Source organism: Aphanothece microscopica RSMan92 (assembly GCF_046613545.2).
GTDB lineage: Bacteria > Cyanobacteriota > Cyanobacteriia > PCC-6307 > Cyanobiaceae > NIES-981.
Genome location: NZ_JBKKKY020000002.1, coordinates 1 through 53,855 on the forward strand (window position 1 = coordinate 1; position 53,855 = coordinate 53,855).

At 66.5% G+C, this 53,855-nt stretch carries 59 protein-coding genes and 1 tRNA gene (1 of these 60 running past the window's edge); 35 read left to right on the forward strand and 25 right to left on the reverse strand.

Going from position 1 to position 53,855, the window contains the following annotated elements:
* A partial coding sequence (locus ACLD7X_RS00565; protein ID WP_411421498.1) for a DUF2252 domain-containing protein occupies positions 1-984 on the reverse strand: 984 nt, incomplete at its 3' end.
* Positions 985-1,395: 411 nt separating this feature from the next.
* On the opposite strand from ACLD7X_RS00565, the gene ACLD7X_RS00570 reads away from it, so the two are divergent.
* Positions 1,396-1,539: a hypothetical protein gene (locus ACLD7X_RS00570; RefSeq protein WP_412006799.1), complete on the forward strand. Its 144-nt coding sequence runs from the start codon at positions 1,396-1,398 to the stop codon at positions 1,537-1,539.
* A gap of 5 nt (positions 1,540-1,544) precedes the next feature.
* Positions 1,545-1,826, forward strand: coding sequence for a hypothetical protein (locus ACLD7X_RS00575; protein WP_425625016.1), 282 nt, complete (start codon positions 1,545-1,547; stop codon positions 1,824-1,826).
* A gap of 121 nt (positions 1,827-1,947) precedes the next feature.
* Here ACLD7X_RS00575 and ACLD7X_RS00580 read toward each other — a convergent pair whose 3' ends face one another.
* Positions 1,948-3,219: a serpin family protein gene (locus ACLD7X_RS00580; RefSeq protein WP_411421500.1), complete on the reverse strand. Its 1,272-nt coding sequence runs from the start codon at positions 3,217-3,219 to the stop codon at positions 1,948-1,950.
* A 173-nt stretch (positions 3,220-3,392) separates the two neighbouring features.
* Here ACLD7X_RS00580 and ACLD7X_RS00585 point away from each other — a divergent pair, with 173 nt between their 5' ends.
* Positions 3,393-4,067, forward strand: coding sequence for a LuxR C-terminal-related transcriptional regulator (locus tag ACLD7X_RS00585; RefSeq protein ID WP_412006797.1), 675 nt, complete (start codon positions 3,393-3,395; stop codon positions 4,065-4,067).
* A gap of 7 nt (positions 4,068-4,074) precedes the next feature.
* Entirely contained in the window at positions 4,075-5,679 is a 1,605-nt protein-coding gene (locus ACLD7X_RS00590) for a sensor histidine kinase (RefSeq protein WP_425625017.1), read from the forward strand.
* Here the strand turns inward: ACLD7X_RS00590 and ACLD7X_RS00595 are convergent.
* Positions 5,664-6,200: a hypothetical protein gene (locus ACLD7X_RS00595; protein WP_411421503.1), complete on the reverse strand. Its 537-nt coding sequence runs from the start codon at positions 6,198-6,200 to the stop codon at positions 5,664-5,666. The two genes, ACLD7X_RS00590 and ACLD7X_RS00595, sit on opposite strands and share 16 nt — an antisense overlap.
* 164 nt (positions 6,201-6,364) lie before the next feature.
* Between ACLD7X_RS00595 and ACLD7X_RS00600 the strand changes: the two genes are divergently transcribed.
* Together ACLD7X_RS00600 and ACLD7X_RS00605 are read left to right on the forward strand one after the other, a co-directional pair.
* Positions 6,365-6,979, forward strand: coding sequence for a hypothetical protein (locus ACLD7X_RS00600; protein WP_411421504.1), 615 nt, complete (start codon positions 6,365-6,367; stop codon positions 6,977-6,979).
* A 76-nt stretch (positions 6,980-7,055) separates the two neighbouring features.
* The gene (locus ACLD7X_RS00605) at positions 7,056-8,984 is read left to right on the forward strand and encodes a hypothetical protein (protein ID WP_412006796.1); all 1,929 of its coding nucleotides are present in this window, start codon (positions 7,056-7,058) and stop codon (positions 8,982-8,984) included.
* Between the two features lies 1 nt (position 8,985).
* Here ACLD7X_RS00605 and ACLD7X_RS00610 read toward each other — a convergent pair whose 3' ends face one another.
* On the reverse strand, positions 8,986-9,243 hold the full coding sequence (locus ACLD7X_RS00610) for a hypothetical protein (RefSeq protein WP_411421507.1): 258 nt from the start codon (positions 9,241-9,243) through the stop codon (positions 8,986-8,988).
* An 87-nt stretch (positions 9,244-9,330) separates the two neighbouring features.
* Between ACLD7X_RS00610 and ACLD7X_RS00615 the strand changes: the two genes are divergently transcribed.
* Positions 9,331-10,788 carry a glycosyl hydrolase family 57 gene (locus ACLD7X_RS00615; RefSeq protein WP_411421625.1) on the forward strand — a complete coding sequence of 486 codons (1,458 nt, stop codon included), beginning with the start codon at positions 9,331-9,333 and terminating at the stop codon, positions 10,786-10,788.
* 50 nt (positions 10,789-10,838) lie between these two features.
* Here the strand turns inward: ACLD7X_RS00615 and ACLD7X_RS00620 are convergent, their stop codons facing one another.
* Positions 10,839-11,753: a hypothetical protein gene (locus ACLD7X_RS00620; RefSeq protein ID WP_411421508.1), complete on the reverse strand. Its 915-nt coding sequence runs from the start codon at positions 11,751-11,753 to the stop codon at positions 10,839-10,841.
* A 173-nt stretch (positions 11,754-11,926) separates the two neighbouring features.
* Here ACLD7X_RS00620 and ACLD7X_RS00625 point away from each other — a divergent pair, with 173 nt between their 5' ends.
* Genes ACLD7X_RS00625 through ACLD7X_RS00635 form a run of 3 tightly spaced genes read left to right on the forward strand, consistent with a single transcriptional unit; the run spans position 11,927 to position 14,501 of the window.
* Positions 11,927-12,604 (forward strand): hypothetical protein, encoded by a 678-nt coding sequence (locus ACLD7X_RS00625; RefSeq protein ID WP_411421509.1) that lies wholly within the window; start codon positions 11,927-11,929, stop codon positions 12,602-12,604.
* A 5-nt stretch (positions 12,605-12,609) separates the two neighbouring features.
* Entirely contained in the window at positions 12,610-13,971 is a 1,362-nt protein-coding gene (locus ACLD7X_RS00630; protein WP_411421510.1) for a serine hydrolase domain-containing protein, read from the forward strand.
* A gap of 2 nt (positions 13,972-13,973) precedes the next feature.
* Positions 13,974-14,501 (forward strand): ureidoglycolate lyase, encoded by a 528-nt coding sequence (locus ACLD7X_RS00635; protein ID WP_412006795.1) that lies wholly within the window; start codon positions 13,974-13,976, stop codon positions 14,499-14,501.
* Between the two features lie 9 nt (positions 14,502-14,510).
* Here ACLD7X_RS00635 and ACLD7X_RS00640 read toward each other — a convergent pair whose 3' ends face one another.
* Complete coding sequence (locus ACLD7X_RS00640; protein WP_425625018.1) at positions 14,511-14,951, reverse strand: lysozyme inhibitor LprI family protein; 441 nt, start codon at positions 14,949-14,951, stop codon at positions 14,511-14,513.
* A gap of 237 nt (positions 14,952-15,188) precedes the next feature.
* On the opposite strand from ACLD7X_RS00640, the gene ACLD7X_RS00645 reads away from it, so the two are divergent.
* On the forward strand, positions 15,189-15,416 hold the full coding sequence (locus tag ACLD7X_RS00645; RefSeq protein WP_411421512.1) for a hypothetical protein: 228 nt from the start codon (positions 15,189-15,191) through the stop codon (positions 15,414-15,416).
* A 39-nt stretch (positions 15,417-15,455) separates the two neighbouring features.
* On the opposite strand, the gene ACLD7X_RS00650 is transcribed toward ACLD7X_RS00645, so the two are convergent.
* Positions 15,456-16,151 (reverse strand): GAF domain-containing protein, encoded by a 696-nt coding sequence (locus tag ACLD7X_RS00650; RefSeq protein WP_411421513.1) that lies wholly within the window; start codon positions 16,149-16,151, stop codon positions 15,456-15,458.
* Between the two features lie 184 nt (positions 16,152-16,335).
* Here ACLD7X_RS00650 and ACLD7X_RS00655 point away from each other — a divergent pair, with 184 nt between their 5' ends.
* From ACLD7X_RS00655 to ACLD7X_RS00675, 5 genes are all read left to right on the forward strand, one after another.
* Entirely contained in the window at positions 16,336-16,596 is a 261-nt protein-coding gene (locus ACLD7X_RS00655) for a hypothetical protein (protein WP_411421514.1), read from the forward strand.
* Between the two features lie 64 nt (positions 16,597-16,660).
* Positions 16,661-17,833 carry a transporter substrate-binding domain-containing protein gene (locus ACLD7X_RS00660; RefSeq protein ID WP_412006793.1) on the forward strand — a complete coding sequence of 391 codons (1,173 nt, stop codon included), beginning with the start codon at positions 16,661-16,663 and terminating at the stop codon, positions 17,831-17,833.
* Positions 17,834-17,941: 108 nt separating this feature from the next.
* Positions 17,942-18,331 carry a DUF6632 domain-containing protein gene (locus tag ACLD7X_RS00665; RefSeq protein ID WP_411421516.1) on the forward strand — a complete coding sequence of 130 codons (390 nt, stop codon included), beginning with the start codon at positions 17,942-17,944 and terminating at the stop codon, positions 18,329-18,331.
* 87 nt (positions 18,332-18,418) lie between these two features.
* Positions 18,419-18,940 carry a hypothetical protein gene (locus ACLD7X_RS00670; RefSeq protein ID WP_412006792.1) on the forward strand — a complete coding sequence of 174 codons (522 nt, stop codon included), beginning with the start codon at positions 18,419-18,421 and terminating at the stop codon, positions 18,938-18,940.
* Positions 18,941-18,995: 55 nt separating this feature from the next.
* Positions 18,996-20,534: a cytochrome P450 gene (locus tag ACLD7X_RS00675; protein WP_411421518.1), complete on the forward strand. Its 1,539-nt coding sequence runs from the start codon at positions 18,996-18,998 to the stop codon at positions 20,532-20,534.
* Here the strand turns inward: ACLD7X_RS00675 and ACLD7X_RS00680 are convergent.
* Complete coding sequence (locus tag ACLD7X_RS00680) at positions 20,529-20,924, reverse strand: hypothetical protein (protein WP_411421519.1); 396 nt, start codon at positions 20,922-20,924, stop codon at positions 20,529-20,531. The genes ACLD7X_RS00675 and ACLD7X_RS00680 overlap by 6 nt on opposite strands.
* Positions 20,925-21,241: 317 nt before the next feature.
* On the opposite strand from ACLD7X_RS00680, the gene ACLD7X_RS00685 reads away from it, so the two are divergent.
* The 3 genes from ACLD7X_RS00685 to ACLD7X_RS00695 all read left to right on the forward strand — a co-directional run bounded on the left by ACLD7X_RS00685 (position 21,242) and on the right by ACLD7X_RS00695 (position 22,647).
* Entirely contained in the window at positions 21,242-21,520 is a 279-nt protein-coding gene (locus ACLD7X_RS00685; protein WP_411421520.1) for a DUF3136 domain-containing protein, read from the forward strand.
* 154 nt (positions 21,521-21,674) lie between these two features.
* On the forward strand, positions 21,675-21,848 hold the full coding sequence (locus ACLD7X_RS00690; protein ID WP_412006790.1) for a hypothetical protein: 174 nt from the start codon (positions 21,675-21,677) through the stop codon (positions 21,846-21,848).
* Positions 21,849-21,960: 112 nt separating this feature from the next.
* Positions 21,961-22,647 carry a helix-turn-helix transcriptional regulator gene (locus ACLD7X_RS00695; protein WP_411421521.1) on the forward strand — a complete coding sequence of 229 codons (687 nt, stop codon included), beginning with the start codon at positions 21,961-21,963 and terminating at the stop codon, positions 22,645-22,647.
* Between the two features lie 259 nt (positions 22,648-22,906).
* Here ACLD7X_RS00695 and ACLD7X_RS00700 read toward each other — a convergent pair whose 3' ends face one another.
* Positions 22,907-23,755, reverse strand: a complete 849-nt coding sequence (locus ACLD7X_RS00700; protein WP_412006789.1) for a lysophospholipid acyltransferase family protein — start codon at positions 23,753-23,755, stop codon at positions 22,907-22,909.
* Between the two features lie 470 nt (positions 23,756-24,225).
* Positions 24,226-24,471, reverse strand: a complete 246-nt coding sequence (locus ACLD7X_RS00705; RefSeq protein ID WP_411421523.1) for a hypothetical protein — start codon at positions 24,469-24,471, stop codon at positions 24,226-24,228.
* A 262-nt stretch (positions 24,472-24,733) separates the two neighbouring features.
* Here ACLD7X_RS00705 and ACLD7X_RS00710 point away from each other — a divergent pair, with 262 nt between their 5' ends.
* The 3 genes from ACLD7X_RS00710 to ACLD7X_RS00720 are packed head-to-tail and all read left to right on the forward strand — an operon-like array spanning position 24,734 to position 28,285.
* Positions 24,734-25,447: a putative 2OG-Fe(II) oxygenase gene (locus tag ACLD7X_RS00710; RefSeq protein WP_411421524.1), complete on the forward strand. Its 714-nt coding sequence runs from the start codon at positions 24,734-24,736 to the stop codon at positions 25,445-25,447.
* Positions 25,448-25,497: 50 nt separating this feature from the next.
* A complete protein-coding gene (locus ACLD7X_RS00715; RefSeq protein ID WP_411421525.1) occupies positions 25,498-28,026 on the forward strand; it encodes a plasma-membrane proton-efflux P-type ATPase in 2,529 nt (842 codons plus the stop codon).
* Positions 28,027-28,048: 22 nt separating this feature from the next.
* Positions 28,049-28,285 carry a hypothetical protein gene (locus ACLD7X_RS00720; RefSeq protein ID WP_411421526.1) on the forward strand — a complete coding sequence of 79 codons (237 nt, stop codon included), beginning with the start codon at positions 28,049-28,051 and terminating at the stop codon, positions 28,283-28,285.
* A 137-nt stretch (positions 28,286-28,422) separates the two neighbouring features.
* On the opposite strand, the gene ACLD7X_RS00725 is transcribed toward ACLD7X_RS00720, so the two are convergent.
* The 3 genes from ACLD7X_RS00725 to ACLD7X_RS00735 form a co-directional block, all read right to left on the reverse strand.
* A complete protein-coding gene (locus ACLD7X_RS00725; protein ID WP_411421527.1) occupies positions 28,423-28,851 on the reverse strand; it encodes a hypothetical protein in 429 nt (142 codons plus the stop codon).
* An 834-nt stretch (positions 28,852-29,685) separates the two neighbouring features.
* Positions 29,686-30,249 carry a PPC domain-containing DNA-binding protein gene (locus tag ACLD7X_RS00730; protein ID WP_412006788.1) on the reverse strand — a complete coding sequence of 188 codons (564 nt, stop codon included), beginning with the start codon at positions 30,247-30,249 and terminating at the stop codon, positions 29,686-29,688.
* Between the two features lie 171 nt (positions 30,250-30,420).
* Positions 30,421-30,876 carry a hypothetical protein gene (locus tag ACLD7X_RS00735; RefSeq protein WP_412006787.1) on the reverse strand — a complete coding sequence of 152 codons (456 nt, stop codon included), beginning with the start codon at positions 30,874-30,876 and terminating at the stop codon, positions 30,421-30,423.
* A gap of 418 nt (positions 30,877-31,294) precedes the next feature.
* Between ACLD7X_RS00735 and ACLD7X_RS00740 the strand changes: the two genes are divergently transcribed.
* On the forward strand, positions 31,295-31,801 hold the full coding sequence (locus tag ACLD7X_RS00740) for a lysozyme inhibitor LprI family protein (protein WP_412006786.1): 507 nt from the start codon (positions 31,295-31,297) through the stop codon (positions 31,799-31,801).
* A 60-nt stretch (positions 31,802-31,861) separates the two neighbouring features.
* On the opposite strand, the gene ACLD7X_RS00745 is transcribed toward ACLD7X_RS00740, so the two are convergent.
* Positions 31,862-32,194: a hypothetical protein gene (locus ACLD7X_RS00745; RefSeq protein WP_412006785.1), complete on the reverse strand. Its 333-nt coding sequence runs from the start codon at positions 32,192-32,194 to the stop codon at positions 31,862-31,864.
* A gap of 476 nt (positions 32,195-32,670) precedes the next feature.
* Between ACLD7X_RS00745 and ACLD7X_RS00750 the strand changes: the two genes are divergently transcribed.
* Positions 32,671-32,886: an SH3 domain-containing protein gene (locus ACLD7X_RS00750; RefSeq protein ID WP_425625021.1), complete on the forward strand. Its 216-nt coding sequence runs from the start codon at positions 32,671-32,673 to the stop codon at positions 32,884-32,886.
* 175 nt (positions 32,887-33,061) lie between these two features.
* On the opposite strand, the gene ACLD7X_RS00755 is transcribed toward ACLD7X_RS00750, so the two are convergent.
* Positions 33,062-33,135: transfer RNA gene (locus ACLD7X_RS00755), tRNA-Arg, on the reverse strand.
* A gap of 65 nt (positions 33,136-33,200) precedes the next feature.
* On the opposite strand from ACLD7X_RS00755, the gene ACLD7X_RS00760 reads away from it, so the two are divergent.
* Positions 33,201-34,016 (forward strand): helix-turn-helix domain-containing protein, encoded by an 816-nt coding sequence (locus tag ACLD7X_RS00760; RefSeq protein ID WP_412006784.1) that lies wholly within the window; start codon positions 33,201-33,203, stop codon positions 34,014-34,016.
* On the opposite strand, the gene ACLD7X_RS00765 is transcribed toward ACLD7X_RS00760, so the two are convergent.
* Both ACLD7X_RS00765 and rsmI read right to left on the reverse strand, forming a co-directional pair.
* Complete coding sequence (locus ACLD7X_RS00765; protein WP_411421535.1) at positions 34,013-34,255, reverse strand: hypothetical protein; 243 nt, start codon at positions 34,253-34,255, stop codon at positions 34,013-34,015. The two genes, ACLD7X_RS00760 and ACLD7X_RS00765, sit on opposite strands and share 4 nt — an antisense overlap.
* A 35-nt stretch (positions 34,256-34,290) precedes the next feature.
* A complete protein-coding gene (rsmI, locus tag ACLD7X_RS00770) occupies positions 34,291-35,178 on the reverse strand; it encodes a 16S rRNA (cytidine(1402)-2'-O)-methyltransferase (RefSeq protein ID WP_411421536.1) in 888 nt (295 codons plus the stop codon).
* A 93-nt stretch (positions 35,179-35,271) separates the two neighbouring features.
* Between rsmI and ACLD7X_RS00775 the strand changes: the two genes are divergently transcribed.
* Positions 35,272-36,198: a 3'(2'),5'-bisphosphate nucleotidase CysQ family protein gene (locus tag ACLD7X_RS00775; RefSeq protein ID WP_425625024.1), complete on the forward strand. Its 927-nt coding sequence runs from the start codon at positions 35,272-35,274 to the stop codon at positions 36,196-36,198.
* A 64-nt stretch (positions 36,199-36,262) separates the two neighbouring features.
* A complete protein-coding gene (locus ACLD7X_RS00780; protein WP_412006782.1) occupies positions 36,263-37,708 on the forward strand; it encodes a hypothetical protein in 1,446 nt (481 codons plus the stop codon).
* A 16-nt stretch (positions 37,709-37,724) separates the two neighbouring features.
* Here the strand turns inward: ACLD7X_RS00780 and ACLD7X_RS00785 are convergent, their stop codons facing one another.
* The 5 genes from ACLD7X_RS00785 to serS form a co-directional block, all read right to left on the reverse strand.
* Positions 37,725-39,851 carry a polyribonucleotide nucleotidyltransferase gene (locus ACLD7X_RS00785; protein WP_411421539.1) on the reverse strand — a complete coding sequence of 709 codons (2,127 nt, stop codon included), beginning with the start codon at positions 39,849-39,851 and terminating at the stop codon, positions 37,725-37,727.
* 140 nt (positions 39,852-39,991) lie between these two features.
* Positions 39,992-40,294 (reverse strand): 30S ribosomal protein S14, encoded by a 303-nt coding sequence (gene rpsN, locus ACLD7X_RS00790; RefSeq protein ID WP_411421540.1) that lies wholly within the window; start codon positions 40,292-40,294, stop codon positions 39,992-39,994.
* Between the two features lie 36 nt (positions 40,295-40,330).
* Complete coding sequence (nth, locus tag ACLD7X_RS00795; RefSeq protein ID WP_411421541.1) at positions 40,331-41,008, reverse strand: endonuclease III; 678 nt, start codon at positions 41,006-41,008, stop codon at positions 40,331-40,333.
* 19 nt (positions 41,009-41,027) lie between these two features.
* Positions 41,028-42,116 carry an RIP metalloprotease RseP gene (gene rseP / locus ACLD7X_RS00800; RefSeq protein WP_411421542.1) on the reverse strand — a complete coding sequence of 363 codons (1,089 nt, stop codon included), beginning with the start codon at positions 42,114-42,116 and terminating at the stop codon, positions 41,028-41,030.
* Positions 42,117-42,183: 67 nt separating this feature from the next.
* A complete protein-coding gene (serS, locus tag ACLD7X_RS00805) occupies positions 42,184-43,464 on the reverse strand; it encodes a serine--tRNA ligase (protein WP_411421543.1) in 1,281 nt (426 codons plus the stop codon).
* A gap of 166 nt (positions 43,465-43,630) precedes the next feature.
* Between serS and ACLD7X_RS00810 the strand changes: the two genes are divergently transcribed.
* From ACLD7X_RS00810 to ACLD7X_RS00825, 4 genes are all read left to right on the forward strand, one after another.
* Positions 43,631-45,601, forward strand: a complete 1,971-nt coding sequence (locus ACLD7X_RS00810; protein ID WP_411421544.1) for a hypothetical protein — start codon at positions 43,631-43,633, stop codon at positions 45,599-45,601.
* Positions 45,602-46,195, forward strand: coding sequence for a prepilin-type N-terminal cleavage/methylation domain-containing protein (locus tag ACLD7X_RS00815; protein WP_412006781.1), 594 nt, complete (start codon positions 45,602-45,604; stop codon positions 46,193-46,195).
* 32 nt (positions 46,196-46,227) lie between these two features.
* Positions 46,228-46,863 carry a hypothetical protein gene (locus tag ACLD7X_RS00820; RefSeq protein WP_411421546.1) on the forward strand — a complete coding sequence of 212 codons (636 nt, stop codon included), beginning with the start codon at positions 46,228-46,230 and terminating at the stop codon, positions 46,861-46,863.
* A gap of 115 nt (positions 46,864-46,978) precedes the next feature.
* The gene (locus tag ACLD7X_RS00825) at positions 46,979-47,659 is read left to right on the forward strand and encodes a type II secretion system protein (protein ID WP_412006780.1); all 681 of its coding nucleotides are present in this window, start codon (positions 46,979-46,981) and stop codon (positions 47,657-47,659) included.
* A gap of 48 nt (positions 47,660-47,707) precedes the next feature.
* Here the strand turns inward: ACLD7X_RS00825 and ACLD7X_RS00830 are convergent, their stop codons facing one another.
* Positions 47,708-47,968, reverse strand: coding sequence for a NifU family protein (locus ACLD7X_RS00830; RefSeq protein ID WP_411421548.1), 261 nt, complete (start codon positions 47,966-47,968; stop codon positions 47,708-47,710).
* A 57-nt stretch (positions 47,969-48,025) separates the two neighbouring features.
* On the reverse strand, positions 48,026-48,613 hold the full coding sequence (locus tag ACLD7X_RS00835; RefSeq protein WP_411421549.1) for a hypothetical protein: 588 nt from the start codon (positions 48,611-48,613) through the stop codon (positions 48,026-48,028).
* A gap of 119 nt (positions 48,614-48,732) precedes the next feature.
* On the opposite strand from ACLD7X_RS00835, the gene lepA reads away from it, so the two are divergent.
* Complete coding sequence (gene lepA, locus ACLD7X_RS00840; RefSeq protein ID WP_411421627.1) at positions 48,733-50,541, forward strand: translation elongation factor 4; 1,809 nt, start codon at positions 48,733-48,735, stop codon at positions 50,539-50,541.
* A 97-nt stretch (positions 50,542-50,638) separates the two neighbouring features.
* Positions 50,639-51,205 (forward strand): hypothetical protein, encoded by a 567-nt coding sequence (locus ACLD7X_RS00845; protein ID WP_411421550.1) that lies wholly within the window; start codon positions 50,639-50,641, stop codon positions 51,203-51,205.
* A 2-nt stretch (positions 51,206-51,207) separates the two neighbouring features.
* On the opposite strand, the gene ACLD7X_RS00850 is transcribed toward ACLD7X_RS00845, so the two are convergent.
* Positions 51,208-53,001, reverse strand: coding sequence for a putative bifunctional diguanylate cyclase/phosphodiesterase (locus ACLD7X_RS00850; protein ID WP_411421551.1), 1,794 nt, complete (start codon positions 52,999-53,001; stop codon positions 51,208-51,210).
* 87 nt (positions 53,002-53,088) lie between these two features.
* Between ACLD7X_RS00850 and ACLD7X_RS00855 the strand changes: the two genes are divergently transcribed.
* Positions 53,089-53,613 (forward strand): hypothetical protein, encoded by a 525-nt coding sequence (locus ACLD7X_RS00855; protein WP_411421552.1) that lies wholly within the window; start codon positions 53,089-53,091, stop codon positions 53,611-53,613.
* Positions 53,610-53,855, forward strand: partial view of a hypothetical protein gene (locus ACLD7X_RS00860; protein WP_411421553.1) — the 5' end (the start) only. Its footprint extends 300 nt past the window's final position; the window shows 246 of its 546 coding nt (coding positions 1-246); it begins with the start codon at positions 53,610-53,612; its stop codon lies beyond the right edge, outside the window. Before ACLD7X_RS00855 ends, ACLD7X_RS00860 begins: the two co-directional genes overlap by 4 nt.

Genomic DNA, 53,855 nt, shown 5'->3' on the forward strand with positions numbered 1-53,855 from the left:
CACCCGCTGCCCCTGATTCTCGTAGGTGCAGGGCTGGGTGTAGGGCTCGAGAACCGAATGCCGGGCCTCCTTCACCTGCAGGATCAGGGGGTGATTCTCTTCCGAATAGAGCAGGGCCACATTGCAGCGGGTACCCACGCTGCCGATGCCCACCACCTTCATCGCATAGTCCACATACTGATAACGATCGAGCAGCACGCGGCGCTCGTGGGAGAGGCTCTCGCGGTAATCCTCCAGCCCTTCGAGAACCCGCTCCTCCATATCGGGTTCAGCCACGTGATAGAGCACCGGCGGCTGATCCACGAAGCGGGGCTGGCCGCCCACGATCGCGGCAATCTTGGGGAACACGTTCTCGGTGATGCGCTGGCGAGCCTTGGCGGCCAGCGCCTTGCGCCTGTCTCTGGCCTCCCCATCCGGCGCCGCCGCGATGATCTCCTCCATGTCCAGCCGTAAGTACCACACCTCCAGCGGACTCATGCGCGAGAACTTGCGCAGGTTCTCGCGGTACGAGCGCACACAGGCCATGGCGGCCTGCCTGGACTGCTTGTCAGGCAGATCGTTATCCCGCCCGGCCACCACGAAACTCGCGGCCAGCCGCTTGAGGTCCCATTCCCACGGGGCTGGATGGGTTTCATCGAAGTCGTTCAGATCGAAGACCAGATTGCGCTCGGGTGTGGCGAAGAGCCCGAAGTTGAGCAGATGGCAATCGCCGCAGGCCTGCACCTGCAGCCCGGTGCTGGGCGTGGTCGCCAGGTCGGCGGCCATCAGGGCGGCGGAACCGCGCAGGAACGTGAACGGACTGCGCAGCATCCGGCCGTAGCGGATGGGGATGAGGCTGCTCAGGCGGCCGGCATTGGAGTTCTCGAGGATGGCGATCGGATCGCGCCCTTCGGCCGCTGGGGCCCAGGCGCCATGGGCATCGCGCGGCAGGGAGGTCCGGAGCCTCTTGCCGTCGGCCACGCGTTCTTCACGGGAGCGAAACATGACGCTTGTCTCTGAGGCAGGGTGATCGAGGCAGACCACGGGCAGCACCGCCCATGGGCAGCACCGCCGCATCCCGGTTCTCCCTCCACCTCGTGGTAGCAACGGCGTCGGCCCTGGCTGGCTTGCCCCTCTGGTGCCTCGATCCCTCACCCCGCTTCACGCCATGGCTGCGCGACCCCCTCTCTGGACCGACCGCCACCAGGCCGGTCTGGCCCTGGCGTCCGCTTTCGCCGATCACCGGGGCCGCGCCCACGACACCACCCTGCTGGCGCTGCCGCGCGGGGGTGTGCCGGTGGCGGCGGCGATGGCCTCGCGCCTGGGCCTTCCCGTCGCCACCTGGTCAGTGCGCAAGGTCGCCGATCCGGCCTCGCCGGAGCTGGCGATCGGCGCGGTGGCCGCCGCTGGGGTGGTGTGTGGCGCAACGGGGAGGGAGCACGCCGCCGGGCCACCAGCGCCAACCTGCACGGCTGGCTGGCGGCGCAGGAGAAGGAACTGCGGCGCCGGCAACAGCTCTTGGGGATCCGCCGGCGGATCGGCTGCGGGGCCGGCATCTGATCGTGGTGGACGACGGCATCGCCACCGGCATGACCATGCAGGCGGCCCTGCTCTCCCTGCGCCGGCTGGAGCCGGCCTCGCTGGCCCTGGCGGTGCCGGTGGTGGATCGCCAGGTCGCCGCCGAGCTGAAGCCGCTGGTGGATCGTCTGGTGGCCCTGGCCGCTGTGGACGATCTCCGGGCCGTGGGCCTGTGGTACGAGCACTTCGACCAGCTCAGGGACGAGCAGGTGCTGGCCCTGCTCAACCAGGACCCCCCGGCAGGGGAGCAGGCGTCTGTCGATCGCTGAGGCCGCGGCAGGTTTCCTGCGCCGATGCGATCGGATGCGTTGGCTGACCCTTCTGGCCTCTCACGCCACCGTGGGATCGCGGCGGCGGCTGGAGCAGGACTGAACGCGGTGGCACCCGCTCTCAGCGCGCTGCATCGGGCGGCGGTGCCATCAGCACCCCGTTGAACAGCAGCGTCTGGGAGGCCCGCGCCACGATCGCGAACACGAACGGCCGGTTCACCACGATCTGCCGGGTGGGAGACACCGGGCCGATTGAGGTTCTGCGGATCCCGCCGATCAGGGTGGTGGCGGCGGCCCGCACCCCGTTCTCGTTCAGCTCGATCCGGCTGTGGTGCCGCACGAGCCCCAGTTGGCTGGGCTGTGCCGACAGCCGATCCAGGTTGGCGCTGCTGTCAAACAGAGGAGCCAGCCCCAGATCGGCCGCGATGGGTGATCCAGTCACCATGCTCACTCCATCGCTGAAGCTGAAGCTGGGCAGCTGAACCATCAGCGGCTGCCGGGCACCGTTGCCGCTGAACACCCGCTGGGTGGTTTCGGGCAGGGCCGGAATCGCCGCTTCCAGCAACCATCGGTCGATGTGCTTCTGCTCTGCCGCGGGCACATGCACGAGGAAGGCATACTTCTCGCCTGCGAAGGGCAGCTGGAAGGCCACGCTGCCATCCTCCAGGTCCACAACCTGTGCTGAATACCTCGCGCTGCGAATCGATCGGGCGGCCTGGGGGCGGCCGTCGAGCGTCACGAAGCGGTAGGCCCCGCCCGGGGCCACCCTCTGCATCGCTGTTCCCCAGCCTCCTTCAAACAGCGCGGTGTTGAGGATCACCCAGCGGAGTTTCGCCAGGGTGGGGTCGTCGATGATCGAAGGGATCAGCCCGTTGGTCCGTTGCTCCGCCCAGCTGTTGATGGTCTGCGCGGCGCCGGCGGCCTCGAAGTCGATCAGCCGGTGGCTGGCGCCGTAGTGAGTCTGCGCCGCCAGCACGAACTCCCGCTTCAGCAGGAAGGGCTGGCTGCCGCTGGCGCCGTTCGTGGACCAGACCCCCTGGCTGAGGCGGAAGCTGCCGCCGGTTTCCCCGGCGGTCACTTCCGTGCTGAGCTGCTTCGCCAGTGGCCCGGCGATGTCGGCCACGCTGGCCTCCACCCCTTGATCGCTGAGCAGCTGTGAGCGCAGCAGGTTGCGCGAGGCACCATCGGCACCCAGGGCGAGCACGCTCAGCCCATAGAACAGCGAGGGCCCGGACACCATCGCGTTGGCCATGCCGTTGTGGCGCAGATGGGAGGCCAGCAGTCGCGCACCGATCTGATTGATCGAGGTGCGCTGCCGCAGGCGCAGGGCTTCATCAGCGCGAGCCGATGGGGCAGCGAGCAGAAGGCAGAGCAGCACGATGAACCGCTTCATCAGGGTTTTCTCGGATTTCGGTAGGGTGGTTGGCCTCACTCTTCGCGTTGGGCGAACATTCCGCCATGGGGTGTTCACCCCAACTGCCGCTGCACGGTGCACCGTGCAGCGTGCACACCACCTTCAGACCATCAATCCCCAGACCATCAATCTCCAGAACATCAACGGAACGGATGCTGAATCCCGAGCTGGCCGGATCGATTGTCTCGGTGATCATTGCCGATGATCACGCCATTATCCGTGATGCGATTCGTGATCTGCTGGTCAGTGGCACGGAGAGCCAGGAGGTTCAGTACAACGTGATCGCCACGGCGGAGAACGGGCTGGAGACCGTTGCGGCTGTGAAGAACCACCGGCCCGATCTTCTGGTTCTTGATGTCGCCATGCCCCTCGGCACCGGTGCCGAAATCATCCGCGATCTGCGGCAGTGGAGCCCGGGCACCCGCATCGCCGTGTTCACCGGGATCGCCGCTGCTGGCACCCTGGCGGGCCTTGTGGAGGCGGGGGCCGACGGCCTGTTCAGCAAGGCCAATCCTCCCAGCGCCATGGTGGCGAAGTTTCCACTTCTGCTGAGCGGCGGCCGCCATGTGGCGCCGGAGTTCACCGAGCTGATCCGGCTCGGCCAGCAGAGCGGCACCCTTACTGACCGGGAACGTCAGGTGCTGAACCGGCTCGTTGCCGGCAAGTCGAACAAGGAGATCGCCGCCGAGCTGTACATCAGCCCCAAGACGGTGGAGAAACACCGTGCCAGCGTGATGAGCAAGCTCGAGGCCCACTCGGTGGTGCAGTTGATGGCGCGGGCCCTCAGGGAAGGGCTGATCGACCCCGCCACCAACGCGTTGGGGTGAACACCCCATGGGCCCCGGGGTCTCAGCTCAGGAGAATGGTCTGGCCGTGATTCCGTCCGGAACGCGCATGGACACCTCCTGCAGCAAGCGCGCCAGAGTTCCGGCGGCCATCCTGCTGGGCGGTGGCGTGGCGGGCGTGATTCTGCTCGGCGCCGGTGCGGCCCAGGCCCTGACGCCGGGCCATGTGCCGGGGATCGCCGATGGCGTGTTCTACACCTTCCTGATCACCGCCATCGCCCTTTCCGCCGCCATCATCACGGCCTGCCAGCAGCTGCAGTGGCTGGTGTATGTGCTGTTTTCCCTGTTGTTACTGCTCAGCGTGGCGAGCATCGATGGCACCCTGGCCCACCTCCTCGGGGGCGGTGATTTCGTGCTCTGGGTGGTGCCATATCTGTGCGTGTCGCTTGCCACGGCCTTCGGCTATCTGGTGGTGGTTTTGCGCATCGAAGGCTCGCATCGTTTCACGCGGCTGCGGCCGGTCTTCGCCTGGCTGGCCCTGCTCACCGCCCTGCTGCCCCTCAGCAGTGCGCTGTGGTTGCGGCGGATCTCCCTGGTCACGATGTGGATGCCGCTGAATGTCCTGTTCCTGGTGATGCTGTTCGCGCAGGTGCTGCCGCCGCTCACCTGGTCGATCCGTGATCCCCGGCAGCGGCGGCTGACGCGGGCCTTCCCTGCGGTGGTGGGCGGTTTCGCCACGGCGGTGCAGCTGAGTCACTGGGGCGGTGCTGGGTGGCCCCAGCCGGTCTTCAACCAGCTGAACCGCTTCACCCTGCTCCTCTCGGCGGCGTTTTCCCTGGCGATCGTGATCTGGCAGGTGCTGGCCACCTCCCGGGAGAAGGCCCGCGCCGAGCGGCAGACCCTGCTGGCCGAGCGCAACGAGGCCCGGCTGAAGCTGGCCCTGGCCGAGGCGGAGGCGGACTACCAGGAGGCCGTGACCGTCGCTACGCGGCACCGCTCGAAACTGCAGACCGTGTCGCACGATCTCCGCCAGCCGGTGGCGGCCTTGCGGCACGCGGTGGATCAGCTGCAGCGGGCGGGCCATGACCAGGAGGCTGACAGGCTCTCACGGGCCGTGGACTACGTGGCCAGTCTGGCCAGGGCCTACACCCAGGATCCTGAAGCCGAGGCCATGGGCGATGGGGCTGCGCACCCCCCCGCCGGCGGGCCTGAGCTGGTGGCCAGTGAGATGTTCGCGCGCACCCTTGAGCAGATGTTCATGGCTCAGGCTGCCCAGCAGGGGGTGCGCCTGCGCATCGTCTGCCCGCCCAGCACCATTCGAGTGGAGCCGCTGGCCGCGATGCGGATCATGGCCAACCTGATCGCCAATGCCCTGGCCCATGCGGCGCCGTCACGCCTTCTGGTGGGTTTCATGCCCCGTGGCGACAGGGTGCTGTTCCGCGTGCACGACGACGGCGTGGGCATGGATCCGGACACCCTCGCCCGCGTGATGCAGCCCGGCTGCAAGGGCACGGCCTCAGAGGGCGAGGGCCTAGGGCTCGGCATCGTGCGGGCGTTGTGTCACGCCCAGGGCATGCCGTTTGAGCTGCGTTCCGTGCCCGGCAGGGGCACCTCGGCCTTCGTGGCGCTGCCGCGCCATCAGGGCGCCTCCTGAAACCGGGCCGCGCAGGCCCCATCGCCGTTGTTGCCCCTGCCGTTGCCCTTGCCCTGGTTGGCCATCTCGTCGGCCAGCACGGGCTGCTCCGTCTGCCAGCGTCCGGCCTGGCGCCGGGCCAGGATCCGGGCGGTGAACGGTGTGGCACCGCTCGGGCCGATGCCCGTGATGAAGCGGCCACACACCTCGAGCGTGTCGGGTCCTGCCCAGGAAGCGCCGATCAGCGCATACAGGCGCCAACCCTGATGCAGGGTGATGGCCCTGGCCATCTCCCGGGGACCGCTTGCCTCCTCCCCAGCCGGGAGCAGGTAGAGGCCACCGCTGCACGGATGGGTGCCCAGCACCATGCCGCCCTCCAGGATCTGCAGGGGCTGGGTGCGGCCGGGAGCCTCCAGCACGCAGCTGGCGATGGCTGGCGGGGCGGCATCGCTGCGGCTGTCCCCCGGTTCACCAGCCTTGGCTTGTTGGGGCAGGCCGAGCACCAGAACGATGAGTGCAAGCAACCCGGTTGTTCTGGCCATGGATGTAGCGGTGGATGGCACGATCTGCGCCCATTCTGTTCTGCCTGCATCGATCACGGCCTGGCATCAGCACAAATGGGGTGAACACCCCATTTCGCGGACAGCAGCACCGAATTTACGTTGTGCACATCGGTCAAAAAGCCGAGTCTTCACGCAGAACAACCATGGCCAACGCACTGAAAACTCCTCGCTTTCCAGCCTTCACAGTGGCTGCGACTTTCGCAGCCGTGGCCTCGCTCAGCAGCGTTTCCATTCCTGCCCAGGCTGCCCTGTTCAACACCTGCAAGAACGTTCGCATCACCATCCACAACAACACCAACCTGCCGATCGAGGCCCGCTATTTGCGTGTCTACGATCCCCACAGCGAAGACTGGGATACCGAACAGCTGACCAACAAGAAGATCATGCCGGGCTCCAGTTACACCTACAGGGAGAATCTCGCCGACGTTGGCGGCAAGGCCTTCACGCTGAAGCCCTACTACAAATCACTCCGCCAAACATCGTCTGGGGCGCAGTGGAGCTCCACGGTGGCTGGCAGCTCCCAGGACTTCTCGCGCTGTGACAACGCTGGTTCCTACGCGCTGACGATCGGCAACAGCGGGCCATCGCAGGGCCCGGGGGCGGACATGTTCCGCACCCGCAGGGAGGCACTCAGGCGTGCCCGTCAGATCAGGGGGTGCCGCGGAGAAGCTTTCTCCAGGCGGCTCGGCTTCATGAGTTTCTGGATGCCTTGCCGCAATCTCCAGGCCTACCAGACGGCCATGGCAGGCCGGGGTTGACGGGATGGAGCCGGATCAGATGAGGTTGGCAATGGGGGATCACGTGGCTAAGCATCAGGAAGTGCGCCCCGCCTGCATGTCCGAACTGCATGGACGGACCACGACGGCGCGGTCATGGGGAGGGCGCTGGCTGCCGCTGCTGCTGACGCCGCTGCTGTCGGCCCCGCTGGTTCTCCTGCCGGCTGCGGCGCAGGCCCAGGGGGTGGGGATTCCGGCCTTTCTGCCAAGCCGCACGGCGGTCCCCGCCACGGCTCCCATGCCGCTGGACGGGATCTGGAGGATCAGCAGCAACGGCAAGCGCATCCGCATCCAGGCCGGCCGCGCCTACGCCTTGGATGGCTGGAACCACATGGTCGTGCTGAACATCCAGCCCGGCATGGTGGTGATCCGCAACATCACGCCCACGGGTCCCGGGCTGTATCAAGGCGATGATCTGCCCCTGCTGGGTCGCTGGAACGCCCGGGTGGACACCCAGGGCAACCTGACCGTGACGGTGCAGGGCCAGATGCTCCCCGTGAGTTACACCCTCACCCCGGTGCAGCTCGACAACGACGCCTGGTTCGCCCAGGAGATGGCGCTGGCGCTGCCCGGCGCCCCTGACGAGCCTCCGATCTACGAACCCTCCCCCCCTCCCGGCGGAGGCGATGGCGATGACTGGGGGGAGATCCCCGAGCAGCCTGAGCTGCCAGACGAGCCCGACGGGCCCGGCGTGCCGGAGGGGCCCGATGAGCCCCCCATCGATGCGCCGGAAGGCGACGCAGGCGATTCCCTCCTGGAGAGCCTCGAGGCCACTGTGCGGCGCAACAACCCTCTGATCAGCACCCTCAAGGGCATCGGCACCTGCTTTGCCCGCTCGGCCAACCGCAACGCCCTGCTCACGGCCATCCGGGAGCGCGATTCGGCGGCGGCGGCCGATGTGGCGCAGCGCTGCATCACCGACGAGACACGGCGCTCCCTGCGGGCCATGCGGCTGGTGGCGGAAGACGGTTCAAGTTCGCCGCCCCAGTCGCTCAACGTGGGGCTGGGGGCCAGCGCCGGGGCGTTGCTCGGGGCCGGCTTCGATGGCGGCTTCGTGTTCGACCTCAACGGCTCCGACCCGCCGCGTCTCTATCTCAGCGGCATGTCGGGGGCAGGTGCCCAGGGATTCATCGGCGGCGATGTGATCGCAGGAGTGAATGTGGATCCCTCCAGCCCGGGCCTCTCGCAATACAGCGCCTTCATGGTGTCAGGCGACATCGGCGTGGGGGCCGGAGCTGCGCTCGTCACCGAGCGCTGGCGGGCCCTGCGCGACCGGGTGGGTCGCCCCAAGGGGTTCCAGGTGAGTGTGGGGGCAGGGCTGGGGGCCAATCTGGGCTCGAAGTACAACATCCGCACCCGCATCTACAAGGAGTCGAGGCCCGCCTGCCGTGACATCACGGCGCGGCTGCGCAACGGCACCAGCCAGACCATCACCGTGCTGGATCTGGATTACTGGGATCCGGTGTCGAAGATCTGGCGCTCGGAGCCCACCATCAACAAGCAGCTCTCCCCTGGCGAGTCGTGGAGCAAGACCTCGACCCTGGAGAAGGTAAGCGGGAAGGACACCATGCTGCGGGTGAAATACAAACTCACCGGCCTGCTCAAGCCCACCACCTACTACTCACCCAGCTTCGGCAGCGGCCCCTGCACCGACAACAAGGTGTTCAGCCACACCCTCACGGCCCGCAATCCCGAAACGCGTTCCGATTGCCGCATCAACCTGAGCGTGCGCAACGACACGGGCCGCAAGATCCGCATTGTGGATCTTGACTACTGGGATGCCCTCTCGCAGAAGTGGCGCTCGAAGATCACCCCGGATCGAAGCCTGGCCGCAGGAGCCACATGGACCATGAGCCCAACCCTGAGCAAGATGGGCAACGCTGACACGAAGCTGAGGGTGGAGTACTGGGCCGGCCTGTCACGGCGGAGCCAGATCTTGCCGATCAGCCGCTGCAGTAACAGAGGCTATTCGTTTGTGCTCCGCTAGATCAGAAGATTCCGAGCTCTTTCTTCTTGCAGTAGCCCGCCCCGATGTTCATCCAGCCCGAATCACAGGGCTTGCCGTCGGTGGGCTTCACCTCGTAGTAGATGGGTGAATTGCAGTGCTGCTTGAGGTCGTTCACGTAGCCCAGCGGACACTCGTCGTAGCCGGGGAGTTTGGGAATCCGCTTCTGCGCCACGGCGGCGCCCGGGATCACCACAGGCGCCAGAAGGGTGGTGGCCAGAATCAGATGGACCGTTCGCACCAGGTGAGCCGTCAGCTGGCCAGACTCTAGAAGGGGTCTCCACGGTTGTCAGGACAAGCCCTCCGGCGCCGCCCGACACCCCCAACCATGAGCCAGCAAGCCCTGCCACCGATCGCCGGCCGCGAAGCCGAGCTCCTCGTCCTGGTGCAGCCGCCAGGTGCGGTGGCGTTGCCCCGCACCAACCTGAAGCTGGAGTCGATCCGCTCGGGCTTCGCCTGCGCGCTGCACATGCACCAGCCCACGATTCCGGCCGGCGCAGGCGGAGAGCTGATCTCCCACCTGCAGTACATGCTCGAGCACCCGGGCGAGGGGGACAACCACAACGCCGAACCGTTCGCCCACTGCTACCGGCGCCTGGCTGAGATCCTGCCGCAGCTGATCGCCGAGGGTTGCAACCCCCGGATCATGCTGGATTACTCCGGCAATCTGCTCTGGGGTGTCGAGCAGATGGGCCGCGCCGACATCCTCGAGGCGCTGCGCTGCCTGGCCACCGATCCCAGCCTGCAGCCCCATGTGGAGTGGCTGGGCACGTTCTGGAGCCACGCCGTGGCGCCCTCCACGCCTATCCCCGATCTGAAGCTGCAGATCCAGGCCTGGCAGCACCATTTCGCCGCCCTGTTCGGCACCGAGGCCCTGCAGCGGGTGAAGGGGTTCTCGCTGCCGGAGATGGCCCTGCCCAACCATCCCGACACGCTCTTCGCCCTGGTGCAAGCCCTGCGGGAGTGCGGCTACCGCTGGCTGCTGGTGCAGGAGCACAGCGTGGAGAACCGCGACGGCTCGGCCCTGCGCCAGGAGCAGCTGTTCATCCCCAACCGCCTGGTGGCGCGCAGTTCCAGCGGCGAGGAGGTGGCCATCACGGCCCTGATCAAGACCCAGGGCTCGGACACCAAGCTGGTGGGCCAGATGCAGCCCTACTACCAGGCCCTGGGGCTGGAGCGACAGCTGCTGGGCGGCATCGCCATTCCGCCGTTGGTGTCGCAGATCGCCGACGGTGAAAACGGTGGCGTGATGATGAACGAGTTCCCGCCGGCGTTCCTTCAGGCCCATCAGCGGATCGCCCGTGAGGGAGCCGGCGATGGGGCCACGGTGGCGATCAACGGCACCGAATATCTCGACCTGCTGGACGCCGCCGGTGTGCCGGGCGACGCCTTCCCCACGATCCAGGCGGTGGGGCAGCACAGGCTGTGGCAACAGGTGGGCGTTGCACCCACCCCGGCGGCGGTGGAGGCGGCCATCGCCAAGCTCCAGGCCAATGATCCCTCCTTCTCCATGGCCGGTGCCTCCTGGACCAACGACCTCAGCTGGGTGGAGGGCTACGCCAACGTGCTCGAGCCGATGCAGCAGCTCAGCGCCCGCTTCCATCAGACGTTCGACCCCCTGGTGGCCCAGGATCCCGCCATCACGCAGAGCCCGGCCTACCAGGAGGCCCTGCTGCATCTGCTGCTGCTGGAAACCAGCTGCTTCCGCTACTGGGGGCAGGGCATCTGGACCGACTACGCCCGCGAGATTCACCGGCGCGGGGTCGCCGCCCTCGCCTTGCCCTGACCGGCTTGGCGAGAGCAGCCAGCGAGCAGCCTGGAGGGCCCTGGACTCCTTCAGACCCCAGCGGCGGTGAACGAGGCGATGCCGCTGTTGTCGACCGTGAGGACGCCGGTGGCATAGGGGAACCGCCCGCCGTTGATCCCTTCCAGGGCCTCGAAACCGCGCAACGGCAGATAGGTCGAAGCGGTGCTGATCCGGTTTGGCGTCACTGTGTAAACCCCTTGAGGTAACACGATGGTATCGATGCCTCGATTGCCGCTGAGAATTCCATCTCCAAAGTCATCGTAGATGGGCGGCGCAGCCGCGAAGCCAATGAAGCGATCATCGCCTTCGCCAAGATTCAACTCAAAGCCGGCATCATTCTCGAAAAGATCAAGGCCACCTCCTGATGCATCCACGACGTCGGTTCCTGCTCCCATATTTACATCCGACCAGTCGTACAATTGCATCACTCCTAGAACGCTCAGCTCATCGTCGCCCGCGCCCATCTCCAGCCGCAAAAGGTCGGTGCTGAGATCCTCTTCGATCACAAAACGATCATCGCCTGTTCCGGTTGACACGAAGGCTCCGAACAAGGCGGCGCTCTTAGCGGTAATCACATCATTGCCAGCGCCAGTGTGGCAGCTGGTGCTCTCTCCCATGAACAGGCGCCCTTCTGGGACGCTGATCGTGTCATTACCGAGCCCCATCTGAATGGTCCCTTGATAGGCGGAATTAATCTCTCTGTACCTGAGCTCCAGGCCCTTCCGGCCCGTGATCAGATCCCGGCCCGCCCCCGTATGGATTGGACCGTAAGAGCGAATGAAGGATCGGCTGCGGATCTGATCATGTCCTTCGCGAAGCCTGATCGAACCCTTGATGCCGATCCAGATGGCAGGCTTGTCCGTACTTCCCCGGACGAAGTCATCGCCGCGGCTGCCCAGCAGCTGATCGTTCAGATTCTCATCCAGGATGAAGACCTTGCCCATGGTCGGGGTGCCTCCTCTTCGGTGTATTCAGCCTGATGAGGCGGCAGGGTTGTCGGAGAGTCGCTTGAGCAATCTTCACTGTCTCAGGTCAAATGAACGGGGAAGAAAACGAGCTAGAACACTCAGGCAAGCCCTGAGGCAGTTGCGTGATGCAGCGATCGACTCTGCAATGGATGTCCAGGACCTCCTTCGCGGTGGTTGTCGGGATTGGCCTGGCGGCCTGCGGCACCGGTGCCGGGGGGCCTGCCTCGCCCTCCGCCTCGGGGGATTCGACGTCGGGGGCCTCGGCCATCCCCGCCCGCCTGGCGCCGTTCGGCGATGGCTACCCCAAGGCGGGCGATCCCTGCCGGCGCCTCGGGGAAACCGCGGCGACGGCGAATTACCTCGACGACAGCGCTGTGCTGGTCGGCTGTGCCGAGGCCAGGGCCGCGGCCGCCCTGGGCGGGCGGGTCGTGGCCACGGTCGATGGCATCACGCTGGTGTCGATCCCCCAGGGGGATGCCAACGGCGCGGCTGCCAATGGAGGCGATGCCCTGGTGCCGGGCACCGACTACAACGCCACCGCCCCTGTGGCCTGTGGCTTCGACGGCGGCGAACCCACCGGCACCTGCCAGGCCGGGGTGAAGCGCCGTTGGGGCGAGGACGGAACCGCCCTGGTGGAGATCACCAAGCCCGACGGCCGCAAGCGGGCGATCTTCTTCCGGGGCACCACCGCCTATGGCGCCGACAGCGCCCAGGCGGACGGTTCCGCCGGGTGGTCCTTCGCGGTGTCACGCCGCGACGATCAGAGCGTGATCCGCTACGGCCCGGAGAGCTACGTGATCATCGATGCTCTGGTGGTGGGCGGCTGATCGCCATGCCCGGCGCGAATGGGCTGGCGGCACTCTGGAAGCAGCCGCGAGATCCTTCGGTGAGCACCCCATCTCCTGTCGCCGCCCTGCTGGCCGCTGCTGCGCTGGTTCAGCCGGGTGCCGCGGACGGGCGCCCCTGGACGGCGGCCTCCTCCGATCCGCGCACCCTCGGCTGGATGCAGGGGGCGCCGCCGCCGGCCGAGCGGGTGATCGTCTTCGGCGATCCGCAGGCCTTCACTTTTCCCCGGCTGCGCTGGAGCGTGTGCCACACCGACCAGCTGATGCCCACCCGGGCGGTGAGCCGCGGGCTCACTCCGGTGCGGCCCCTGCCCCGCCGTGAACGCACCGACCTCGACGCCGTGCGCTTCCAGCCCTGGGGCGCCAGCCAGCCGATGACCTGGGGCCAGGCCTTCGACGCCAACTTCACCGACGGGGTGGTGGTGCTGCACGGGGGTGCGGTGGTGTATGAGCGCTATGCCGGCTGCCTCGGGCCCACGGGCCGCCACGCCGCCATGTCGCTCACCAAGTCGCTGGTGGGGCTGCTCGGCGAGATGCTGGTGGCGGAGGGCGTCCTGCAGGCCGACGCCCCGGTGCGCGCCACCATTCCGGAGCTGGCCGGCAGCGCCTTCGGGGATGCCACCGTGCGGCAGGTGCTCGACATGACCACCGCCCTCGACTACTCCGAGGACTACGCCGATCCGGAGGCCGGCGTGTGGCAGCACGCCGCCGCCGGCAACGCCCTGCCCAAACCGTCCGATTACAGCGGCCCGCGCACCTACTTCGAATTCCTGCAGACGGTGCAGCGCAAGGGCGAGCAAGGCCGGGCCTTCGGCTACAGGACCGTGAACACCGACGTGCTCGGCTGGCTGATCAGCCGCGCCACCGGTCAGTCCCTCACCGAGGTGATGGCCGAGCGCCTCTGGAGCCGGCTTGGGGCTGACGCGGGCGCCTTCTTCAGCGTGGATTCGATCGGCACCCCCTTCGCCGGCGGCGGCTTCAACGCCTCCCTGCGGGACATGGCCCGCGTCGGCCAGCTGATGCTCGACGAGGGCCGCATCGGCGACGAGCAGGTGATCCCGGCTGCGGTGATCCGTGGCATCCGCGCCGGCGGCGAGCGGGCCGCCTTTGCCCGGGCCGGCTACCGGCAGCTGCAGGGCTGGAGCTACCGCGGCATGTGGTGGGTGAGCCACGATGCCAACGGCACCTATATGGCGCGGGGCGTGCACGGCCAGTCGCTCTGGATCGATCCGGCGGCCGGCGTGGTGATCGCCCGCTTCGCCTCCCATCCGGTGGCCGGCAACGCCGACAACGACGCCACCACCCTGCCGGCCTATCAGGCGATCAGCCGCCACCTCCAGGGGCGGTGACCATGGAGGCCAGCGCCGGGCGGCCCCAGGGCCTGATCGCCTCCACCCTCACGCCTGCGGCCTTCGCCCCGTTCGGGTTCGTGATCCAGCCCCAGCCCGATGACGCTCCCTGGTGCCCCGGCGATGCGGTGCTGCAGTTCGGCGGCGGACCGCCCCGCCTCTATCTGATGACGCTGCCGCCGCGGGGCCTCGGGTTCGCGGAACTCGCCCGCCACCGCCGGGTGAGCCAGGCGCTCGGTGCCATCGACGACCAGGCCTGGTTCCTGGTGGTGGCCCGGCCGGACCATCCTGCCGGGCGCCCCTTTGCCCCCGCCGCGGATCTGCACGCCTTCAGCATCCCGCCGCGCCGGCTGGTGGTGCTGCATCCGGGCACTTGGCATGCCGGACCGCTGTTCGCGGGGCCCGCCGAGCGGGTGTTCCTCAACCTCGAGTCCCGCACCACCAACCGCGACGACCGCACAGTCCTGGCGATCGGCGGCCGCCAGCGCTGCGTCGTGGACGGCGACCAGGAGGCACCGGGCGGCCACTGAGGGTCGCCCTCAGGGCTCGAGCTGTTTCAGCAGGGTCTCGGTGAGTTCGATCTCACAGGTGGTGGTGAAGATGCCGTAGCCGGTGCCCTGGAAGGCCATCGACTTGGCGTAGGCGCACACCTTGCGCCGTTCCTGCCGAAAGGCTTCGGCCTGCTGCTTCGGGTCCGCACTCGTGCGGTGGAAGGTCGTGAGGTTGTCGCGCCAGAGGGTCTGGAAGGTCTCGCTGGGCACGCCGGCGGCCTCGGTGGCGACCCCCGCCAGGGCCGTGTCCAGCGTGCGATCCAGAGCTTCGAGGGCCTGGATCAGGCAGCGTGTCGACTCCACCGTGCTCCGGGCCTGGCGGCAGGAGGACAGAGCCGGGGACTCCGCCGCACGGGCCACGCCCTGCAGCGGCAGCAGCGTGACCGCCAGCACGGCCAGCAGAACCGACAGCGGGCGGGCGTGGGTCATCGGGTCGTGGGTTTCGGGAGCAGCGATCATCAGCGATGATGAACCGCCCAATCTCCTGGGGACCCGATGGCGGGACTGATCAGGATCAGGCGCTGCGCGAGCTGGGGATGAAGTCTGAGAACGACAACGGGCGAGTCACCGCCCCGCGGTCGAGGGGGATGTCCCGCGCAGAGCACACGGCTACATTCCTGGTGGCCAGGCCCTCGGCTGCGCCTCCCGAAACCCATCGAAGACCGTATGAAGCGCCTCGTTCTCCTCGCCGTGGCGGCCGTCGCGTTCCAGGTGCCGGCGCTTGCCGACCAACCCAACATGAAGTCGGCGCTGATGAGCCTGAACCAGGCCAGGACCAGCCTGGAGAAGGCCGCCCATGACAAGGGGGGGCACCGGGTCAAGGCTCTCAAGGCGATTGACGAGGCGATTCGCGAAGTCGAGGCCGGCATCGACTACGACCGCCTGCACCCCTGATCCTGCACCCCTGATAACGGGCTTCGGCTGGAGGTCTGGTCAGGCCAGGGGCGCCACTTCCGGGAAATGCTTCGCCATGCAGGCCTCGCACACCCCGTGGGAGAACTCCACGTTGTCGTGGCTCTTGATGAACGCCTCCACGGTCCCCCAGTAGCCGTCGTCGTTGCGGATCCCCTTGCAGTAGGAGCAGATCGGAATCAGCTCCTCCATCACATCGATGCGCTCGAGGGCTCCGGCGAGTTGATCGGACACCCGTTTCAGTTCCAGTTGGAGCACCACCTGCCGGGCCAGCGCCTCGAGGGAGCGGAGCTGCAGGTCGCTGAGGTCACGGGGGCGGTGATCGATCACACAGAGGGTGCCGATCCGGGCCCCTTCCGGCGTGGTCAGCGGCACCCCCGCGTAGAACACGATGTGGGGCGGATGGCAGACCAGCGGGTTGTCGCGGAAGCGTTCGTCTTCGCGGGCATCCCGCACCACGAAGGTCTCCTCGCCGAGGATCGCGTGGGCGCAGAACGACACATCGCGGCTGGTTTCCCGCACGTCGACGCCCACCCTGGATTTGAACCACTGACGCTCCGCATCCACGAGGCTGATCAGGGCGATCGGCACGTCGCAGATCTGCGCGGCCAGCAGGGTGATGTCGTCGTACGACTGCTCCGCATCCGTATCGAGGATGTGGTAGCCCTTCAGCGCCTCCAGGCGGGCCTCTTCGCGGGGGGCCACATTCGGGCGCATGGGGGACAGGCCGGGATGCAAGGCCCGGGGCGCAAAGGCTGAAGCAAGGGCCACGTTGGGCCCCTTAAAACGTAGGGAGGACGCTCAGGTCCACTGGCGCGGGTTCACATCTCCTCATGCCATGCGGTGGCCCCGGCGAGGCGGGGCTGCCTAGGTTGAACAGCAGGTAATCCCTGCTGCGGCGATGACCGAATCCACTCCCGAAGCCCTTCCCGAAGGCACCCCCGCCGACACCCCGGCGAGCCCTGAGTTCGTGGCCTGGGCCCGCCACCACGACGAGGAGCACAGGGCCTACCGCCCCGAGCTGGCCGAGGTGAGCGAGCACCAGCACCCGGAAGGAACGGCCAACGCGGCGCACCAGGAACAGGTGTGGGCGGCCCGCCGCGACCATGAACACCGTCTGCACGACAGCGCGATCGAACAGATCCGCCACCACAACCCCTAGGCAGCTCATGGCCCGGGCTTCCCGCCTCCCCAGGAGCCTCCCGCTCCCGTGGGCGGCCTGGCGCGTGGGCGTGCTGCTGGACAGGGCTTTATGGGTCAGCTCGGCTGTTTGGGTCAGCCCAGCTGTTCCGCTGGGGTCAGGTGGGGGGCTGGCCGCTGCCGCTGCGCTGGAGCGGCTGGAGCCAGCCCCGCCGGTGTTGCGGGTGGGGATGGTGGACGGGGCGCCCCCCTGCAGCTACCGCGACGCCGGTGACTGGCGGGGACTTGCCATTGACCTGTGGAGCCGGATCGCCACCCGCGAGCGGCTGCCGTATGTGGTGTCGGCGTGGCCGTCGGTGCAGGCGATGCTCGAGGCCAGCCGCAACGGCGACCTGGACGTGGCCGTGGGCTGCATCAACGTGTCCCCCGAGCGGCTGGAGCGCTACCGCTTCAGCCTGCCCTTCCAGGAGGACGGCCTGGCGGTGATGGTGCTCCAGAGCCGGCTGGATCTGGGCCGCTCCTTCCTGCTGGCCCTGTTCACCCCCACCCTGCTGCAGCTGCTGGGTGGCTATCTGGCGGCGATCGCTCTGCTGGCCCTGCTCACCTGGCGGGTGGAGCACTACGACCAGAACCCCGACACCCTCAGCCAGGGGCGCCGGCGCAGCTTCAGCGCCCTGTTCCAGGTGCTCGCCACCGGGCCCGGCAGCAACACCCTGGTGGCCACCAGCCGTGGCCAGGGCATCGTGCTGCTGGCCTATCTGGTGCGGATCGTGTCGGCCTCGCTGCTGGTGGGTTACCTCACCGTGAACGTGGCCCGGCAGGTGCAGGGAGGGCCCAGCGCCAGGATCCGTTCCGAGGCCGATCTGCGCGGCCTGCGGGTGGGGGTGCGCGGCGGCACCGTGAGCGAGGCGCTGCTGCAGGAGCTCAACGCCGGCAGCAGCGCCCCGAAGGTGACGATCGTGCCCCTGGCCGGCATTCAGTCGGGGATGCCTCTGCTGGTGTCGGGCCGCCTCGATGCCCTGCTGGGCGACAACCTGCAGCTGCGCTATCTGCTGATCCACGCACCGCTGCAGGGCGCCCGGCCCACCCTGGCGCTGCAGGGGATCCGGCCCGAATCCCAGGCGTTCGTCTTCTCCCCCGGATTGCCGGAGGCCACGGCCGAGCGGATCGACAGGGCGATCAGTGCCCTCAAGCGCAACGGCGTGGTGGGCGCCCTGCGGCAGGAGGCCACCACGCCTGCCGTCAGCCCGAGCCCCTGAGGCCTGGGTGGGCCAGCTGGCGTGGCGCCGCCATGTGGCCATGGTGTCCGATCCTGCCTACACAGGGAGAGCCACGCGTTGCGCCGCTGTTGCAGCAGGCAGGACTCCATGGACATCCTCAACCCGGACAAGACCCTGCGGATCGCGCTGATCGCGGTGGGGATCGTGTACACCGTGGGGCTCTACCCGCTCACGCTGATCTGGCCCGACGGTTTCATGTGGATGCCGCGCCAGGCGGAATACGAGCAGATGATCCTCGCCACCTTCGCGGTGCTGGGGGTGTTCCTGCTGCTCGCCGCACGGGCACCGGCCGAGCACCGCAGCCTGATCGGCTTCGCTGGCTGGTCGAGCCTGGTGCACGGCCTGGTGATGCTGGTGCAGGCCCTGCGTGATCCGATGGAGCAGGCCAACTTCTTCGGCGATATCCCCGCCCTGATCGCTGTGGGCGCCGTGCTGCTGGTGCTCAACCGGCCGGCGGTGACGCCCGCGGCGGGCTAGCGCCAGCCGGCACATGTCGCCGTGTGAACAGCGGCTGGGCTGCCCGCCCCGGTGCCGTCACCGTAAAGGCGATGGTCTGATCAGGCCGTGAGCCCGAGCGAAGCGCGCAGCACCATGGCGATCCTCAACCGCTGCCGCTGGCTGCCCAGCCTGCTGCTCCTCGCCGGCCTGCTGCCGACCTCCGCGCGCTCCCAGCCGGCCGCCGCGGCAGTCACGCCATGGTCGCCGCCGCCCGAGCCGGCCGCCTGGGCCGTGGTGCGCAGCGACCTGCTGCGGACGGGACCGCCCGACGGACTGGCGCCCAGGGAGTGGATCTTCGTGCGGGGCCTCGACCGGCCCGATCTCCGTGCCGGTGAATACCTGGCCGATCTGGTGCCCTCGCTCGATGGAGCCGCCCCCGTGGTGGCCTTCCAGGCGGTGGTGCTGCTGCAGCGGCCGGCAGCCGGGCCCGCCTGGCAGGTGCGCGAACGCCGGATGCGGGCCCGCTGCGCCGAACGCCGCCTGGAGCTGCTGGATCCTGCCGGTGCCTGGGTGGCGTATGCCGGCACCCCTGATCCGGAGTCTCCAGCTCGGCTGGCCTGGATCTGCCGCAGGGCCGTCACCCCATGAGGCCCGTACGGGCCGAGGGAGGGTGCGGCCGCTGCCGTCTTCAGGAGCTGCCGCCATGGTGATCCTTCTGCCCGGGCTTGGTCTCCTTGCGCTCCTGGGTGGGACGGCCCTTCTGGCCTGGCGAGCCTGGCGGCGGCGCCAGCACTTCGCGCCCCTGCGGCGGCTGCCCTCGCCGCCGGGGCTGCCCCTGCTCGGCCATCTGCCGGCGGTGCTGGCCGCCGTGCGCCGCAAGCGCTTCTTCCAGCTCCTCCATGACTGGAGCCAGGCCTACGGCCCGGCCTATGTGTACTGGGCCGGCAGGCCGGTGCTCGTGCTCAGCCGTCCTGCCCTGATCGAGTCCGCGATCGTGCAGGGGATGCGCTCCGGCTGCCTGATCCGCTCGCCCGCCATGCGGCGGGCCTGGAATGACATGCGCGGTCCGATCCTGATCGGCGAGGAGGGGGCGGAATGGCAGTGGCGCCGCCGTTCCTGGAATCCCGGCTTCACGGCCGCCAGCACCGCCGCCCATCTGCCGCTGCTCGAGCAGGCCAGCGCCCAGGTTCTGGAGCGGATCGCGCAGGCACCGGCCGGGCAGGCCATCGCGCTGGATCCCCTCTTCGTGGAGATGGCGATGCGGGTCATCGCCACCCTGATGCTGGGCATCCCCCTGCAGGCCGGGGCGGAGAGTCCGGAGGGCCCTCGCCTGGATGTGGCCCGCGCCTACCAGGCCATGGGGGTGCTGGGCCGCCGCTTCTTCCGGATGGCCACCGGCGAGAGCCCCTGGATGAAATATCTGCCCACCCGGACCTCCCTGGCCTACTGGGCCGCCCGCCGCCAGCTGGAGGATCTGCTCGCCCCGCGGGTGGCGCTTGCCCTGCGCCTGCGGGAGGGGAACGCAGGCGAGGAGGCGGGCCTCAGCCCCCTGTTCCGCCAGTCGCTGCTGGTGCGGATCGCAGCCAGGGAGCCCCGCTACGACCAGGACAGCCTGCTGGCGGAGACCATTGAATTTCTGATCGCCGGCACCGACACCACCGCCCACACCCTCTCCTTCGCTGCGGGCACCCTGGCCCTCCACCCGGACGTGCTGGCCCGGGTGAGGCAGGAGGTGGATCAGGCCTGGGAGCGCCATGGCGGCCTCACACCGGCCTGCATCGGCGCGCTGGATCTGGTGCGGGGGGTGATCAGGGAGACGCTGCGCCTGTTTTCGGTGGCCTCGGGATCCACGGCTCTGCAGGTGGTGAAACCGACCCATCTGGAGGGGGTCGGCAGGGTGCCGGTGGGAACCACGGTGACCTGGTCGATGCAGGGTGCCGGACGCGACCCGGAGGCCTACCCCAGGCCCCTGGAGTTCCTGCCCGAACGCTGGCTGCCGGGCGGTCCGGAGGGCCCCGCCCCTCCGATGATCGACTTCGGCTCCGGTCCGCACCGCTGCATCGGCGAACACCTGGCGATGCTGGAGGCCACGGTGATGCTGGCCCAGCTGCTGCGCCACACCACCTGGGAGCTGGTCAACGGCCCGGCGTCGCTGGAGAACCAGCGGCAGAACCTGCTGATCTATCCCGCCGACGGCATGCCCGTGCGGGTCCGGCGCCGGGGAGAGGCGGGATGGTCATGAGCTGGGGAAGGGTCGGAAGCTCAAGGGCGCGTACTTGTCGATCGTGACGGTCCAGGCCGTTGATCCCAGGGCCTGCAGCTGCTGCAAGGCCGCCTCGGTGTCGCCTCCGGCGATCCAGGCGGCCTTGAGCGCGGGGAGTTGCGCGCTCATCGCCTCCATCGGCATCACCACGAGCAGCAGGCTGGCGTCGCCGGCGGCTCGCCGCAGGGGCCCCTGGTCGCTGCGTTGCCAGACGCGCAGCAGCAGCTCGAGCGCCAGGCCACGGCCCTCCTCGCCGGGATCCTCGCGGCCGGCGGCCGCGGCGGGGAGGGATCGACCGGCCAGCGGCAGGGCCCGCGTGCCGTTCTGTTCCAGGAAGGCCAGGGCGATCAGGTAGGGCGTATCCGCCATGGGGAGACCAACTGCGACGCCCTCACCCTGACGCAGGACCAGGCCGCCAGGATGTCCCCATTTGCGGGTAGACGCCTGGAAGCGCGAATCCATAAGGTGATGCCGTCCGATCCGAAAGGACCTCGAAAGGACTGATCCAGCCGCACAATCCCGCATCCAGCCATGCCATCAGAAAGCCTTCACTCTGATGGTGTCGCGGACGGCATTCAGGGGCTTCTCTGAGATGGTGGAACTGGCTTCTGGCTTCGACCTGTTGGGCCATGTGCCGGCGGATGGGTGTTGCGATCTGACTCCTGCTGATGTCAATTTCCGGCTTGATGACGACTGAAGTCTCCACTTTCACGACCACCATGACGATCGGTGAGCTTGAGGCCAGCTATCCCCTCTATTGTCGGGCTCTGCGCATTCTGATCCAGGAGGGAAAATCCCTCAACAAGATCAAGCGCACCGTCTGCTGGTCCAGGCTCACCAGCCTGCACACCTGCCTGCCGCGTCGGTATCGGGATCCGGAGCATCTCTACTTCGTGCTCAGGCGCGAGGTGGAGCCTGAGGGTGCCGCGGGATGCTCACCAGCATCGCCATCAACAGCAGGCTGATCCACGCCATCGGCGCGCTCAGGAGGGACATCCTCACCTCCACGGACCATGCCGCCTGGACGCGGCTGCATGCACACGGATGCATTGTCCGCCCATGGGGACCGTGATCCAGACATCAAGCTCCTAGACTGAATTCATCAGGGCCGTTAGCACAATGGATACCACCATCACCCCTGGTTCGCCGGTAGCCCATCCACACGCCGCCCGCGCCTCCTGTCTGGGGCGGACGTGCATGAAGTGGACCTCGGATGGCGAACTCTCCGACATCGACATTCAGCTGATCCTGCAGCGCTTGCGCGAGGTGGATGCCCAGGTGGAACCTGTCTGAAACTCCCTGCCCGGGCAGCCTGCCAGTGGGCTGTAGGGTGAGCGGTGGAGCTTGATTCCCAGGCCTTGCGTTGCATGCACGTTCGCGCAACACACGCAAGTCCCCTTTCGCCATGGACTTCACCCCATACCTCACCGGTTTTCAGGCGGGTAGCGCCGATGAGCGACTGCTTTCCCTGAAGCTGGACGGCCAGGTGGCCCTGGCCATGAAGGGCCGCCTGTTCCTGCGCTCCATGTGTGCGAACTTTGCCGATCCAGTCCAGATCGGTTGTGCTGTCACGGACGAGAAATCCTGCCTTGATTACCTCTCCCGGGCACCCTTCAGTCTGCTGATCTGCACGGACTACCTGGAGCAGGGAAGTGGTTTCGAGCTGGCTCGGCACGCCAAGGAGACCCGGCCGGGCCTGAGGGTGATCGTGCTCGCCCTCGGCGATGTCATTCCGGCGGAGTATGCCGAGGTCGCCTGGCTGGATGCCGTGGTGGCCGAAGCGGATTTCGTCGAGGATCAGCATCCCCTGCAGGCCGCTGTGCTGGCTGTGATGGGGAACCACGCCTACAGGAGCCCATCGCTGCGCAGTGGCACGTTGCCGTACCTCAGCTGCCCGCGACTCACGCCCAGGGAATATGAGGTGCTTGATCTGCTGGCCAGCGGGATGAGCGACCGCGAGATGGCGGAGGCCCTGGTGATCTCCGAGGAGTCGGCTCGCACCTACACCAAGCGGCTCCTGCGCACCCTGGGGGTGCACAACCGCCTGCAGGCCGTGCTCAAGGGGATGCGCTGCGGCATGGTGAATCTCTGAGGTCCGCCGGCCAGAGCCGTGAGCTCCGGAGCGATCCCCGACCAGCCTTCACCGACCAGGCTCCATCGATGAGCTGACGCGTCAGCCAGGCAGCTCCCTGCCCATGCAGCTCGCCGGCTGCGCCTCCTGCGCGGGCCTCAGCATTCCCGAGCCCGTGAGCAGCGGTCTCTGGCGTGTGTGCTGCTGGCGCTCCTGGTGGTGGCGCTGGTGTCGGGCTGCTTCATCGACATCACCAACTCCCTGGTGATCCAGGGGTTCCTCAGGCGGATCGGCTGATGCCGCTCGCCTCGGCCGCCAGCCGATCCAGTTCCCCCTGCATGTGGGCCACCACCTGCTCGTAGCAGGCCTGCACATAGCCCCGGTCGCGGCTGGCCTCATAGCCCGTGCGCGGGAACACCACCGGGGCGCACACCCGTGTGTGGATCGCGGCCGGCAGGGGCAGGTTCGGCAGCGGGCCCACCCCGAGCCCCCACGGCAGACCGAGGTAGAGCGGAAACACCTCCGGGTCGAGGCCCAGCAGCCACGGCATGCCCAGCGCGTGCAGGCGCCGGGCCTGGGCCGTGCAGTCCTCCAGCACCACCAGGGTGTCGTGAGCGCCCCAGGAGATCAGCGGCATCACCGGCAGTTCCTGCCACAGGGCCAGGCGGATGAAGCCGGTACGGCCGCGGAAGTGGATCCGATCCCGCAGCCGGTGGGGCCGGAAGGCATCCTCGCCGCCGCCGGGATACACCAGCAGGCTGTGGCCCTGGCGCAGCACGGCCAGGGCCTGACGCGGGTGAAAGGGCACGGCACCCACCCGGGCGGCCAGCTCGGCCATGCCGGGGTACGCCTTCCACACCTTGGCGTGGGTCAGGCCGTACACCTGCCGCTGCACGCCATAGCGGCGGATCCAGTCCACCAGGAACATGGGCAGATCGGGGGTGGCCAGGCCACCGTTGTGGGAGCCCACCAGCAGCACCTGGCCCTGGCTGGGCATGTGCTCCCAGCCGCTGGTGCGCACCCGGAAGTAGTGGCGGTAGAACCACTCCCACACCGGCATCAGCCGGCGGATCACGCCGGGGTCACGCCGCAGCGCCGGCGGGGGAAGCGTTGGCAGGGACGCTGGCACGGACGGTGACACGGTTGACGGCACGGGTGGTGGGGGCGGTGGAAGGGGGGGAGGACGCTGACCGCCGCCACCACCGCTGATCCTCCCTGGAATCCTGGCGGCATTCGCTGCGGATCCCCCACAGTGGGCGCACTGGGCCTGCTGCGCGCCCTGATCGATGCCCCGGTCTCTGGCGGAAGCCGCTGATGGGGTGGTCGTGGGGGGGGGGTCTCGCCGGCCTGGTGGCGGCCCGAACCGTGCAGGAGGCGGGCCGCGGTGGCCCAGCTGCCCGAAGGGCATCCCCACCACCATCCCGCCGCCGCCCTCGATCGGCAGAGCTTCCGGCACGGGATCGACGTGCACACCCCTACCCCCTTCGCCGCCTGGCACTTCGCCTCCTTCTGCCGCGCTGTGGGGTTCCTCGGTCCGGCCGAGCCCGGGCCGGGCTTCATTGAGGGGGTGGTGCGCAGTGGTGAGGCGGCGGCTGAGCCTCAGGGCCGGCCGCCGTTCTGCGGAGCCCCCTCTCCGGCGGTTTCCGGCTGCGGGGGTTCCCCGCGCTCGGGTTGCCGGACCTCGGCTTGCGTGAGCTCGGCTTGCTTGAGCTCAGCCTGCTGGCGCTCAGCCTCCTGCCGGTCGAGGCAGGTGGAGCACAGCACGCGACCTTTCTGCTGCAGGTAGTGCCGCAGTGAGCGCTCGATCTGCACGCCGCAGCCGGCACAGGAGAAGAGGGGGCTCATCGGCGCTGGCGTTGACCGCTGCTGCGGGAAGTCTGTCGGTCGCCGGGGCCCGGCTGGCCCACAGGCCCCAGGCTGGGTCAAAGGGCTGGCTGTGAAGGACGGCCTCCCGCACCCCCTCGCTTCCGTGGCCCTTCGGGCGCAGGGGGTCGGGTCTTTGGGCCGTGTCCACGATCCAGGGCGAACGCCATCAGGAGCAGAAGGAGGGCACCGCGACGGGACACCGGCCAGATCTGCAAGAGTCCTGGGGAACGGGTGCCCCGCGATGGACAGCAGCATGGAGGTGCTGAGCCTCTTCCCCCGCTACCTGTTGAAGGGAGCGCTGGCCCCGGAGGCGTTGCGGGCTCTGCAGCAGCTGGCGCATCAGGTGCTGACCGATCCGCAGTCCGCCCCCGATGCCTCGGTGAAACTGGCCGGTCAGCTGTCGCTGCAACGGGAGCTGGGGCCCCAGTACCCGCCGGTGGTGGACCTCTGCGCCGATGTGCTGTTGCCGGCCTGTGAGCGCTGGATCCGCCATGTCGTGGATCAGCAGCCGCCCGAAGCCCGCGGTCCCTGGGCCGAGGGGCGCTATCGCCTGCAGTTGATCGACATCTGGCTGAATGTGCAGCGAGCCGGCGATTACAACCCGACCCATACGCACGGGGGCACGTTTTCGGGGGTGGTGTTTCTCGAGGTGCCCCCCCAGATCAACGCCGAACGCTTCGACGGCCAGCTCTGCTTCTACGGCCCGGAGGACTGGCACATCCAGAGCTTTCGCACCGGCATGGCCCACTACGTCGTGCCGGTGCCGGGTGAGTTCTACGTGTTCCCGGCCTGGCAACCCCATTCCGTCGCCCCCTTCCGCGGAGACGGCGACCGCCTTTCCCTGGCCTTCAACGTGGTGGCCCTGCCCCAGCAGCCTGCGGCGCGGCCTGGGCCGGTGGTGGAAGGCAACATCTCGCTCTCGACAGCCCGCCGCAAGCCGGGCGGTTTCGGCTGAATTCCGTCAGCCGGCCCATCCTCGGGAGAGCGTCGGTGTCCGGATCACCCATGCCAGCCAAGCCCGGCCGCGGCCCTGCCAGCCAGTCGTCCACCATCCCCGCGGGCAGCGGGGAGGAGCTCGCAGGTCTGCCCCTGCCGGAGCTGACCCGGCGCCTGGACACCTCACCGCGGGGTCTGGACAGCGCCGAGGCCGCCCGCCGACTCGAGCGCTGCGGCCCGAACGAACTGCCGCACCAGACACTCTCCCCCTGGCGCCTGCTGCTGGGCCATCTCTGGGGGCCCATCGCCTGGATGATCGAACTGGCGGCCCTCCTCTCCGCCCTGGTGCGGGACTGGAGCGATCTGGTGCTGATCCTGGTGCTGCTGGGCGCCAATGCCCTGGTGGGCTTCTGGGAGGAGTTCAAGGCGGGCCATGAGATCGAAGCGCTGCAGGCCCAGCTGGCGCTCGAGGCGCTGGTGCGTCGGGATGACACCTGGAGCCTGAGGCCGGCCCGGGACCTGGTTCCCGGCGATGTGATCCGGTTGCGGATCGGTGTGATCGTGCCGGCGGATGCCCGTCTGCTGGAGCCCGGGCCGCTGGAGGTCGACCAGTCCCCGCTCACCGGCGAGTCGCTGCCCGTGGAGCGGACGGAGGGGGATGGGGTGCTCTCCGGATCGATCGTGCGCCGCGGCGAGGCCGATGCCGTGGTCTACGCCACCGGGGCGGGCACCTTCTTCGCGCGCACGGCCCGGCTGGTGGAGGCCGAGCCGCCGCCGAGCCACTTCCAGCAGGCCGTGCTGAAGATCGGCGACTACCTGATCGTGGTGGCGCTGCTGCTGATCACCCTGATCCTGCTGGTGGCCCTGTTCCGGGGGCACGGCATGGTCGAGACCCTGCGCTTCGCCCTGGTGCTCTGCGTGGCCTCCATCCCCGTGGCCATGCCGACCGTGCTCTCGGTCACCCTGGCGGTGGGGGCGGAGCGACTGGCCCGCCGGCGGGCCGTGGTGACCCGGCTCGCCGCCATCGAGGAACTGGCGGGCATCGACATCCTCTGCTCCGACAAGACCGGCACGCTCACCCAGAACCGGCTGAGCCTCGGCACACCGTTCTGCCTGCCGGGCTGCGGACCGGACCATCTGATCCGCTGCGCCGCCCTGGCCTCCCGCCAGGAGGACCACGATCCGATCGATGCGGCGGTGCTGGCGGCACCGCAGGCCGGCACCGCGGCGGACACGTTGCGGCTGGAGGCGTTCGCGCCCTTCGATCCGGTGCGCAAGCGCACGGAGGCCACGCTGGTGGAGCCCGGCGGGCGGCGCTTCCGGGTGAGCAAGGGGGCGCCCCAGGTGCTGCTGGCGATGGCGGCCAATGCCGTGGAGGTGCGCGAGGCGGTGGATCAGGCCGTGGAGGGGTTCGCCTCCCGGGGGTTCCGCTCGCTGGCGGTGGCCGAGGCGGAAGGGGAGGAGCCCTGGCGGTTCCTGGGGGTGCTGCCGCTGTTCGATCCGCCACGGGACGACAGCCTCACGACGCTTGCCGAGCTCCGGGAGCTGGGCATTGCCACCAAGCTGATCACCGGGGATCAGGTGGCGATCGCCCGCGAGATGGCGGGCCAGCTCGGGCTGGGTACGGCGATCCTGCCGGCGGAGGTGCTCGAGGAAGCCACCGCCGGCCCCGTTCACGATCCCGGCGAGCGGATCGAGCGGGCCGACGGCTTCGCCCAGGTGTTTCCGGAGCACAAGTACCGGATCGTGGCGCTGCTGCAGCGGCGGGGTCACCTCGTGGGGATGACCGGCGACGGCGTCAACGATGCGCCGGCCCTGAAGCGCGCCGACGCCGGCATCGCCGTCTCCGGTGCCACCGACGCCGCCCGCAGCGCCGCCGACATCGTGCTGCTCACCCCCGGGCTCAGCGTGGTGGCGGCGGCGATCCGCGAGAGCCGGCGCATCTTCCAGCGCATGCACCACTACGCCATCTATCGCATCGCCGAGACGATCCGGGTGCTGGTGTTCATGACCTTCTCGATCCTCATCTTCGACTTCTACCCGCTGTCGGCGTTGATGATCGTGCTGCTGGCGCTGCTGAACGACGGCGCCATCCTCGCGATCGCCTACGACCGCACCCGCTGGTCTCCCCGGCCTGTGCGCTGGCAGATGCCGGTGGTGCTGGGGGTGGCCACCGCCCTGGGCCTGGCCGGCGTGGTCGCCACCTTCGGCCTGCTCTGGCTGGGCGAGGTGGTGTTCGCCCAGCCGCGGGAGTTCATCCAGACCCTGCTCTACCTCAAGCTCTCGGTGGCCGGGCACCTGACGGTGTTCGTCGCCCGCACGGTGGGCCCCTTCTGGTCGGTGCGGCCGGCCCTGCCGCTGCTGCTCGCCGTGGTCGGCACCCAGCTGCTCGCCACCCTGGTGGCGGTGCACGGCCTGTTCATGGCCCCGATCGGCTGGGGCTGGGCCCTGCTGGTGTGGGGCTACTCGCTGGTGTGGTTCCTGCTGGAGGATCGGGTGAAGCTGCTGGCCTACCAGCTCTTCGGCCATCAGCCCACCCTGCTGCGCCGGCGCCCGAGCCGGAACCGCCCTGGGCCGAACCGGCAGGGGATCGGCTGAGGCCGAGGCGCCGCCTTCCTCCTTGGCTCAACGCACCACCAGGACTGCTGCTGAACAGTTCCGCATCGATGCCAGGGAGAAGCCGCACTTCCCGGAACTGCTGCACTGGCATGCCGCGACCACTTCTTGGCTGCGCCAGGGGCAGGGCGTGGCGCTGGGCTGCTGTGGCAGCGCAGATTGCCATGGCCACTGGAGTGCTGGCCACTTGAAGTCCGTCACCACCCATGACCATTCCATCACCATCAGCCCTGTCAGCTGAACAGCCTTGAGGGACTACTGGGAATATATGCCTAACGTCAAGCTCGGCACATCAAGCTCAGCGGCTGGCAGTATGCGAGTCAGTTGCAGATGCACACTGGGTTCCAGGCCGCTGAAGCTTGATACTACGCTGCCAAACTATTCGGCCACCACCAGTACAAACGTTGACCAGCGGAATATGCCGCCGTTGGGGAGATCAGTGAAATCAACTTCTTCGGGGCCATGCATCCAAGTCTTCTGACCGCGAACGCCAGCAAACAAGAACGGCTCTGTCTTGCCCATCTTGACCGAGAAAATTGTATTCTCGCCGCTCATCGTTTGCTTGACCTTGCAAGGCCCTTCGTATAAGGCGACCTGGGCCGCGGTGTTAGTGAGCTTGCAGGTGGCTCGTTCCCTGAAGGTCTGTGCGCTCACGCTCCCGGCGATTGCCAGGACAGTTGTGATGCCAACGAGTGCGTTTCTAAGCATGAAGCAAATCTTTGATGGGAGCCCTTTGGTTGTCAAATTGACAACTCCATCACATTGCTCTGCGTCTGCGCCAAATTGCAATGCGCTAGTCCAGTTCATGAAGTGTGCCCAGGTTTTTCAGTGATTTCGGCTTTTGAAGGCCTGTTCCAGTCCGCCTATCGGTGTCCTATCGGTGTGAGTGCTTGGGCTGATTCCAGTGCAACCAATCTTGCGCAAACGAATTCTCCGCGCTGCATGGCGCGATCTGCGAGCTGCTTCAATTCTGCGGCCCACGCTTTGCGTCCCCAGGCTTTGCCCAGGCCCCGATGGTGGGACTGCAAAACCAGGCAGGAGCCAGCAAGAGTCGTCAAGAGCAACCCTCATTGAGAGGCTCTAAGCTGTGCCAGTCCATGTGCACTCATGGCTTACGGCTGGTGTTGCCTTGGCCCCCTGCCATGGCAACGCAAGCCCCTGCGCTGACCACCTCGCCCCTCTGCTTCATGATGACATCAGCTACGGCCAGGAGCTGTTCGATGTCGTTGAGATCCATCGCCGTGAGCAAGGGCTGAGCACCCCTGCCAAGGCGATTCACGCCCTGCCCGAAGGCGGCCCTGGCTATGTCAGACGCTCGGGCATAAAAAAGGGTCGGCACTACCCGACCCCTACGGACAACCACCAATAAATTGGTGCATGACTCTATCCAGTCCCACTGCTCCCGACAGCGGACACCCTCAGTAATCCGTCAGCATCGTCACGACGTTCGAGCGTCACGACTGCTGCACCATCGATGAAGTCTGGAACTCGCAGCCTTTTTGCCCGAGCCGTGGCGCAGATCTCAGTTCGCTTATGAAAGCGCCCTGGCTTCAAGACTACCCCGCCTCCCTGAATCGCAACGGATCTTGCTCCGGTATGGCGATCCATGTGCATCTGCTGGTCACCGATGAAAACCGCGCGTCACGCGGTAGTCACATGGTCGCGCCCATGCCCATGCCCTTGCCCTTGAACCTTGAGAAGCTGACCCGCTTCTTGCTGCGGGGCCTGCGCATGGGCGCCAGCACGGTGGCGGTCGTTGAGTTGCTGCGGAGCGATCATCGGTGCCCCAAGATCCCGAGGGCTGATCTGCAGCTCGGCGTAGCCGGTGGCTGGATCCAGCTCCCGCCGAAACTGCCAATCCGGCAGCAGTCCCACCACCAGCTCGGCCGTGGTGCGGACCAGCGAGCCGGCGCCGAGGTGACCGCCGATCACACTTCCGTTGGTGTCAGCAATGGCGATATGCAGGTGGGCTGCATCGGTCGAGAGCGTGCCGGCCAAAGAAATGATCTCCAGATCGCCCTGGATCCTGGTTGGTTCAGATGCTCCCGCAAAGCGCAGCTGGGCCACTGAGAGGCTGCCGATGCCGCTGATCAGACACCCTGCCCGCTCCTCCCGCTGACGCATCCAGACTTCAAGGATCTGGCGCAGATCGTCGCCGGGGCTGAGGCGCAGCGGCACCACCTTCATGCCCCCTGCTGCTGCCATGCGTGAACTGCTCTTCGGCACCCGCCTTGCCCGGAACTTCTGGGCATGACTGAGTCCAACGGCGGGGCGATCAAGCCTGTCCCCCGCATCCAGCGCTGCCCCAACAGTGCTCACGGCGGCCCAGGGGTGGAGTCGGAAAGCCAGAGATACCTTGTCGATGGAACGTTGGATTCACTGATAGGGGGCTGTATCCCAGTAGACAAATATTGACTGCTCGGCCAACCGGTAGATATGGATATTGCCATTGTCCTGGAGCTCGCGCGTTGCCGGCTTGTCATTGGCATCGAGATAGGCATTGGCTTTGCTGCCGTCGGGGGTCAGCTCAACGCGTTGGCCATTGTTGAGCTGGATGCTCACAAAACCCTGCCTTTGTGAAAAGGTGCACAACCCAGAGGAGGTGGCCCGATCCTCACCCTTCGGAAATACATCGCAGCGAGCCTTGACCGTATCGGCCTGCACAGGAAGCGCGGAAAACATTCCACCAAAACTCAGCAAGGTGGCACTCAGCAGCGGAGCGAAGCAGTTACCGAGTCTTGCAACAGTATGCATCAGATTGATCCTGGGAATGCGGGATGAGTGGGTCAACGTGACTGTAGGACTGGGGTTGGTCGGCAGCCAGTTGCTCAAGGGGTTCAGGAGGAGTCCCAGGGTTGTGCTCACTCCCACCCGTTTTGCAGCATCGCCACCAGGGCCCAAAGCCCAGGGCCGGTGAAAGGAGCACCGATCGGCAACAGAACCACCCGGCTGGCTACGGTCTCGCAAGCGGGCGTCTGGGTCAGCCCGGTGACCCTTCACCATCATCGGTGATGCCACCCAGGAACCGACATGGAAGGGGGGCTGACCCTTCGGGTTCATGGCTGTGGGCGCGGTTTCCCCGATCAGGTTGTTGCCGGCCCCACTGGCGGCGGCAGTCTTGGCCTGGTGCGTACCCGCCGCTGCTGTGCCTCCACCGCCGCAACAGAGCGCCGCGAACTGTTCCACACCCACCTACGCCAGTGACCAGCTGGTGTGTGCCGATCCGGTTCTGCGGGCACTTGATCGGAGCATGGTCGATCTGTTGGCAGTTTCCAGCTCGGCAGCACCGGCTCCGGGGCTGCACTGGTTTGAACCGCAGCAGGAGTGGTTCCGCAGGAGGAGCCGGTGCGCCTTCTCGGCGCGCCATGCCGCCTGCCTGAGGGCCGCCTACACCGAGCGGATCGAGCTGCTCTCTGCCCAGGCAGGGCGGTCGGCCAGCCAGGGCCCCCCGGGACGACCGGCGATCTGCCACGACGCTCCCTGGGGCAATGGGCATGTGCGGCTTCACGGGGGTGATGAGCGCCCGCTCACCATCGCGGACTGGCGCGGCACGGTCGTCGTGGTGGCCACCGCCCTCGAGCCTCGGGATGACTGGTCGCCCTTTCTTCGCGTCGTCAGGGAGAACGACGGGATCCGGATCGAACCCATGGAGGGCAGCGCGATTCTCTGCCGGGTCGTTCACGATCAGCGTTCCGGAAAGACGGCCCCGCATGGGAATCGCTCACCGTGGATCCCCTCCCTGAGGACCATTCGATGAGATGATTGTCGTGGTGAGTGGTGGACCCGCCTTGCCAAGACTGGCGAGGGTTCGTTGACCTCACAGCAGGGCAATCAGCGCGATGGGGGCCACGATCGCCAGCTGCATCAGCGGCACCACGATCACCGTGAAGCGCTGCTCCATCCGGTACTCGGCCACGGTGTGGAACGTCCAGCTGTCAACCGCGAAGCACCCCACGCCCGCCAGGGACAGCGCCGCGGTGAAGCCCAGCAGGCTCCAGGCCCGCCACCGCGAACGCCGCCACCGCGAACGCCGCAGTCGCGTGGCCAGCGCCGCCAGTGCCAGGTACGGACTCACGGCCAACAGCAGGAAGGGGATGTCATTTCCCCGCAAGCTGGGAACGCTGGTGAGGGCGAAGAGGAGGGTGAGCATGGCCGCGCACCCGCACGCCCCCATGGTGAACCGGGCCGGCAGTTGGGCATGCTCAACCATGGGTCGATGTTGTGTGGCTGGTGTCGGAATGGCCGATGGCGAATCGCGAGGTGGCGGTGAAGCCAGGATTGCCGCGGTCTGCGCGGTGGGGTTGTTTCTGCTCTCAACAGCCCTAGCGCTGGCAGGAGCGGACTGGCCACCACCGCGACCAGCCGGAGTCACGCAGAGGCGACAGTTACGAAAGCCTTCATCGCCGAGGAATCTTTCGGCTACTGGCGCGGTTGGTGCCGGTATTTCAGTGATGGAAAACCTTCTTCCCGCTCAGAGCTATCCCTTGAACGCCATTGTTCGTCCGCTTCCTCCTCTCCGCCACAGTGCCGCCACCGCAAGCGCCCTCGTCCGAGACAGCGCCGGCATCTGCCTCAGCGTCCGGGCCGCCGGAGGCGCCGGATGAGGGCGGTCCCCGCAACTGGAAGGTGGTCAGCGACGGCGTGAACCTGCGCGAGCAGCCTTCCACCTCCTCTGCTGTGGTCACCAGAGCGGATGGCAGGAAGCCGGAGCTGTATTTCCGCATGGGCGAGGCGATCAAGGCTGACACAAGCCAAGCCGACCAAAGCGGCGGCCTTCTCCACCAGCAAGGAGGCTGGTGTGCACACAATCAAGGTCGGGAAGGAGCGCTACGAGGTCTTTGAGGCGGTGGTCTGTGGGGGTGAATCAGCTTTTGCCGCCAGTGGGGCCCTGTCAGCTGCTTGACGGCACCGCCGTGGAGCGAGGGCACACTGACTGTTCAGGTTGTGTGCAAGCTGCCGAAGATGGGGCCCTGGAGGGAGCCCACGCGATCCCTGAGAACCCTTGGAATGACTGGTACGCCCCCTGATGGATTCGAACCATCGACCGGCTGCTTAGAAGGCAGCTGCTCTATCCAGCTGAGCTAAGGGAGCAAGCAGGCCGGCGCGGCAGGCCGGTTGGGGGCATTGTGGCAGCCCTGCCGGGGGCGGCGCCTACAGTGACCTGCTGCTCCGTGTTCGATCTGGCGATGGCGGCGACCCGGCTTTCCGATGGCCAGAAAGAAGAGATCGTGCGGCGGTACCGGGCGGGGGAAACCAGCACCGAGCTGGCCCAGGCCTTCGCCTGCAGTGCCAACACCGTGAGCCGGGTGGTCAAGGCGGCCCTGGATCCGGCCGACTACGAGCGGCTCAAGCAGCAGCGGGGCAAGGGAGCCCGAAGCGCCCCGCCTCCGGCACCCGAGCCCGTCGCCGATTTCGTCCCCACCGAGCCGAACGGCGCGGATGAGGCCTCCGATCAGGAGCCCGACCAGGAGCCCGATCCGGAGGACGAGGAGTGCGGGGTGCTGGCCATTGATGACGCCGATGATTTCGGTGATGACAGCGCGGACGACGACGACGGCGATGACGGCGACGAGGTCGATGCCGACGCCGATGCCGAAGTGGATGAGGCCCAGTTCGTGGCCGTGCCGGTGCTGGCGGCGGACCAGGCGCAGCAGCCGGTGCAGTGCCGCCCGTTTGCCGATGCGACGCTGCCGGAGAGCGTCTACATGCTGGTTGACAAGACCGTCGAGCTCCAGGCCCGCCCCCTGCGGGAGTTCACCGAACTGGGCCACCTTCCGGTCGACGAGGAGGAGCGTCAGGCCCTGATGGTGTTCGTCAATCCACGCCAGGCCAAACGCCTCTGCGGCCGCAGCCAGCGCGTGATCAAGATCCCCGACACACGGGTGCTTGAGCGGACGGCCCCTTACCTTCTGGCCCAGGGCATCAGCCGGGTCGTGATCGAGGGCAGCCTCTATGCCCTGCCGGGGGCCTAGTCGGCCAGGGAATCCTCGTTTGCGCGCGGCAGCAGCAGCGCCGCGCTGCTGCCGCCGCTGATCACCCCCACCACCAGTGCCAGACCCACCAGGAAGCCTGCCGGCAGGGGTGCGGTGCTGCCGAACCCCAGCCACAGCCTCGGGCGCTCCTCCAGGTTCTGGGCCCCCAGGCAGAGCAGCACCAGCAGCAGGCCGCCGCCGAGCAGGCTGGCCAGCACCAGTCGCAGCCGCAGAAGCATCGGGGTCGAGTCCGGGATGGCTGGAGTCTGCCGCCTCAGCCCTCCTGATGCAGCAGCGCGTAGAGCGCCCGGCGGCTGTGGCCGCTGCGTTCGGCCAGGGTGCGGGCCGCGTCCTTGCCGCTCAGCCCCCCCGCCACCAGGGCCTGCAGCTCCCGGCGCAGGGTGTCGGGCTCCCAGGTGGGAGGTGCCGGGGCGGGGGCCCCTCCCAGCACCAGGGTGCATTCCCCCTGGGGCGGTGTGTGGCGAAAGTGCTCGAGGGCGGCCTGCACCGTGGGCCCCACCTGCTCCTCGTGCCGCTTGGTGAGTTCGCGGGCCACGCTCAGGGGGCGATCGCCGAGCACCGCCAGCAGATCCTCCAGCAGCTCCAGCAGGCGGTGGGGCGCCTCGAACAGCACCAGGGTGCGCTCCTCGCCGGCCAGCTCCTCCAGGCGCCGGCGGCGCTGGGCCGGCTTCGGCGGCAGGAACCCCTCGAAGCAGAAACGGCCGCAGGGCAGACCGCTGCTCACCAGGGCGGTGGTGACGGCGCAGGGCCCCGGGACGCAGATCACCGGCAGCCCCAGCGCCCGGGCGGCCGCCACCAGCGCCTCGCCCGGATCGGAGATGCCGGGCAGCCCCGCATCGCTGATCACCGCCACCGCTTCCCCGGCCTGGAGGGCCTCCAGGAGTTCGGGCAGGCGCGCGGCCTGGTTGTGCTGGTGGAAGGGCACCAGTCGCGGGCCGTGGTCGCGGCTGCGCAGGCCGAGCTGGTGCAGCAGCAGGCCGCTGCGGCGGGTGTCCTCGCAGGCGACCCGATCCACCCCGCCCAGCACCTGCCGCGCCCGGGGGGAGAGGTCGCCGAGGTGGCCGATCGGGGTGCCGACCAGGTAGAGCACGCCGGGAGCCGGTTCGCCCGCGGTGGGGGCCGCGCTGGCGTTTTCCGTCATCGGCGACACCCCTCAGCGACAGCGGCGGCGATGGACAGCCCGGTCGGGGGCTCCTGCATGGGGCTCCTGCACAATGCAGCTTCCAGCGCTTCCATGATGCCGGCCTCCCTCACCCTGCCTTCCGGCATCGCCCTCGACACCCTGCTGGTGGAGCTGCGGCGGCTGAGCTGGGGAGCCGCCGACATCCTGCGGGCCTACGCCCGCGGTGAGCAGCCGCCCCACGGTTTCCCACCGGCGCTCAGCGTCGATGCCGGGGGTGAGGGCCCCGTGAGCGCCGCCGATCTGGCGGTGAACCGCTGGCTGCTGGATGGCCTCGCCCAGGCCTTCCCCGACGCCGACTGGACCCTGCTCAGCGAGGAGACCGCCAAGGAGCAGCTCACCGAGGGGGAGCCGCTCGCCGCCGACTGGCTCTGGATCCTCGATCCGCTCGACGGCACCAAGGACTTCCTGCAGGGCACGGGCGAGTACGCCGTGCACCTGGCGCTGGTCAAGGCCGGCACCCCCGTGCTGGGGGTGGTGCTGCTGCCCGAGATGGAGGAGCTCTGGCTCGGGGTGGTGGCCGGCGAGGCGGGGGAGGCCTGGTGCGAGAACCGGGCGGGCGATCGCTCCCCGGCGCGCTTCAGCGACCGCCGGGCACCGGGGGAGCTGGTGCTGGTGGCCAGCCGCAACCACCGCGACGCGAGGCTCGAGCAGTTGCTGGAGGCCCTGGAGCTGGGCGACACCAAGGCGATCGGCAGTGTGGGTGGCAAGGTGGCCACGATCCTGCGGGGGGAGACCGACCTCTACGTGTCGCTCTCGGGCCGCAGCGCCCCGAAGGACTGGGACATGGCCGCCCCCGAGGCGGTGCTGCGGGCCGCGGGCGGGGCCTTCAGCCATGCCGATGGCGCACCCCTGGCCTACAACACCGGCGACGTGCGCCAGGCGGGGTGCCTGATCGCCAGCCATGGCCGGGCCCATGCCGAGCTCTGCGAGCGGGCGGCGGCGGCGATGGCCAGGATCGATCCGGGCTTCCGTGTCTGAGACCACGGCAGGCCTGGGCCGGCCGCGACACCGCCGCTAGGGTCCGCCCAGATGACAGGTGCGAGTGGTTGCTCCAGCGGATCTGCGTAACCCCTTCCGCTGGTATCTGGCGCTGCTGCTGGTGGGGGTGCTGGTCAGCCTGGTGGATGGCCATCCGCTGCTGAAATTCCAGACCCATCGGATCACCGAGGTGCTCCTCGCCGTGGGGCTGCTGGCCTGGTGTTTCAGGCCCCAGTCCCGCAGCTTCTTCGAGAGCCCTTTGATCGGCGGCTGGTACGGCCTGGGCCTGGTGGGGTTTGCGGCGGTGGGCCTGCTGGCCGGGGCGGTGGGGCCGGTGCCCTGGATCTCGGCCGGATTCCTCGGGCTGGCGCTGCTGCAGTTTGCGCTCCTCCCCTTGCTCCAACCGGCCTGGCGGCAGCATCGGGCCGATACGGTGCGGCTGCTGGCGCTGTTCACGGTGGCGCTGGTGGGCATGGATCTGGGGTTCTGGCTGATCACCCAGGCCAACGGGTTCGTCCCCTATGGCTGGGTGCGCCGGCTGCTGCCGGGGGGGGAGGTCTTCCATGTTCCCTACCTCTTTATGAATCCCCGCTGGGCCAACCAGTGCAGTGTGTTGCTCCTATGGACCTTTGTGCCCCTGCTCCAACAGCTGCAGCGTGGGGCGATCCGCCGCTGGCGCGGCTTCTGGTGGGTGATCTGCGCCGCCGTGCCCCTGCTGTGCGTGGCTCAGATCGTGGCCAGCCAGGGGGATGGGGCCTTTCTGGCCGTGGCCCTGGCCACCGGGGTGCTGGCCCTGCTGGCCTGGCGCGGTGACGGGGAGGCTCGCAGGCTCTACGGCACCGCGGTGGTCATGGTCCTGGCGAGCGCCCTCCTGGCCGGGATCGGGGCGATGGCCGTCGACAGTGGCCGCTTTTTCGCAGACCTGGTGACGCGCAATGCCGCCGAGATCACCACCCAGGGGAGTGCTGATTCAAAGCAAAGGCTCGTGAACTGGTTGATCTACGCTCGATCGTCCCTGGGTTCGCCCCTCTGGGGCGTCGGGATTCAGGCGGTGCCCCGCGGTTCGGGGCTGTGCGGGCCCCACAACCTCTGGCTGGCCCTGCTCTACTGGGTGGGGCTGCTGGGCACGGCCTGTGCCACCCTGCTGGCCACGGGCTTCGTCCCGCGCTCCTGGCGGCCGCTGCACCTGCAGCCCATGACGGCGCCGTTTCTGGTGACCCTGTTCACCTACCAGCTGGTGGATGACATCTGGCTGCGCCCCCTGTCGCTGGCCCTGCTGCTGGTGCTGCTGCCGGCCCTGTTGCCGGATGGGGCGACCGATGGCTGGCCGGTGCCCCCCCGGATGGCCCCGCTGCTGCGGCACCTGGCCCTCCCGGCGGTCAGCTACCGCTTCGCGGCCATGCTGGGTCTGTTGCTGATCATGGTGTCGGTGGTGGTTCCCGGAGGGGTCGGCTTCAAGCCTTCCCCGCTGGTTTCGATCCCCGGCAGCAGCTGCCTGCTGTTCTTCTGATCAGGAGGCAGGGGCATCAGACGGGCACCGGTGCATCGGCCTGGGGCACGCCGCGCAGGGTGAGGTTGATGCGGCCGCGGTTGTCGATCTCTCGCACCCGCACCGTCACCTGATCGCCCACGTTCACCACGTCCTCCACCTTCTCCACCCGGGCTTCCGAGAGCTGGGAGATGTGGATCATCCCCTCCTTGCCGGGCAGGATCTCCACGAAGGCGCCGATCGGGATCACGCGGGTGACGCCGCCGGTGAACACCTCACCCTCGGACACGCGGCGGGTGAGGCCCTCGATGATGCGCTGGGCCTCCTCGGCCGCGGCACCGTCGTGACTGGCGATCGTCACGATGCCGCCGTCCTCGATGTCGATCTTGGTGTTGGTGCGCTCGGTGATGCCCTTGATCGTGCGGCCGCCGGGGCCGATCACGGTGCCGATCAGCTCGGGGTCGATACGGAAGCTGAGCAGGCGCGGGGCGTGGGGGCTGAGGGTGTCGCGGGGCTTGTCGATCGCCTCGAGCATCTTCTCGAGGATGTGCAGCCGGGCCGGACGGGCCTGGTTCACGGCCTCGGCCACGGTGCTCACCGCCAGTCCGGTGATCTTCATGTCCATCTGCAGGGCGGTGATGCCCTTCTCGGTGCCGGCCACCTTGAAGTCCATGTCGCCGAGGAAGTCCTCGATGCCCTGGATGTCGGTGAGGATGCGCACCTCCTCGCCTTCCTTGATCAGGCCCATGGCGGCCCCGCTCACCGGCGCCTTGAGCGGCACGCCGGCATCCATCAGGGCCAGGGTGCTGCCGCACACCGAGCCCATCGAGGTGGAGCCGTTGGAGCTGAGGCACTCCGACACCACGCGCAGCACGTAGGGGAAGGATTCCTTGGCGGGCAGCACCGGCACGATGGCGCGCTCGGCCAGGGCGCCGTGGCCGATCTCGCGGCGGCCGGGGGAGCGCATCGGCTTGGTCTCGCCGGTGGAGTAGGGCGGGAAGTTGTAGTGATGCAGGTAGGTCTTCTCGGTGGACGGGTTGAGGTCGTCCATCTCCTGGGCATCGCTGGGGGTGCCGAGGGTGGCGCAGGAGAGCACCTGGGTGAGCCCGCGCTGGAACAGGGCCGAACCGTGCACCCGCTTGGGCAGCACGCCGGCGGCGGCCTGGATCGGGCGCACCTCATCGAGGTTGCGGCCATCCACCCGCTTGCCCTCGCCCACGATCTGGGCGCGCATCAGCTTCTTGGTGAGGCCCTTGTAGGAGTTGCCGAAGGCCTTGCCGCTGGCGGCGGCCCGGATCGGGTCGTCGTCGGCGAGGGCGGTGATCTTCTCGCCGGCCTCAGCCTTGATGGCGTCGAGCTTGGCTTCGCGCTCGGCCTTGCTGAGGCTGAACTGCTTGAGCACCTCACCGATCGCCGCGCTGCATTCCTTCTCCAGGAAGGCGGGCAGGGTGGGGTCTTCGCTGCGCTCTTCGGGGAACACCTGCTCGATGCCCAGATCCTTGAGCAGGTTCTGCTGGGCCTTGATCAGTTCGCTCACCGCTTCGTAGCCGAAGTCGATGCCCTCGATCACGTCCTGCTCGGGCAGCTGGTTGGCGCCCGCTTCCACCATGATCACGCCCTGGGGGGTGCCGGCCACCACCAGGTCGAGGTCGGAGCGCTCGATCTCGCGGTAGCTGGGGTTGAGCACGAAGTCGTCGCCCAGCAGGCCCACGCGCACGGCGGCCATGGGGCCATGGAAGGGGATCTTGGCCAGCAGGGTGGCCATCGAGGCGCCGGTCACGGCGAGCACATCGGGCGGCACCCGCTCATCGAGCGACAGGCAGGTGGCCACGATCTGGAGGTCGTCCCGCATCCAGGCGGGGAACAGTGGCCGCATCGGGCGGTCGATCAGGCGGGCGATCAGGGTGGCGCGCTCGGGCGGGCGGCTCTCGCGGCGCATGAAGCTGCCCGGGATGCGGCCGGCGGCGTAGAGCCGCTCTTCGTAATCGCAGATGAGGGGGAGGAAGTCGATGCCTTCACGGCCGCCGGAGCGGGTGGCGGTGACCAGCACCGCCGTATCACCGCATTCGACCATCACCGAGCCCCCCGCCTGGGGAGCGAACCGACCGGTGGTCAGCCGGATCTCCCGACCATCGAAGGAGATCGACTGAGTTTGTCCTTGCACTGGGCCTTATCTCTCTTTGTCAAGGGGCATTCTCGCATTCGGCCCCCGGGGGCCGGGGGAACCCCTGCATTTTTCTAAGGCGCCCACAACAAAGGGCGCCCGCAGGCGCCCTCCGAAGCCTCAGGCGGCTTCAGCGGCTGTCACCAGGACGACTTGACCACGCCGGGCAGCTCGCCCTTGTGGGCCCGCTCGCGCAGCTGGTTGCGGCACAGACCGAAATCGCGGTAGACGCCGCGGGGCTTGCCGGTGGCCCAGCAGCGGTTGCGGATCCGGGTGGGGGCGCTGTTGCGGGGCAGGGACTGGATCTTGCGGTGGATGTCCAGACGCTCCATCGGGTCGGCGGCCGACTCGAAGGCGGCCTTGAGGGCAGCGCGCTTGGCGGCGAAGCGTTCCACCATCTTCTTGCGCTTCACGTCGCGCGCAATCATCGACTTCTTCGCCATGCGGGCTGGAGTGCGATCGGTAACGGATTCATGAGCCTACCCTGCGGCCCTCCCCGCCTCGCTCGCCGCCCCGGCTGCGGCGCTGGGGCAGAGGTCGGCGAGGCTGCAGCTGGCGCAGCGGGGCTTGCGGGCGGCGCACACGGCGCGGCCGTGGAAGATCAGCCGGATCGAGAGGGTCTGCCACTCCTCCTGAGGCACCAGCTGCATCAGATCGGGCTCGATCCGCGCCGGTGTGGCGTGGCGGCTGAGCCGCAGGCGCTGGGCCAGGCGGCCCACGTGGGTGTCCACCGTGACGCCGGCATTGAGGCCGTAGCACCAGGCCAGCACCACCGAGGCGGTCTTGCGGGCCACCCCCGGCAGCTGCAGCAGCTCCTCCATGCTGCGGGGCACCTCGCCGCCGTGCCGCTCGATCAGCAGCCGGGAGGCCCCCACGATGGCCTTGGCCTTGTTGCGGAAGAAGCCGGCCGACTTCACATAGGGCTCCACGGCCTCCGGTTCCACCGCCGCGGCGCTGGCGGCATCGGGGAACCGCTCGAACAGGGCAGGGGTGATCCGGTTCACCCGCTCGTCGGTGCACTGGGCCGAGAGCATGGTGGCCACCAGCAGCTCATAGGGCGTGCGCCAGTCGAGCGAGCAGGTGGCGTCGGGATAGAGGGCGCCGAGCCGCTCGAGGATCAGGGGAGCCCGGCGGCGGGCGGAGGGGAACCGGGGCATCGCCGCGGGGGGCTGGAGCTCAGCGGCTCAGCAGCTGCTGCACGGCCGGCAGCTGGGAGGTGTCCTTCACAATCAGCACCACGCTCAGGCCCACCAGAAACACGAAGCCCGACTGCATGAAGGCCATCTGGAACCGCTGCGGCAGTGGCCGGCCGCGCAGGCCCTCCAGCAGCAGCAGCACGAACTGACCGCCATCGAGCAGGGGGAGGGGCAGGGCATTGAGCACCGCCAGGTTGATCGAGATCAGGGCGGTGAAGAGAAAGAGGCTGCTGCCGCCCTCATGGGCCAGGGAGGCCCCCATCTCCACGATCTTCACCGGTCCGGAGACCTGGGAGGCCGTTTCGCCGAAGTGGGTGATCAGGGTGAGGAAGCCGCCGGCGGTGCGGCGGAGCAGCACGGCCGTATCGCGACCGGCCTGGCGGATCGGCTCGAGCGGGCTGCGGGGGCGACGGAACACCTCGGTGCCGTTGGGCTGGAGCTGGGCGCCGATGCGGCCCACGCCGCCCAGGTCGGCGGGGGTGAGCTGCAGGTTGACGCGCTGCTCACCCCGCTGGGCCACCAGGGCCAGGCGGCGCTCCGGCGAGGTCTTGATCTGCTCCACCAGGGTGGCCACGGCCTGCTGGCCGCCGCCGATGGTGGTGCCATCGAGGCTGAGGATGCGGTCACCGGGCTGGAGGCCGGCGCTGGCGGCGGCCTGGCCGGGCTGGACGCCGGACACCAGCACACCGGGGGTGGCGCTGAAACCGGAGGGGATGCCCACCAGGAAGCCTTGGGCCACCAGCACGGCAAAGGCCAGCAGCAGATTGGCCAGCACGCCGGCGGCGATCACCAGGGCGCGCTGGCGCAGGGGGCGGTTGGAGAGCAGGTCCGGGTCGTCCTTGGGGATGGCGCTGCTGTCGTCGTCGTCGGGGAAGGCCACGAAGCCCCCCAGGGGGATGGCCCGCAGGGCGAACTGCACGCCGCGTCGCTGGCGCTCCAGCAGCACCGGGCCGAAGCCGATCGAAAAACTGCTGACGCGGATGCCCTGCCAGGTGGCGGCGAAGAAATGGCCCGCCTCGTGCACCACGATCAGCCCTGCCAGGATCGCCAGTGCGGTGAGAACGCCCATCCAGTGCTGCCCGGGAATGCCTCCATTGTGGAGGACGTGGCGCAGCGGCCGCGTGGGGGCGCCGGCTTCAGGCGGGCGAACCGAGCCGCTCGCAGCGCATGTAGGGCACCAGGGCGGCGGGCAGCTGCACCGTGCCATCGGCCTGCTGGCCGTTCTCGAGCAGGGCGGCCATGGTGCGCCCCACCGCGAGGCCACTGCCGTTGAGGGTGTGCACCAGCTGGGTGCTCTTGCCGTCCTTGAGCCGGATCGAGGCCCGGCGGGCCTGGAAGTCGGTGCACACCGAGCAGCTGGAGATCTCGCGGTAGGTGCCGGCCCCCGGCAGCCACACCTCGAGATCGAATGTTCTGGCGGCAGAAAATCCCAGATCACCCGTGCAGAGCTCGATGCGGCGGTAGGGCAGCTCGAGGGCCTCGAGGATGGCTTCGGCGTCGGCGGTGATCTGCTCGTGGGCCTCGGCGGAGCGCTCGGGATGGCAGAACCAGTAGAGCTCCACCTTGTTGAACTGGTGCAGGCGGATCAGGCCGCGGGTGTCGCGGCCGTAGGAACCGGCCTCGCGCCGGAAACAGGGGGTGTAGGCGCAGTACCTGAGGGGCAGCTGCTCGGCGGGGATCAGCTCGTCGCGGTGGAAGGAGGTGAGCGGCACCTCGGCGGTGGGGGTGAGCCAGAGGTCGTCGTCGGCGCAGCGGAAGCTCTCCTCGGCGAACTTGGGCAGCTGGCCGGAGGCGGTGAGGCTGGCGCTGTTCACCAGGATCGGCGGCAGCACCTCGGTGTAGCCGCGGCTGGTGTGGCGATCGAGCATGAAGCTGATCAGGGCCCGCTCCAGGCGCGCGCCCTGGCCCAGCAGGGTCACGAAGCGGCTCTGGGCGATGCGCACGGAGCGCTCGGTGTCGAAGAGGCCCAGCCGCTCGGCGATCTGCCAGTGCTCCTCGAGACCACCCTCCTGGCGAGGGCTGCCCCAGCGCTTCACCTCCACGTTGTCGGCCTCGCTGCGGCCGTCGGGGGCCTCCGGCGCGGGGAGGTTCGGCAGGGCGGCCAGGGCCTCGCGCAGCTGCTGCTGCAGGGCCTTCTCCTGCTCCTCCAGGGCGGCGACCTCCTGCTTGATGGCGTTGCCGCGTGCCCGCAGGGCCTGCACCTCGGGCCCGTCCGGGGCGGCGCCGGCCCGGATCTGCTGGCCCACCTCCTTGCCGATGCGGTTCCCCTCGGCCTGGAGGCTGCTGCGCTGCTCCTGGAGATCCCGCTCCTGGAGCGCGATCTGCTGGAGGGCGGTGAGGTCGGGGCTGAGTCCGCGGCGGGCCAGCGGCACGGCGATCAGGGCCGGGTCGTCGCGCAGCAGGCGCTGGTCGAGCACGGGGGGAGGTGCGGGTTCTTGTGAGGTTAGAAGCTGATGATGGTCACACCGACCTGGAGGAACTAGGATCTGAGGAGACGCGAAAGCCCCTGTATCAATGGGGATTTGACCAGTACCTGCTCGATCAGATATGCGAGGCCCGAAGAAGTTCCATAGCCTGTCCTCCATGCTCCTACTGCGCAGCGCCCTGAGTACTGCCCGTTTTCGAGCCAGGCCTACTTCACCCAAATCCGAAGAAGGCTATGCGCTGCAACTGGCACTCATCATCTCGGTGGCGCTAGTAATCGGAGTCGCAGCGTTTGCCTCCAGAACCGGAGCTGGATTATTTGGCGCTGCGTCTCAGACCGTCAACCGTGAAGCACGCGATACGGCCGAAAGTGCGATCAACGAGTTCATTAATACCTTTAACCGAGAAGAGAATCGTTATCTCTTGACCGCCGGTAGCTCCAGCGTGTGGGGAAGCGACGGGTCAATTAATCCTTGTACAAAATATGATACCACTGGAGCAGTAGTCGATGCAGATGGGCGTGAACCCTCGGCCTCTGTTAGTAAATTTGTCCCAGTTGGAGCAAATGGCCCTTTTCAGGATTTCGACGCAGCTACAAGTACTGTGTCGCGAAGATTCAAAGTTGAATCTATTTCTTATTTAGATTCCAACAAAAATACATATAACCAAAATGATACTCAATTCATCAGCAACATACGAAGAGGTGGCAATAGAACCCTGATCAGGATTGTCGTGATTTCTGAGGTTGCGGAATCAAATGGAAGGAAAAGTAGGGCTAGGGTGGCAAGGGAACTCGAAGTAGTTCCTAAATGCTGCAAGCGCTCTTTCCCTCAGAACAGCATTGGGGCGAAGAATTGGGGTCGTGACACAGACTCCTGCGGAGGAATTAAAGGTGGTGGAGGTAATGGAATTATTTCCGGAATGAATGGTGGGGTGCCATCGGGTCAGCCGGCGCCAGAAATCCTTGATGAATTCGGTAATATCGTTACCCAAGCGCTCTGCTGGGGTGGTGATGATACAACCGTAGAAAACTATGGCAGCGATGCATCAATCCTTGATGGCACTCCTAATACTGCTTGTGAAGAGGATCAATTGAAGATCGCTACCAATGGAGCACCAAGCAACTCAGGCATAAGCTTTGCTGAAACTTTGTTTAATTATATTCCTCCAGTATACAACGAGAGTCTTAACCTGGCTGTGTCCGATGGTGATGTCAGCGAGATTCAAAATAGATATTTGGATCTTAATACTATAAACAGCGATTTTTATATTTATTATAATCCGACAAATATACCTGCTGAAACAAGGCTTACTAATCCCTTGCCGGCTAACAATCCTGCTCGTATTTATAGGGATGATTCTGGCAGCGGCCCGGAGTACAGTGCAGCGAGGCCAGGTCAAGTTCTGTTGTGCAGGGTTTTCAACAATGGTGTCAATAACTGTAGGCCTATACTAGACAGTAGCGACACTACTGGCCATGATGTTTGTTACGTTGTTGCTACAGCTAGTGGTTCAAATCTCTATGATGAGGTAAACTGCCGTCTCGGGCGGATTTGGCTGCGAAATAATAACAGCCTGACTATTGACACTAGCAACGCAAAAATCAATTTCTTCTTCGATCAAGATAGTACCGACGCTAGTTTCAACTACGTAGCCTCTGGCAACTCTAATCCAACGGGAAATTTAGTCATCAAGCGCGTTCAGTGCGCTCTAGATACTCCTGTGAGCACTGCCACTCGTTGTCAAAGTCCTATTGAATGGTCTACCACAGATCCCCCTGCGAGCCTATCCTTCCAGTCGATTTACGATTCCACTACTGACCCCCAGAAGTATATTGGTGACCTGCTTAACTTTTTCATCACTGGTCTGGGGAATTGGGTGGTGCAGGGCACTAGCGATAGTATAGGTTTCAATCTTTATGCACCAGCTGTTGATGTAAGCTTCAACGGTGATACCAGTTTCATGGGCCGCATCTGGTCCGATGGTTTGGACGTCCAGGGTGCTGGGAGCGTGACTATTCGAACACTCAACAGCAATCCTGATTTTTGTACAGGAGATAATTGCCCTCCACCTGGGGCTCCAATTATCGACTTCATGGCTCGAAGCTTTACCCAATCCCAAGGGTTCTAGATGCCAATGTCAAGCATAATTCTCCAAAACCATACAAATCTGCGCGAACAAGGGTTTAGCATCATTGAAGCCTTGATCGCATCTGTTATTGTTGCAGTGGTCATAGGGGCAACTTTTCGTTTTTTTGGTACAACTGTAAGTACGATTTTTAAATCCGGAGAGATTGCATCGGCCAATTCTATCATTGATGCAGATATTTCCAGAATTCTTACCCTTTCCGAGACCTACAATGCTTGTACCGTTCCGACGGGCACATTTGTAGACTGTCCGACCGCCGAGTTTGGTGATTCTTGGTATTATTTCCCCCAGCCAACAGCAGGGGATCCAGTGCAAACTGAGGCAGACGTGCAAGCCTTCTTCGACGCTTGTAACTACCCCACAGTCCCTACAACTGTTGCCAAGCACATCACGCAAGACTTCGTCAGTCAAATTGGCACTTCTGATGTCTCAATTGGCTCTAGAGTCACTAGATTAGCCGCCCTTAGGCAAAGTCCGAGCGACCCGTCTGATCATATTGTTGTGGTGCGCTGGCGGCATCCTGGGTTTGAAAGAGTTCTCAAGATTGCTCCAGTAGTATCCTCTTGGTGTCCATAATCTCCATGCCTGCTCACTCTGTGCCTAGGTATTTGCGTTCTCTGCGTTATCATCCTCTCAGGAGATGCTCACAATCCAAGGCACACAGGTGTGGCGGCTATAGTCTTGCTGAGCTACTTGTCATTGTTGTTATCCTGGGCCTTGCTGCAGCAATCAGTACTGCAGGTCTTTTTTCAGTTATCAGGCGTGAACGCATCAACTCTGTGGCTTTGGAGATTGCTGGCTGGATTGAAAGGACCCGAAATCTTGCCGCCAGAGAGGTTGCATCGAATGAAGAACTTGGGGGTTGTGAAATTAGTTTTGTTGCCAATGGATTAAGTGGGCCATACGATGCAGCAAATCCTACGTTGGCGACAACATCTTGTGCAAATGACACCGCTGTTGATCTAGATGCCTCTGGGAATGTGGCTCCACCCCTTAGGCTTCCGCCCGGCTTTGAAGGTGAGATTTTTATGAATACAACTTCGTCGAACATTGTATTCACTCCGCGAGGCACATGGAGTCTGGACAGCGATGGTTCTTTGGGTGATTTTCAAATCAAGATAGTTTTGGGTGGTAGCGGCCCCATGCGGTGTATTCGCCTCTCTACAATGCTAGCGGCTGTTGATATTGGCGTTGCAAATACTGCGGATACATCAGATGACTGCGCAAATTTTTCAGCAATCTAAACGACTCTCCAAGGCCATGTCACATTCCGTTGATCTTTTAAGAGCACTTGGGCCGACTACTATAAAGGCCTCGAGTAAGTCAAGGCTTAAGGTCTGTAATGTGGGTTCCTTAGGTATGACGCTTCCTGAGATTCTTGTCGCTCTTGTGATTACTGCAGTAATAATCGCCGGGGTTGGCAATGTGCTATTGAATCATATGTTTGATGCGCGTAGGGTAGAGAGGGCTCAGCGCCTCCGTGAAGATTCCAATAGAATCAATTACCTGATCGCTATAGAGGCGGCAGAGGCATCAGCAATTAACACAGACCCGGGCCTGCAAGTTGCTAATTGCAATGAAGACAATGGAGAGGATGCCGAATTCTCGTTGACTATTCCATGGCAGGAGACCACGACCTATGGGCCTGGTGCTGAGTCCTCGACTGTTTATTACTACAATCAGACTGCTCCTGATGGTGTCGCGACCATCAAGCGCTGTGGCCCGAAAGTGACAAAGAATGGGAGGCTTATCCACAGCAATGATACATATCAATCCGGAACTGTTTACAGGGGTGGAGAGATTGTATTGCCAACCGATTGTAGTGTCAGTGTTGATAGCTCGGGAAGCTTGACTCAGGGAGGCACCACGAGCAGGCAGCTTGTTTACAATTTACAAATTGGTAGCCTGTCTGATCAATTATTCGCAAGATGTCAAGTTGCAAAAGCTAAGACTGTATTTGTATGCAACCCTCCAATCCCTAATAGCGATGGATCCTTTACCCTAGATGTAGGTGACTGTCCTCCGCCGGCCTCTCCGTAAATATCATGTAGGGGGGAAGATCAAGAATTTCTCTTGATCAGGCCAGCTTCACAGCACTTGCACCACCTCACTCACCTCAGGAATCGCTTCCCGCAGCTTCCGCTCGATCCCCATCTTCAACGTCATCGTGCTGCTCGGGCAAGAACCGCAGGCCCCCTGCAGCCGCACCTTCACGATCGGGCCGTCGATCTCCACCACCTCCACGTTGCCGCCATCGGCCATCAGGTAGGGACGCAGCTCATCGAGGGTGCGCTCCACGTTCTCGATCGTGAGGGCACGGGGATCTGAGGCCGGCGCTTCGGTGGTCATGGCAGGCGTTCTGTGGAAGTGAACGCAGCATAGAAAGCCATCCGCTGGCCTGGCTGCTCAGAGGTTGTAGAGGGTGAAGAAATTCAGGGCCGGGTCCGGTCGCCCGAGGGCTCGCCAGCGGGAGAGCAGCTGGTCGAGAAGCTTGCCGTACTCCTCGGAGCGGCGCCACAGCCAGATCAGGTAGACGATCCCTGGAAGCACGCCGCAGAGCAGCAGCAGCACCGTGATCAGCGTGTGGCGGCGCCGGGAGCCCATGTAGGGGAAGCGCCGGCCGCTGCCGATCGCCCAGGCGAGGGCCCGAACCTTCTCCTCCTGCATCCTGAGCGTCTGCTTGTCCACCTCAGGGGGCCTGCCGGGCCTGGTGACCTCCGCCTTGGAGAGTTGCAGGAGCTCACGGGCCACCTGGCGCCGGTAGGCCAGCATCCGCCGTGCCTCGGGCAGCGCGACCCTGGCGATCAGCTTGCCCTCGCTGGTCTTGAGGGCGAGGCTGGTGCGGCTCAGCACCGACTGCTCCAGCGAGGCGCGAAGCCCGTCGGAGAGTTTTCCCTGCTGCCGCGCAATGTCCTGGGCGGCGGCGAACAGGAGCACCTGGCCGTCCTGGCGGCTGGTCCGTCGTCGTTCCGGTGTCCCCGTACCCCTGGACATTCTGCGAAATGACCCGTCCACGCAGCCAAACTACAGGCACCTCCGCACCACTGCCTAGGATCTGTCAGCGTACTCCCCCTGCCGCCGACCAGTTCTCGGGGGCGGCCCGAACCCAGCGCATGACCGACGTTCCCGTCTCCCGCATCCGTAATTTCTGCATCATTGCCCACATCGACCACGGCAAGTCCACCCTGGCGGACCGGTTGCTGCAGACCACCGGAACCGTGGCGGAGCGGGACATGCAGGAGCAGTTCCTCGACAACATGGAACTGGAGCGCGAGCGCGGCATCACGATCAAGCTGCAGGCGGCTCGGATGGAGTACACGGCCGCCGATGGCGAAAACTACATCCTCAACCTGATCGATACCCCCGGCCATGTCGATTTCTCCTACGAGGTGAGCCGTTCACTCCAGGCCTGTGAAGGCGCCCTGCTGGTGGTGGATGCGAGCCAGGGTGTGGAGGCCCAGACCCTGGCCAACGTCTATCTGGCCCTGGAGAACGACCTGGAAATCATTCCGGTGCTCAACAAGATCGACCTTCCCGGCGCCGACCCCGAGCGGATCGCCGCTGAAATCGAGGCGATCATCGGGCTCGACTGCTCCAACGCCATCCACTGCTCCGCCAAGACCGGTCTGGGGGTGCCGGACATCCTGCAGGCCGTGGTCGAGCGCGTGCCGCCTCCCGCCGACACGATCCAGGAGCCGCTGCGGGCCCTGATCTTCGACTCCTACTACGACCCCTACCGCGGCGTGATTGTCTACTTCCGGGTGATCTCCGGCACCATCCGCCGCAAGGACAAGGTGTTGCTGATGGCCTCCGGCAAGACCTACGAACTCGATGAGGTGGGGGTGATGGCCCCCGATCAGCGCCAGGTCGATGCCCTCCATGCCGGTGAGGTGGGCTACCTGGCCGCCTCGATCAAGGCGGTGGCCGATGCCCGTGTCGGTGACACCATCACCCTGGTGGCGAATCCGGCGGCCGCACCGCTGCCTGGCTACACCGAGGCCAAGCCAATGGTGTTCTGCGGCCTCTTCCCCACCGACGCCGACCAGTACCCCGACCTGCGCGACGCCCTCGACAAACTGCAGCTCTCCGATGCGGCCCTGCGCTACGAGCCGGAAACCAGCAGCGCCATGGGTTTCGGCTTCCGCTGCGGCTTCCTCGGCCTGCTGCACATGGAGATCGTGCAGGAACGGCTGGAACGGGAGTACAACCTCGATCTGATCGTCACCGCCCCATCGGTGGTCTACCAGGTGAACATGCTCGATGGTGCGGCGCTGATGGTCGACAACCCCGCCACCCTGCCCGATCCGCAGAAACGGGAGTCGATCGAGGAGCCCTACGTGAGCCTGGAGATCTACACCCCCAACACGTTCAACGGCACCCTGATGGAACTGTGCCAGGAGCGGCGCGGTGAGTTCGTGGACATGAAGTACATCACCACCGACCGGGTCACCCTGCACTACGAGATGCCCCTGGCCGAGGTGGTGACCGACTTCTTCGATCAGATGAAAAGCCGCACCAAGGGCTATGCCTCGATGGAGTACCACCTGATCGGCTACCGCCGCAACGATCTGGTGCGGCTGGATGTGCTGATCAACGGCGAGAAGGCCGACCCCCTCACCACCATCGTGCACCGCGACAAGGCCTACAACGTGGGCCGGGGACTGGTGGAGAAGCTCAAGGAGCTGATCCCCCGCCAGCAGTTCAAGATCCCGATCCAGGCCTCGATCGGCAGCCGGGTGATTGCCTCCGAGAGCATCAGCGCCATGCGCAAGGATGTGCTCGCCAAGTGCTACGGCGGCGACATCTCCCGCAAGAAGAAGCTGCTGCAGAAGCAGGCCAAGGGCAAGAAGCGCATGAAGGCCATGGGCAAGGTGGATGTGCCCCAGGAGGCCTTCATGGCGGTGCTGAAGCTCAACCAGTAGGCCAGTCGCTCAAGGGCACTTCTGCAGCTGGCTCCCTGGCGGCTTGACGCCCCATCCAGCTTCGCGAAAATTAACTGCATTTCTTTACGCCACCTGCGTGTCCTGGACCAACCTTGTCAGCAAGCCTGACTGGATCACGGCATCGAAACTCAAGGGCAAAGAATCCACGATCGTGCAGCTGCGGGGTAACTCCACCTGGCTGAGTCAGCCGGTGGCATGGGACGCCACCCTGAAGGTCTCGGGCCAGAAGCAGCGCCTCAAGGCTGCCAAGGGGCTGATCAAGCCCAGGGACATCGTGACCGGCTACAGGATCGACAATGCGATGGCCCGCAGCTGGAAGGGGATCGGCTCCAAGGGCAGCGATGTGTTCGACTTCCAGGCCAATGCAGGCGCGATCACCAAGCGGGCCACCAGTGTGATCAACTTCAAGAAGGATGATGCCCCGGACAGCTTCTTCTTCACCAACAACACCCGCACCCATGGGCCGTTCAATCACATGCAACGCTTTGTGATCAAGAACTTCGGCCGCGAAGACACGGTGACCCTGCGTAACATCGGGCGCAGCTTCGGTTACAGCGACCTCGTCTCCTACGGCAATGGGGTGATGGGGTTCAGCGGCGTCGATCCCACCAAGCTGCGGGTGGTGCCGATCCAGGGTCTCTGATCTCAGGGCCTCTGATCCGGACGTCCGGCCGGGGTTGCCTGCAGGCGATCCCGGCCAAAGCGGATCAGATCGTCGGTCAGCATCGGCCGGCAGAAGAGGTAGCCCTGAAAGTACTGGATGTTGAGGCCCCTCAGGGTCTGGAAGGTGTCGGCAGTTTCCACCCCTTCCGCCACCAGGTCCAGATCCATGTGCGCGGCCATGCTGGCGATCACGGTCACGATCTGATCGGCGTAGGGATCGAGGCCCAGCCCCTGCATGAAGGAGCGGTCAATCTTGATTTCATTCGGGCGCAGAGCCTGGAGCACGTTGAGCGAGGAGTGGCCGGTGCCGAAGTCATCCAGGGATATCCTGAAACCGGCCTCCCGCAGCTTCACCAGGTTGGTCTGGGTGGCTTCGTTGCGTTCCAGTACCACCATCTCGGTGATCTCCAGGGTGATCAGGCTGGGAGAGATGCCGGCATGGCCCACCATGGCCATCAGCCGTTGATGCAACTCCGGATTGTTGAGCTGGGAAGGGCTCATGTTGATCGAAAGGCGCAGGCTCTTCAGATCGAGCTCCTGGCGGATCTGCTGGTAACCCCGTAGGGACAACGCCACGATCTGTTCACCCAGATCGTTCATCAGCCGGTAGCGTTCTGCCACCGTGATGAACCGATCCGGTGGAATGCCACCCAGCGTCGGATGCTGCCAGCGGGCCAGCGCTTCGAGGCCATCCCAGCTGCCACTCGCGGTCACCAACGGTTGGAAGGCCATCTGCAGGGAATGGGTCCGCAGCGCCTCCTTCAGATCGCTGAACAGGGTGTAATCGTCCCAGCCCCTGCCACTGGCCTCGTGATCGAAGAGGGCCACCCGCCGGTATTTCTGCTGCTTCGCCTGTTCCACCGCGGCATTCAGCTGGCGCAGCACCGTTTCGCCGTTGCCCTGCCCCGGTTCCACCACGCAGACCCCCACGCTCACGCTGATGTGGAGGCGCCTCTCGCCCAGGTCGAGGGATTCCCCGAAGGCCTCCACCAGCCGGTTGGCGAAGCTGTGGGCATGGGCCTGCAGCTTGGCTGCACTGGCGGCCTTGATGGCCGACGCATCCATCAGCAGGGTGAACTGATCGTGGCCCTGGCGGGCCAGGAAGTCGCCGATGCGTACCGTCTGCCGCAGGCGCCGGGCCACGGCGATCAGCACCTGCTCGGCCTCGGCATCCCCGTAGGTGTCACTGAGGTTGCGGAAGCGGTCGATGTCGACCAGCAGCACGGTGAAGGGGCTGCCGGCCCGCAGGGATCGGGCTGCTTCCACCTCCAGCTGTTCGACGAACTGGCGCCGGTTCGGCAGGAGGGTGAGGGGATCGATCCGATCGAGGGCGCGGGCCGCCTGCAGCAATCCTTCCAACTGGGAGGCCAGGTGGTGCAGCTGGGAGTGGATGGGGCGTCGATGGCGGCATCCACCAGCTGGGGCGCGCTCTGCCGCCGCCGATCCGGCCTGGGGCGGCGGAGTACTCCCCAGCCGGGTGAGCAACCCCTCCAGTTGGTGGCTGCTCTGGCGCAGCCGCTGGTTGGTCTGGCGCGTCTCCTGGATCTGCTGCAGGCGGGTTCGTCGCAGCGTCAGCTGATCGCGCAGCCGTACCGCCGCCAGCAACGGCACCGGCAGCAGGATCAGGGGGCCGTGGAGCTGGGTGAGCCGCAGCAGGGCCACCGCGCCCAGCCCGCCCACGCCCAGGTGAAACATCCGGCGCTTGGGGGATCCCGAGCGCCAGGCCCGATGCTCTTCCTTCCACCACGCCCGGAGGCTCAGGAGCCGTGGTCGCATCAGGAGTCACATTCGCCCTCAAGGTACCGAGGGGGTGCAAGGGCAGCGGTGTGGCAACGCTGACCCCGTGTTGCGCTCCTGCCTGCCTTGAAACGTACCTGGCTGCCCCCGCCTGCGGCCGAACGGGGGTTCCTGCTGCCGCTCGCCACCACCGGGGCGATGCTGTTGATCCTGAGCAGCCTCTCGCTGCAGGGCATGGCCCTGCAGCAGCGGGCCCAGGTGGCGGCCCAGCAGCGGCTGCGGCAGCTGGAGGACCGCCTGATGTCCGCCGCCCAGACCGTGGCCGGCCGGCTGCAGCGCCGCCATCGCTGTCTGCTGGCCCTCGATCAGAACGCCTGGACCCTGGCGCCCTGTGTGGGAACCGGGGAGTTGCCCGGGCTGTTGGCGGGGGAGAGCGAAGGCGGCCCCTACCGTCTGGTGGGCTATTGCGCCGGCAGTGGTCGCGGTGAGCTGTTGCTCGAGCTGGGCGGCACCACGCCAGGCCGGCGGGGGGCCTTCGCGCTCGACTGGGTTTCAGGGACGACGGCCGAGCCCCAGCTGCGGGGCCTGCGGGAGCTCGGGCTCCGCTCCGCCACGGCGCCTTCTCCGGTTTGCGGGGAGGTGCAGCCATGAGCCTGGCCGAAGTGCTGGTGTCGGCGGTGGTGTTCACCGGGTCCGCCACCTGTTCCCTGCAGCTCTGGAGCACGAGCACCCAGTGGACCCAGCGGGCCCAGCAGCAGCGCGAACAGCTGATCGAGCTCGATGGCCGCCTGCTGGCCGTCCAGGCCGAACTCGAGCAGCTGGCCGGCCAACCCGTCGCGGCCGACTGTGGCGCGGCGGCGAGCTGGCTCGCTGCCCATCTGAGCGACCTGGAG

Coding starts and splice junctions, on each gene's coding strand:
- ACLD7X_RS00580 (WP_411421500.1), bottom strand. CDS start 3,219: ATGAAGCGGTTCATCGTGCTGCTCTGCCTTCTGCTCGCTGCCCCATCG.
- ACLD7X_RS00585 (WP_412006797.1), top strand. CDS start 3,393: ATGCTGAATCCCGAGCTGGCCGGATCGATTGTCTCGGTGATCATTGCC.
- ACLD7X_RS00590 (WP_425625017.1), top strand. CDS start 4,075: ATGGGCCCCGGGGTCTCAGCTCAGGAGAATGGTCTGGCCGTGATTCCG.
- ACLD7X_RS00595 (WP_411421503.1), bottom strand. CDS start 6,200: ATGGCCAGAACAACCGGGTTGCTTGCACTCATCGTTCTGGTGCTCGGC.
- ACLD7X_RS00600 (WP_411421504.1), top strand. CDS start 6,365: ATGGCCAACGCACTGAAAACTCCTCGCTTTCCAGCCTTCACAGTGGCT.
- ACLD7X_RS00605 (WP_412006796.1), top strand. CDS start 7,056: ATGTCCGAACTGCATGGACGGACCACGACGGCGCGGTCATGGGGAGGG.
- ACLD7X_RS00615 (WP_411421625.1), top strand. CDS start 9,331: ATGAGCCAGCAAGCCCTGCCACCGATCGCCGGCCGCGAAGCCGAGCTC.
- ACLD7X_RS00620 (WP_411421508.1), bottom strand. CDS start 11,753: ATGGGCAAGGTCTTCATCCTGGATGAGAATCTGAACGATCAGCTGCTG.
- ACLD7X_RS00625 (WP_411421509.1), top strand. CDS start 11,927: ATGTCCAGGACCTCCTTCGCGGTGGTTGTCGGGATTGGCCTGGCGGCC.
- ACLD7X_RS00630 (WP_411421510.1), top strand. CDS start 12,610: ATGCCCGGCGCGAATGGGCTGGCGGCACTCTGGAAGCAGCCGCGAGAT.
- ACLD7X_RS00635 (WP_412006795.1), top strand. CDS start 13,974: ATGGAGGCCAGCGCCGGGCGGCCCCAGGGCCTGATCGCCTCCACCCTC.
- ACLD7X_RS00640 (WP_425625018.1), bottom strand. CDS start 14,951: ATGACCCACGCCCGCCCGCTGTCGGTTCTGCTGGCCGTGCTGGCGGTC.
- ACLD7X_RS00645 (WP_411421512.1), top strand. CDS start 15,189: ATGAAGCGCCTCGTTCTCCTCGCCGTGGCGGCCGTCGCGTTCCAGGTG.
- ACLD7X_RS00650 (WP_411421513.1), bottom strand. CDS start 16,151: ATGCGCCCGAATGTGGCCCCCCGCGAAGAGGCCCGCCTGGAGGCGCTG.
- ACLD7X_RS00655 (WP_411421514.1), top strand. CDS start 16,336: ATGACCGAATCCACTCCCGAAGCCCTTCCCGAAGGCACCCCCGCCGAC.
- ACLD7X_RS00665 (WP_411421516.1), top strand. CDS start 17,942: ATGGACATCCTCAACCCGGACAAGACCCTGCGGATCGCGCTGATCGCG.
- ACLD7X_RS00675 (WP_411421518.1), top strand. CDS start 18,996: ATGGTGATCCTTCTGCCCGGGCTTGGTCTCCTTGCGCTCCTGGGTGGG.
- ACLD7X_RS00680 (WP_411421519.1), bottom strand. CDS start 20,924: ATGGCGGATACGCCCTACCTGATCGCCCTGGCCTTCCTGGAACAGAAC.
- ACLD7X_RS00685 (WP_411421520.1), top strand. CDS start 21,242: ATGACGACTGAAGTCTCCACTTTCACGACCACCATGACGATCGGTGAG.
- ACLD7X_RS00690 (WP_412006790.1), top strand. CDS start 21,675: ATGGATACCACCATCACCCCTGGTTCGCCGGTAGCCCATCCACACGCC.
- ACLD7X_RS00695 (WP_411421521.1), top strand. CDS start 21,961: ATGGACTTCACCCCATACCTCACCGGTTTTCAGGCGGGTAGCGCCGAT.
- ACLD7X_RS00705 (WP_411421523.1), bottom strand. CDS start 24,471: ATGAGCCCCCTCTTCTCCTGTGCCGGCTGCGGCGTGCAGATCGAGCGC.
- ACLD7X_RS00710 (WP_411421524.1), top strand. CDS start 24,734: ATGGACAGCAGCATGGAGGTGCTGAGCCTCTTCCCCCGCTACCTGTTG.
- ACLD7X_RS00715 (WP_411421525.1), top strand. CDS start 25,498: ATGCCAGCCAAGCCCGGCCGCGGCCCTGCCAGCCAGTCGTCCACCATC.
- ACLD7X_RS00725 (WP_411421527.1), bottom strand. CDS start 28,851: ATGAACTGGACTAGCGCATTGCAATTTGGCGCAGACGCAGAGCAATGT.
- ACLD7X_RS00730 (WP_412006788.1), bottom strand. CDS start 30,249: ATGGCAGCAGCAGGGGGCATGAAGGTGGTGCCGCTGCGCCTCAGCCCC.
- ACLD7X_RS00740 (WP_412006786.1), top strand. CDS start 31,295: ATGGTCGATCTGTTGGCAGTTTCCAGCTCGGCAGCACCGGCTCCGGGG.
- ACLD7X_RS00745 (WP_412006785.1), bottom strand. CDS start 32,194: ATGCTCACCCTCCTCTTCGCCCTCACCAGCGTTCCCAGCTTGCGGGGA.
- ACLD7X_RS00765 (WP_411421535.1), bottom strand. CDS start 34,255: ATGCTTCTGCGGCTGCGACTGGTGCTGGCCAGCCTGCTCGGCGGCGGC.
- rsmI (WP_411421536.1), bottom strand. CDS start 35,178: ATGACGGAAAACGCCAGCGCGGCCCCCACCGCGGGCGAACCGGCTCCC.
- ACLD7X_RS00775 (WP_425625024.1), top strand. CDS start 35,272: ATGATGCCGGCCTCCCTCACCCTGCCTTCCGGCATCGCCCTCGACACC.
- rpsN (WP_411421540.1), bottom strand. CDS start 40,294: ATGGCGAAGAAGTCGATGATTGCGCGCGACGTGAAGCGCAAGAAGATG.
- nth (WP_411421541.1), bottom strand. CDS start 41,008: ATGCCCCGGTTCCCCTCCGCCCGCCGCCGGGCTCCCCTGATCCTCGAG.
- rseP (WP_411421542.1), bottom strand. CDS start 42,116: ATGGGCGTTCTCACCGCACTGGCGATCCTGGCAGGGCTGATCGTGGTG.
- ACLD7X_RS00810 (WP_411421544.1), top strand. CDS start 43,631: ATGCTCCTACTGCGCAGCGCCCTGAGTACTGCCCGTTTTCGAGCCAGG.
- ACLD7X_RS00815 (WP_412006781.1), top strand. CDS start 45,602: ATGCCAATGTCAAGCATAATTCTCCAAAACCATACAAATCTGCGCGAA.
- ACLD7X_RS00825 (WP_412006780.1), top strand. CDS start 46,979: ATGACGCTTCCTGAGATTCTTGTCGCTCTTGTGATTACTGCAGTAATA.
- ACLD7X_RS00830 (WP_411421548.1), bottom strand. CDS start 47,968: ATGACCACCGAAGCGCCGGCCTCAGATCCCCGTGCCCTCACGATCGAG.
- ACLD7X_RS00835 (WP_411421549.1), bottom strand. CDS start 48,613: ATGTCCAGGGGTACGGGGACACCGGAACGACGACGGACCAGCCGCCAG.
- lepA (WP_411421627.1), top strand. CDS start 48,733: ATGACCGACGTTCCCGTCTCCCGCATCCGTAATTTCTGCATCATTGCC.
- ACLD7X_RS00850 (WP_411421551.1), bottom strand. CDS start 53,001: ATGCGACCACGGCTCCTGAGCCTCCGGGCGTGGTGGAAGGAAGAGCAT.